Here is a 57671-nt window from a genome sequence, read left to right as displayed (position 1 = left end):
AACCAACGCGGCATACAACAAACGCCTGAGCAACTGATCTTCACCCACGGCGGCCAGCAAGCGATTTTTGCCTGTTTAAGTGCATTTTTATCGACGGGCGATGTGCTGCTGCACGAGCAATACAGTTATCCAGGCGTGAGAATTTGCGCTAAGCAACTCGGCGTGACCAGCATTGGTGTGCCCCTCACCCATGAAGGTGTGGATCTCGCCCGCTTTGAGGCGTTAGTGCAAATCCATCATCCCGAGTTAGTTTATCTAACCCTGAATAATCAAAACCCTACCTGTATTCAATACAGTGAGCCGCAGCGGCAAAAACTCCTCGAATTGGCTGAGCAGTATCAGTTTTATATCATTGAAGATGATGTGAATTATTGTTTACCCGAAGAGTGGCATTCGCCCCTGTGGCAATTAGCAAAACAGCTGGCTATCCCACGGGTGATTTATATTTCTAGCCTGTCCAAATTGTTTTCTGGCGGCCTAAGGCAAGGTTTTATTCTGGTGCCTGAACCACTTATCGCCCAAGTGCGACTCGCGATTCATAGCCAATGCTGGATGGTATCGCCGCTGAACATTGAAATAGCCTGTCAGTTGATTAAGAAAGGCCAAATCACTGCCTATCGCGATACCATAGTTCGCCAACGGCAACGTCTCTGTATCGCCATGGGCGAACGACTGGGATTAACCCAAACTTGGCGAGGACTGAACGGTTGGCTACAACTGCCAGAAGATATCAAGGCCCATCACCTCGTCACTGCGCTAGCTGCCAAAGGCATTTTGATCCGTAATGGAGATGACTTTAATTGCCATGACAATTTTATTCGCTTGAGCCTTGGCGGCGCCGAAAACGACACTCAATTTCAACATGCGATTGACTGTATCGAGGCGACTATTCACTCCTTGGTACAAAATGCCTATTCAGTGGTGTAATAGCGCTTAAAAACCTCCGAACTCAGCCAATTTTTATGCGCCATGTCAGATGAAGTTAATTCACACTAAATGGCTAATTTATAAAATTAGAGAGCATAAAAAAGCGCCAGTAGCATACATGCTACTGGCGCTGAGGTAACTGACAAGCATGATGAAGAAGCAATTAGCTATAAATCACTAACGCACCATTATTTAATCTTTAGTTGATAAACACTCGTCGTGCCGCTGACTTCATTGCCTATGATTAACAAAGGATTACCGTTAGGGCTTTTATCGGCACTGACAAACTTCATCCCTTCTGGCCCTAAATCACCCGCCATTGTTGCATCCCCTTTGACTTCACCCGTATCAGTATCGATAACAAAGTCGGCCTCAAAATCACGATTCACAACATAGTCGATAAAATGCACATCGAAGGGATTGGTCACGTCATAAATCATAAAGCCTGAAGTACGCTCCAAACCAACAAAGGCATATAGTCGTTGACCAATTTGACCTAGGGCTAAGGCTTCTGGCTCTGGTCCTTTGTCATCGCTGCGGCTATCACCTTTATTTTCTTCGTTATTATTGTTGAAGTTACTGCCTAAAAGTGCCGCGGTAATACGTTCAAAATCACTCGCACTGTCAAAGACTTGCTGACCGTCTGCGCTCCAAATCGAGAATGAGCGAGCACCGAAGCTGACTATCTTGTCGTAATCGCCGTCCTTATCGTCATCCCCCATGCTAGTAGTTACTTTAAGGCGTGCTAACTGCGTTTTATCTTTTGCAGCGGCAAATTGTGGATGATTTGGGTCGAGCACTAAATCCCCTGCGCGGGCTTCCTCAGAAAAGCCTGCATAATCACGGGAATCACCTTCGTTGGCCGTAACGATAAAGTCTGTATTGTTCCAACGGTAGGTCGCGACAGTATCGGGTTGATACATACCATAGACGCCTGTGTAGCTTTGCAGGTTGACAAGATTGTCTTTGTCACTCGCATCAATTTTATTCACCTCAAGTCCGTAATCCTTAAGGCCTAGTGGTAAAATCTTGGCGACTTTGGCATTGGCGATATCAATTACGGCAATGGCATTGTTCTCTTGCAAACTGACAAACGCACGGCGGTTATCTTGGCTAATGGCGATATATTCAGGTTCTAAATCCTGCGCCACACTCGCCATTGGACCATTGATTTTAATGTCTGGCGTGATCTCACTGGCACGTGCACCGCCCTGATTAAATTCACTAAAACCGATAATAGTCGCAGTGACTGCGGGCTTACCGTCAGTAATTGCAATCAGCGCCACACTGCCTTCAGGATCTAAGGTATAGGCTGGATTTGGCTCGCCTTCATTGGCCACTAATAAGGTTTTACCATCGTGGGTAAATGCCACGTTATCGGGTAAAGCGCCGACTTCTACCGCGCTGATAAACTGCGGTGCATCTGTGCCGTTAAGCTGATAAAAAGCGACAAAACCATTGGCTTGGGTTTTATTGCCGTCAGCATCGCCACGTTCAATCGCAGCCGCTAACAAGTTGCCTGAAATGCTCACACTGTTAACGCTACCCATAAAGGTTTGGCCAACGTCTTTAGCCACATCAAGTTCGCCAAATTTTTCGAGATTATTCAATGCCAACGGATCCGCGGCATTGGATGCCGTTGCTAATAAACTGCCATCTATAATGTCCACTTTGCCGCTAATGGCATTGACCACAAAAATACGGTTAGATGCACTGTGATATTCAACGATTTCAGCGGCACTTAAGCCATAAACGCCAGTCTGATGACGACCAATTAACTCAGCTTTTAAGCCTGCAGTTTGTGGCTGGCAAACATATTGGGTTTGCGCTGCTGCAATTTCGCTGTCATCTAATTGTCCATTATTGTTAGCATCTAATCCGGTATCGATTCGCTGGCCACCGGCGGGACAATTGGCATCACCGATATTCAATGTCGTCACGTTAACCAGTGAATTTAAGCCGTTGTCGCCTTTATCACCTGCTGCGCCATCATCACCGCTACAGGCTCCGAGTAATAAGCTCGCCATAATGGCAGCGGCTAGCGGAAGTCGTTGTGTTTTCATCGTGTCATTCCTGAATATTTTATTTTTAGTAGAGTGAAGCTAAAGCCCACTAAACTAGTCAGCATAAAAGACGCTGGGATGACAAAGCCGTGACACTCAGATGACAACTCGCACTTTCGAATGAGTCAGTTTGAACCATAAGGATGTGAAGGACTAAGATGTAAAGAGCTGAGTTACAAAGGGCTGCGATTTGATAAGAAAGACTTGATAAGAAAGATTTAAATGAAGAATCTTGTGAAGATAACGGCTCAATCCACTAAAGTGATGCCTCGATAATCAAACTTACCACTTAGTTACAATTTAATCGGTAAAATACAGTAAAGAAATCAACGCAAAGATTGGTTTATTTGTCCGAGCACTTTACTATGCTATTGCTTGCTGTCTGAACTGTGAAAATAGACAATACCGCAATTCACTTTTGCCTAAACCCCGCCAATGATCTTGATCATATGCTCTCGCTCTTAGTGTAGAAACTGGTAGCGCAGGAACTGGCTTCAAAATGGCGGATTAATTGTGAATTGTTCTAGTACAATTTAAACCACACCGCATAAACCTGTGAAATACGCTTTCAATTCTTTCGCCACCCGAGGTAACAGTGGACCCACAATCACAACCTTCTGCCCATAACGGCAGACGTATACCGAATTTAGCGCTGCTTATTCCCATGCTTGCGGCGATTGTCGCGATCACGCCATTGGCCATCGACATGTACTTACCTGCGATGTCAACATTGGCCCTCAGTTTTCATACCGATGTCACGACAGTGCAACAGTCCCTAAGTATCTACTTAGCGGGTTACGCACTGGGCATGTTATGTTTCGGCCCCCTAGCCGACCGCATTGGTCGTCGCCCTATGGTGATATTGGGACTGAGTGGATTTATGTTCACCAGCTTACTGATTGGGTTTGCGGGTCAAGTCGAAGTCTTTCTTGGACTACGTTTTTTACAGGCCTTTATCGGCGCGGCTGCGACTGTGGTGGTGCCGGGATACATCAAAGAAGTCTATGGTGACAATACCGCCAAGGGCATGTCATACGTGAGTTTAATCATGATGTTAGCGCCATTACTCGCACCTAGCATTGGCAGCGTGATCCTCGAACTCGGTGATTGGCATTTAATCTTCTTCATTCAATCCGCCTATGCCGCAACCCTGTTATTACTGGTGCTGTTTGCGCTAAAAATGCCCAGCGATAAAGATATGGATACCCGCAGCCAGAAATCGTTTCTTGGTGCCTACGCGACCGTATTTTCCCGCCCTGGCGTTAAGCTAAACATTGCCAGCGGCGTGTTAACGTCTTTTTCATTTTTCTGTTATCTCACTGCATCGCCCTTCGTTTATATGGAAGTCTTTGCCTTAGATAAATCCTATTTTGCTATCTTGTTTAGCACTAACGTCGGCGCTTTGATGTTGGCCAATATCATTAATACGCGCATCGTGGGCCGTTATGGTTCGCTACGTATGTTGCATGTGTCGACCTTTTTCGGGGCGATTGCTGGTGTCGGTTTATTAACCGTAAACCTGCTGGATATGAGCTATCACTTTACCGTGATCATGCTTATTCCTTTAATGGGTAGCCTAGGGGTGATGTCAGTCAATGCCGATGCGATAGTACTGATGAAGTTTAAACAAGAAACAGGAACCGCAACCGCAGTTATTGGCACCTTAAGATTTGGCTGTGGCGCACTCGCGGGCCCGTTATTGGCGGTGTTTTACGATGGCACAGCCGTGCCCTTCTCTGCCCTCATGTTAGGTTCTATTGTGTTAGTCGGTATTTGCCAATTCAATCGTCCAAAGCATCAAATACCGCCGACGGTTTAAGGATCAATTTTTAAAGAGCCATGGATACCAATGCCACATCGGCAACACATGTTTGATCGCGTGAAAACAGCGCATTGGCATACTCGAATGTAGCAAATAGGTAATATTTAATCGCGATAGTTAAGTCTCTGCTTATCTAACGTCCCACACCAAAACGGCACTCTTAGTGCCGTTTTCACCATTTAATCAGCTAATAATCTGAAAAATATAGGATAAACCAATAAGGCGACCTAGGTTACTTGACAATTCGAGCAAGTTATCAATCAATTCAAACGTGAAATTGTTTCAAGTTGGTTATTTTTTACATAAAAGGCTTGAAATGTTGTTTTTTTTGAATATGATGAAATTCTGTTCATTGCAACAGTTGCTGCATCCTAAGGGATGAGTCACTTGTCTTCGACGAAGTCAGTTCAGCATTTCGGAGTCTGAATTACCCTTCAGGCTTAATTTTTAGAGCGATTACCGTCGCTGTAACAAGATACTGTTTACCGTAACGGTACTATGCAATAGGAGTTTCACATGGAGATGTTATCCGGCGCCAGCATGATAGTGCGTTCTTTGATCGATGAAGGCGTAAATCACGTTTTTGGTTATCCTGGCGGTTCAGTTTTAGATATCTACGACGCCCTGCACCTTATCCCTGGTATTGAACACATACTCGTTCGTCACGAACAAGCCGCCGTACACATGGCTGATGGCTATGCCCGTGCCACGGGTAAAGTGGGCGTGGTATTAGTCACCTCAGGGCCCGGTGCCACCAACGCGATTACCGGTATTGCCACCGCTTACATGGATTCTATTCCCCTTGTGGTGTTATCAGGCCAAGTTCCGAGTAATCTTATCGGTAACGATGCCTTCCAAGAATGCGACATGATCGGTATCTCTCGCCCTGTGGTGAAGCACAGCTTTTTAGTTAAAGATCCAACTGAAATTCCTGAAATTATTAAAAAGGCTTTTTACATTGCCTCTACTGGCCGTCCCGGTCCTGTGGTTGTCGATCTGCCAAAAGATTGTTTAAACCCAGCTCTGCTGCACGAATATTGCTACCCAGAAAGCGTCAAAATGCGCTCGTACAATCCAACGACATCAGGCCATAAAGGTCAGATCCGCCGTGGTCTTCAAGCCCTGTTAGCCGCGAAAAAACCGGTACTTTATGTCGGTGGCGGCGCGATTATCTCAGGTTGTGATAAGCAAATCCTGCAATTGGCTGAGAGATTAAATATTCCCGTCGTCAGCACGCTGATGGGGCTTGGCGCTTTTCCAAGCACCCACAAAAACAGTTTAGGCATGCTTGGGATGCACGGTCGCTACGAAGCCAACATGACAATGCATAACTGCGATTTGATCTTCGGTATTGGTGTACGCTTCGACGATAGAACCACCAATAATGTGGAAAAATACTGCCCGAACGCGACCATTTTACACATAGATATCGACCCATCTTCCATCTCTAAAACCGTGCGAGTCGATATCCCTATCGTGGGTTCGGCCGACAGTATTTTAGACAGTATGTTGGCACTGTTGGATGAGTCTAACGAACATAATGACAGCGATGCCATTGCCACTTGGTGGAATGATATTGAACAATGGCGCAGCCACGATTGTCTGGCCTATGACAAAAGCAGCGGCCGCATTAAGCCACAGCAAGTGATTGAAACCTTGTACAAACTGACTAATGGCGATGCCTATGTCGCCTCTGATGTTGGCCAGCACCAAATGTTTGCCGCCTTGTACTATCCGTTCGATAAACCGCGCCGCTGGATCAACTCAGGTGGCTTAGGGACTATGGGGTTTGGCCTGCCCGCCGCAATGGGCGTTAAAATGGCGATGCCGGATGCCACCGTTGTGTGCGTCACGGGTGATGGCTCCATCCAGATGAACATTCAAGAGCTTTCGACCGCACTGCAATATGATACCCCAGTAAAAATCATCAACTTAAACAATCGTTTCCTTGGCATGGTAAAACAATGGCAGGACATGATTTACTCTGGCCGTCACTCACATTCCTATATGGATTCAGTGCCAAATTTTGCCAAAATTGCAGAGGCCTATGGCCATGTTGGCATGACGATAAGCGATCCTGCCGAGCTTGAGTCAAAAATGGCTGAAGCGCTGGCGATGAAAGATAGATTGGTCTTTATCGACATCATGGTGGACGAAACTGAGCACGTTTACCCCATGTTGATCCGCGGTGGTGCGATGAATGAAATGTGGCTGACTAAGACGGAGAAATGCTAATGCGTCGAATTATATCTGTATTATTAGAAAACCAATCCGGCGCTCTGTCTCGTGTGGTCGGTTTGTTTTCACAGCGCGGTTATAACATTGAAAGTTTAACGGTGGCGCCAACGGACGATATCACCCTGTCGCGACTTAACATCACAGTCGTTGCCGATGAAATGGTGTTAGAGCAGATAGAGAAGCAGCTACATAAGTTAATCGATGTGTTAAAAGTATCGAATATTACCGAGTCTGCTTATATTGAACGCGAACTCGCCCTTGTTAAGGTCCGCGCCCAAGGCGAATTTAGGGAAGAAGTGAAACGCATGGCGGATATTTTCCGCGGTCAGATTGTCGATGTCACCGCCAATTTATACACCATCCAAATGGTGGGCACGTCAGACAAACTCGATGCGTTTATTCATGCGCTGGGGGAAGTCACCAAACTGGTCGAAGTCTCTCGCTCCGGCGTGGTGGGTTTGGCCCGCGGCGAAAAGGCCATGAAAGCCTAGTTTTCTGACGGAAATCTCGCGGATATTTTCGCATAAGCACAAAAACATCAAGGGGAGCATAATGCTCCCCTTAGGTTTTTAGGCGGTTATCACAGCGTCAATTATGACTGGCTGTCTAACAAGCGCGATGAGGTGATTTCAATTTTACGTGGTTTCAATGCTTCAGGAATTTCACGCACTAAATCAACATTGAGTAAGCCATTTTCTAAACTTGCACCGAGCACAGTGACATAGTCTGCCAGCTGGAAAGTACGCTCAAAACCGCGTTCAGCTATGCCTTGATACAGGTATTTACGCTCGGTTTGGCTTTCGGCTTTATTGCCTTTCACCAGTAATTTTTCACCTTCACTGCTAATCTCAAGTTCATCCATTGAGAATCCGGCTACAGCCATCGTTATGCGATAACGATTTTCGCCGAGTAATTCGATGTTATATGGAGGATAACCTGAGTTGCCATTATTGGCAGCGGCATGTTCTGCCAATTGCGCTAAACGGTCAAAACCAATGGCACTGCGGTAAAGTGGTGTTAAATCATAAGTACGCATATTCATATCCTTGTCTTAAGCAATATGGAGAATTGGCGGACTGTTTTCAGGATGAAAACGTTTGTAGAGTCTGCCGAATTAAATCTTCTGTCCTTACGGCACAGAATTCACACTAGGACCCTCATCGAGCGATCCTGAAATAGATATAAGGACGGGAGAGAAAATTTCAAGCAAGAAAATTAAAAAAATGTGCAGAACTTTAAAAGACCAATAAAAACAAACGCTAATTCAACTTTAAAACGGTGAAGCGAGACGTGATTAGTATCGCTGCATTAGATTCATTGCGCACGGCAAGCAGTATTCGCTAAATTGCAGCCAATAAAAAAGGAGCCTAGGGCTCCTTTTTCAGTCTTAGCATCGAATTAACGAGTGCGTGGACACAGTTCTTCAGCGCTGAAGAAGTAAGCAATTTCACGAGCAGCAGATTCAACAGCATCAGAGCCGTGAGCCGCGTTTTCGTCAATGCTTTCTGCGAAATCAGCACGGATAGTACCAGGAGCCGCTTGAGCTGGGTTAGTTGCACCTAAAATTTCACGGTGAGCTAAAACAGCGTTTTCGCCTTCTAATACTTGGACCATGATAGGACCAGAAGTCATGAATGCAACCAGAGCACCGAAGAAGCCGCGCTCGCTATGCTCAGCATAGAAACCTTCAGCTTGTTCTTTAGTCAGGTGTAACATTTTTGATGCAACGATCTTAAGACCAGCAGTTTCAAAACGATTGTAGATAGCACCGATGTGGTTTTTTGCAACAGCATCAGGTTTGATAATAGAAAATGTGCGTTCGATCGCCATAACTAGCTTCCTTTGTCAGCAAGTTTAAAAAAATTCGCGCGGATTATACGAAATTTAAAAGCTAAATCCTATCTTTATAGCAAATTAGTCTGAGATATTGCGCACATTCGCTTTATTCGTAATCAGCTTGATCACGCAAAAGGCCCCGCTAGGAGGATAAATCCTTAGCAGGGTCCATTAACTCATTAAAAAATGGGATTATTTTCTATTTTTGGCCCAAATACCTGCCCAAGCAATCAAAGCGACTAAAATGACTGCGGGAGCAAGATCTAACAAGTGGTGGAATAAACCGACACCGCCATGCCCTGGATGAGCCCAAGCCATTGAAGGGACAAGCATACATAACAATACAAGCAAAAGTTTCATGTGAACATCCTTGCAGTTGCGATAACAAAGTTAAGCCATTTAAATGCCTTAACCAATATACAACAAGGTACGATATCCGCTAAAGATGAACTTGACTGTGATCAAACTCTCGCCAAATATTCTCTGCGCCGCTGCAAATGCGTGAGGTAAATCACCTTAGTTAAACGTCAAAAGGACAAGATGCCTCACATAAAAAGCCGTATCACCGCTGTGCTCACTACTTTTCATCAATCCAACACTGCTGAATCGCTTCCAGTATTTTTTCATTACAGTGCTTGGGATCATCGGCAAAATCATCCAAGGCTAACACCCACTCATACAATTGGGTGAAATGCAGCTGAGTAGGATTCACCTCTGGGTGTGCTTCGAGTAATTCCAACGCAATATCTAACGAATCTATCCATGTTAATGTCATCGTTTTCCCCTATTCGGTTCGCTTTAATGGGTAAGCTATTGCTAAAAGACGTTACCCATAAGGAGGTGAATCAAGTGTTGATATTCCGTAGTCAATACTCGACAGCAAGGGCACTAACCCTGTGCTTGCGTCACCTTTTTCACTTTAATCGCATTTTTTTCAACAAAATCAATAATAGCACCCGCCACATCTTTCGTGGTGGCGCCTTCAATTCCTTCAAGACCGGGCGAAGAGTTCACTTCCATGATCACAGGACCGTGGTTTGAGCGTAGCAAGTCAACGCCAGCGACATTGAGCCCCATGGTCTTAGCCGCACGAATGGCGACTGAGCGTTCCTCTGGGGTTAATTTGACTAAACTTGCCGTGCCACCACGGTGCAAGTTAGAGCGGAACTCACCGGGCATAGCTTGACGCTTCATGGCGGCAATCACTTTATCGCCGAGCACGAAACAGCGAATGTCTGCGCCATTGGCTTCTTTAATATATTCCTGCACCATGATGTTGGCTTTAAGGCCCATAAAGGCTTCAATCACGCTCTCAGCCGCTTTACGGGTCTCGGCTAATACCACGCCGATACCTTGGGTGCCTTCGAGTAATTTAATCACCAGAGGCGCGCCACCCACCATATCAATCAAGTCGGGGATATCACTCGGTTTATTGGCAAATCCAGTAATGGGCAAGCCAATGCCGCGGCGTGACATCAACTGCATAGAACGCAATTTGTCACGTGAGCGCGAGATCCCAACGGAATCATTTAAAGCATATACGCCCATCATCTCAAACTGACGCAATACCGCAGAGCCATAAAAGGTAATCGACGCCCCGATGCGGGGGATCACAGCATCAAATGCGGGTAACTCTCGCCCACCAATGTGGATACTCGATTGCCGCATGTTGATATTCATATAACATTCAAGGGGATTAATTACGTGTACTTCATGACCACGTAATTGAGCCGCTTCAACGAGTCGCTTCGTTGAATATAGCTCAGGCCCTTGCGATAAGATCGCTATTCTCATTCTGGTCTCCGGCAACCATTAATTTTGAGCGCATAATACGCCTGCGCAGGGATAAATCAAACAACTAGAGGCATAGACAAGATTAGTTGCACAAATGCTCAACGCCAAAAGCAAAAAACCAGTCACGTGGACTGGTTTTAACAATTATCGCGGCAGCATTAATTGCCTTCGCTGACCATGTTAACCGTGTATTTAGGGATCTCAATCACCATGTCAGTGTCGACCACTTTCGCCTGACAAGATAGACGGCTTTCGGGCTCAAGTCCCCAAGCTTTGTCTAACATGTCATCTTCCAGCTCATCACTTGGCTCAAGATCATTAAAGCCTTCACGCACGATACAGTGACACGTCGTGCAAGCACAGGACTTTTCACATGCATGCTCGATATTGATGCCATTACGCAGCGCAACATCAAGAATGGTCTCACCAACATTCGCCTCAAGCACTGCGCCATCTGGGCACAACTCGGCATGGGGAAGAAAGACTAATTGGGGCATTACATCACCTATATGTTGTCGATCGACTGGCCTTTGAGTGCCACTCGAATAGAATTGTCCATACGTCTGGCAGCAAAATCTTGGGTTTGCTCATCCAGTTTTTCAATCGCGAGCTTAATCGCATCGGCATCATCGCCCGCGGCAACTTGCGCCACATTGGCCATAGTGGCATCGATTTGTCCACGCTCATCGGCATTCAGCAAGTCGCCATCTTTCGCTAACGCGGCATGTAAAGACTCGAGTACCCTCGCCGCCTCCACTTGCTGTTCGGCCAGCATACGACGAGTGATATCGTCTTTGGCATACTTCATCGAATCTTTCAGCATAGTGGCAATTTCAGTATCCGATAAACCAAATGATGGCTTAACTTGAATACTTGACTGCACGCCGGTGGATTTCTCCATAGCGGTCACGCTAAGTAAACCATCGGCATCCACTTGGAATGTCACCCGAATGTGCGCAGCGCCAGCGGCTAACGGCGGAATACCTTTTAAAGTAAAACGCGCCAGTGAGCGACAATCGTCAACCAGCTCACGCTCGCCCTGCACCACATGGAATGCCATGGCCGTTTGACCGTCTTTAAAGGTGGTAAATTCCTGTGCTCGCGCAACCGGAATCGTGGTATTACGCGATACCACTTTTTCCACTAAGCCGCCCATGGTCTCTATGCCTAATGACAAAGGGATCACATCAAGCAATAACAAATCCGATTCAGGTTTATTACCCACTAAAATGTCGGCTTGAATAGCCGCACCAATGGCAACAACACGATCGGGATCGATAGATGTCAGCGGTGGTTTGCCGAAGAAAGCTTCGACCTGTTCACGCACTAATGGCACGCGCGTTGAACCGCCAACCATCACAGTTTCAAGCACTTCATCCGTTGTCACGCCCGCATCACGCAGGGTACGGCGACAGCTGGCAATGGTCTTCTTAACCAACGCCGCAATCATGGCATCAAATTCAGCTTTAGTAACGATTTGCGTCAGTTCAGTCCCATCGGCAAGGATCACTTTTGCTTCAGTTTCTACAGCATCCGTTAAGGCTTCTTTGACTCGACGCGATTCAATCAGCAACTGACGGCTTAATTGTGAGTCGATGTCACTAAGCTGCCACACTTGTTGCATATGTGCTTGCAATAAATGGTCAAAATCATCACCGCCAAGCGCTGAATCACCACCCGTAGCAAGCACCTCGAATACACCGCGATTCAAGCGCAAAATAGAAATATCGAAGGTGCCGCCGCCTAAGTCATAGATGGCAATCACACCCTCTTGCTTAGAGTCTAAGCCATAGGCAATCGCAGCAGCCGTCGGTTCATTCAACAAACGTAGCACTTTAACACCCAGCAAAGCTGCGGCATCTTTCGTGCCTTGGCGCTGGGCATCGTCGAAATACGCAGGTACGGTTATCACCACACCTTGCAGTTCGCCGCCTAAGGTTTTTTCAGCACGGGCGATCAGCGGACGTAAAATCTCCGCAGACACTTGCACGGGATTCACTTGGCCTTGGGGCGTCACAAATAAAGGTAAACCGTTTTCGCTTTCAGCAAACTCGTAGGGGAATGATTGCTCACCGGCTTTGATATCAGCCAGACTGCGGCCCATAAAACGCTTAACCGAAACGATCGTGTTTTGCGGATCCTGCGCCGAACTCAACGCCGCAAGGGCGCCTACTTCGACTGAATCTTGGGTATAACGCACGATAGAAGGTAATGAATGCTGTCCAAGTTCGTCCGGCAGGGTTGCCGTCTCGCCACTTCGAACAGCCGCCACCAAAGAATTGGTCGTACCTAAATCTATGCCAACGGCAAGTCTATGTTGGTGCGGCGCGGCACTTTGACCGGGCTCAGCTATCTGCAAAAGGGCCATATATATCCAACTTAGTAATGCCAACCCAAGCGTGCTTGAGTCAGCAAAGTAACATAAACACGGAAAATCAATCTAACAGAGCGTCTTCGACTCTGGTCAACTCGTCGTGTAATTTTGCCATAAATTTGAGTTTGCGAACTTGATCCGCCGCTAACAATGCATCTTCAGCCTGCTCACTGGTTAACAGTTGAGTCAATTGCTGAGTGAGTTGCGCGCGGTACTGCGCAAAAGATTGATATAGCTCGTCAATACTCGCTTGAGGATCGGCACTATCGCGTATGTCTTCCAACGCCTCGCGCCATTCCATTTGCTGCATCAAGAAGCCAGTATCTTTCACTGTGGTGGTTTCATGGCTTAATTCAATGCCACGCAGCGACAACATATGCTCAGCGCGGCGAATGGGATCTTTTAAGGTTTGAAAACCATCATTGACTTGCGCCGTGCGCTGCACCGACAACAATTTCTGCTGCTCAGTATCATTGGCAAATTTATCGGGATGAACCGCCCGTTGCAGTTCGCGATAGCGTTCTGCAAGTAAGGCGGTATCAATATCGAAGGCAGGGGAAAATTTAAACAGCTCGAAATAATTCATGCGTCAACTTTAGCGGTTAAACAGTGAAACTCTCACCGCAACCACACTCACCTTTTGCGTTAGGATTATTAAATTGGAAGCCTTCATTCAGCCCTTCTTTAACAAAATCCAGCTCGATCCCTTGAAGATAGATGAGGCTCTTAGCATCGATGATAATTTTCACATCATCGATATCAAACACTTCATCGTCATCATTTAAAGAATCAACGAACTCAAGTACATAAGCCATACCAGAACAGCCTGATGTTCTTAAGCCGAGACGCAGGCCCACACCTTTGCCTCGGTTGACTAAGAAAGATCTGACACGATCGGCTGCCGCTGGGGTCATTGTAATCGCCATCTTAACTCCAGATGTTACTTAGCTTGTTTCGATTTGTACTCGTCGATAGCAGCTTTAATGGCATCTTCAGCCAAAATTGAACAGTGGATTTTCACCGGTGGCAATGCCAATTCTTCAGCGATATCTGTGTTCTTAATCGCCGCAGCTTGTTCGATAGTTTTGCCTTTAACCCACTCAGTTACCAGTGAGCTAGATGCAATCGCGCTACCACAACCATAGGTTTTAAACTTAGCGTCTTCAATGATGCCATCAGCACCAATTTTCAACTGAAGTTTCATCACGTCACCGCAAGCAGGCGCGCCTACCATGCCGGTCACGACCGAAGGATCGTTTTTATCAAAAGAACCAACGTTACGTGGGTTCTCATAATGATCTATCACTTTTTCACTGTAAGCCATGGTACTGCTCCAAAATTATCTATTGTAAAGGTCAGAATTAATGATGTGCCCATTGAACTTGGTTCAGGTCGATCCCATCTTTAAACATTTCCCACAAAGGAGACATTTCTCTTAATTTATCAATAGATTGAGTAATTACTTCGATAGCGTGATCGATTTCTTCTTCGGTGGTGAAACGACCGATAGAGAAACGAATTGAGCTATGGGCCATTTCATCGTTTAAACCCAGTGCACGTAATACGTAGCTAGGCTCTAGGCTGGCTGAAGTACAAGCCGAACCCGATGAAACCGCTAAATCTTTCAGTGCCATCATTAACGACTCGCCTTCAACATAGTTGAAGCTGACGTTGAGGCTACCGCTAACACGGTCAATCGCATCACCATTGATATAGGTTTCTTCAATGTGCTTGATGCCATTCCATAATTTGTCACGTAATGCACCGATACGGACGTCATCAGAGGCCATTTCCGCTTTTGCGATTGCAGCCGCTTCACCTAAACCTACGATTTGGTGCGTCGGTAACGTACCGCTGCGCATACCGCGCTCATGACCACCACCGTGCATTTGCGCTTCTAAGCGAATGCGTGGCTTACGGCGAACATACAGGGCACCGATACCTTTAGGTCCATACATTTTATGGCCCGAAATCGAAACCAAATCCACTTTAGTGGCTTGCACATCGATAGGCACTTTGCCCGCACTTTGCGCTGCATCCATGTGGAAAATAATGCCTTTTGAACGACATAGCTCACCGATTGCATCGATATCATGGATCACACCGATTTCGTTGTTAACGTGCATGATGCTGACAAGGATAGTGTCGTCACGCATTGCCGCTTCTAAACGTTCCATCGGAATGATGCCGTTTGCCGCAGGCTCTAAATAAGTCACTTCGAAACCTTCGCGCTCTAATTGGCGACAAGTATCGAGAACCGCTTTATGTTCAGTCTTACTGGTGATGATGTGCTTGCCTTTCTTATGATAGAAATGAGCAACACCTTTGATAGCAAGATTGTTTGATTCAGTTGCACCAGAAGTAAACACAATTTCACGGTGATCGGCGTTAATTAACTCAGCAATTTGATTGCGAGCAATATCCACCGCTTCTTCAGCTTGCCAGCCGTAGCGGTGTGAACGTGATGCCGGATTACCAAAGATGCCGTCCATTGTCATACATTGGAACATCTTTTCCGCGACTCTTGGATCAACAGGCGTGGTGGCGGCGTAATCTAAATAGATAGGAAGCTTCATAACACACTCCGTACTGAGCAGTCTCTGGTAGAGGCTACATACAACGTACAAAAATTATTTTTATATATAACAAAGGCCGTTATAAACTGACTCTTTGTTCCTTTTGCATAGTGTCTTGCTTAAGCGAGATAAATTGCACATCTCGTTTCTGCATCAAGCCAGCAAGACTGATACCATCTAAAAAATCTGAAATTTGTTTGCTTAAATCGCCCCAAAGTGAATGGGTTAAGCAGCGAGTTCCACTCTGACAATTGCCAAGTCCTTGGCAACGAGTCGCATCGACAGACTCGTCTACAGCATGGACAACCATGCCGACTGAAATATCATTGGCTTCTAGGCCTAAGCGATAACCACCGCCCGGTCCACGTACACTGGCAACTAAGCCGTGTTTTCTTAGCTTAGCGAAGAGTTGTTCCAGATAGGAAAGCGAAATCCCTTGTCTTTCAGAGATGTCCGCTAAGGGAACTGGTCCCGATGCTGAGTGGATTGCCACATCTAGCATAGCGGTTACTGCATAACGACCTTTTGATGTAAGTTTCATAACTACCATAGCTCCCGAACAGGTATGCATTATTTCAACATACCCGAGTAATTCAGTCAAGTATTAAAACCTACTAAAACACTCAAGTATATGAGTGTGCAAATAACCAATACCCTTTCATCTTGGTGGGGTATTTAACCTTTTTCTAGCTTAAGATTCAATGCTAGAGCACCAATTAATCGACATCTAGCACGATATAAACCCACAATAAAAGTCATCGCTGCACTGGGACGCGATCAAACTCAGGTTTGATCGCAATATGCGTCTTTACAACAGGATGAGCTAAAGTAAAACGCTAAACGAGACCCTTGCGAGGGTCAGCCCTTACGCAAGTAAGGCCACTAAGTTAAATGATTTCGTTGAACCATTTCTTGAAACTTAGATACTCGGATCAAACTCATCTAATGCACTATGGCGTTTTTCCGCTGCCGCTTTTTCTGCATCATTAAACTCGCCCATATCCAGCTCTGGCAGTTTTTCGGTGCAGACATTACCACCCAACCCTTGAATGGCTTGACACAACTCTTGAACTTTCGAGTCCATCAGATGCATGTGATCGAGCATCTGCCCTATTGCATTGGCAACAGGATCGGGATTATCCGGTGATACTGCGTATGCATCAAAACCGTATTTTTTCGCCATCGCGCTACGGCGTTCAGTTTTCTCTTTCGATTGCGGTGACGGTGATGCCACCACGCGCCCAGGAATACCGACTACTGTGGTATCTTTTGGCACATCTTTCACCACAACCGAGTTTGACCCCACACGCGCACCGTCGTGCATGGTAATAGGACCGAGGATTTTTGCCCCCGCGCCCACCACCACGTTATTGGCTAACGTCGGGTGACGTTTACCCGCCTGCCATGTGGTTCCGCCAAGCGTTACACCATGATAAAGAGTGCAATCATCACCAATCTCAGCCGTTTCACCAATCACCACCCCCATGCCATGGTCGATAAAAAATCGATGACCTATGGTGGCGCCGGGATGGATTTCTACACCCGTCAACCAACGGGAAAAAGTCGATAAACAACGTGCCGTTAAGCGCCAATCGCGCTTCCATAGCTTATGGCTTATCCGATGCAACCAAATGGCATGCATGCCCGGATAGTTAACCAAGATCTCAAACGCGCTGCGCGCCGCAGGATCACGGTGATATATAGATTCAATGTCTTCTTTTAGCCTAGCTATCACGCCCATTGTTTATCCCTTTACGGTCATTCTGTACGGTAATTATTGATGATGAGGATTTGGCTATTTATCTTTAGAACCAGTGACTTTATCAATAGAGGTCAAGATTCCCCTGAGGATATTCATCTCCTGACTCTCAATCCGCGCACGACTAAACAAGCGGCGCAGTTTCATCATCACTTGTCCGGGATGATTCTTAATGATAAATCCGGTTGATAGCAGCGTCGTTTCAAGGTGTGCAAAGAAACGTTCCTGATCGGCGGCCAAGGGATACTCAGTCAGCTCTTCTTCGGCCACTTCTTTTTGTGCGAGGTGGGCAACACGGGTTTCATAACAAATGATTTGTACGGCTTGCGCAAGATTGAGCGAGCTGTATTCAGGATTTGCAGGAATCGCCACATGATAAGTGCATTGTTGCAACTCTTCATTGCTCAACCCGTGGTTCTCACGGCCAAACACGATTGCAACGGGGCCTTTAAGTGCCTCGGTCGCTAATCTCACCCCAGCTTCTCTTGGCTCTAACATCGGCCAATCTAAGGTGCGACTGCGCGCGCTGGTTGCAATCACGAGGCTGCAATCGGCAATCGCTTCAGCGAGTGAATCCACTTTCACAAGATGTTTCAGAATATCCGATGCACCCGCGGCTAATGCAATGGAATGCCCATCGGGTTCAACACGCGGTTCTGCAAGGTACAGATTTGACAGACCCATAGTCTTCATCGCTCTGGCAGTGGAACCAATATTGCCGGGGTGCGAAGTCCCCACTAAAACCACTCGAATATTACTTAGCATGAAACAACTTAATTTAATTCATAAAACGTTGGGGACGAATATTATCACAGCCATTGCCGAATGCTTATATGAAAATCGGTATTTGATATAACTATCAAATCGGGTATAATGCCGCCCGCTATTTTAACGTTCTTTAACATCCAGGGGATTGCAATGCATCCGATGCTGACGATTGCTGTACGCGCTGCCCGCGCGGCCGGCCAAAATATTATGCGCGCCTATACCGAACTTGACCGTATTGAAGTCAGTTCAAAAGGTATCAACGATTTTGTTACCAGTGTAGACAAGGAAGCAGAAGCGACTATTACTTACCAAATTCGTAAATCTTACCCTGATCACACTATCGTGGGTGAAGAGAAAGGCGAAAACCGCGGTGAGAATAGCGACTACGTTTGGATAGTTGACCCTCTGGATGGCACTAACAACTTTGTTAGAGGCATTCCCCACTTCGCGATTTCTATCGCTCTGCAACATAAAGGTAAAACTGAAGTTGCAGTTGTTTACGATCCTGTCCGTGAAGAACTCTTTACCGCCGTCCGCGGTAAAGGCGCAAAACTCAATGATTTCCGTCTGCGTGTGACTAACGTGAATGAATTAGCCCCAACAATGATTGGTACAGGCTTCCCATTCAAGGCCCGTCAACATACTGAAACTTATATGGCTATTTTCGGCGAAGTGTTCGGCCAATGTGCTGACCTACGTCGCGCAGGTTCTGCCGCATTAGATTTAGCCTATGTTGCTGCGGGTCGTTTAGACGGTTTCTTCGAAATCGGCTTAAAGCCATGGGATATCGCTGCTGGCGATCTTATCTGCCGCGAAGCGGGCGGTACAGTTACCGATTTCACTGGCAACCATAACTATTTGATTTCTGGTAACATAGTTGCAGGCTCACCTAAAGTGACCACAGAGTTAGTTAAAATCATGCGTCCATTATTGAACGAAGGTTTAAAGCGTTAATATTAAGCGATTAGTTTCGAAGCGTTAGTGTCAAGTGCTCGAAGTATTAATCTCGACTAACGCTTCGCTTTCAAAACGCTAGATACAAAACGCATAGATACAAAACGTTAGACATAAAAAAGGCCAGTGGCAGTCTCTTCTAAGAGCGCTCACTGGCCTTTTTGTTTATGGGGCTTTCATTCCTAAAACTTTAAGAAGATACTCCTGCAAGCGTGCACTGATTTTCAACGATAACCAGCTCACAGGACGTACAACCACTCAATAGATTATCTACCTGCCAAAGCTTGTGCTGGCGCAATCTGGCTGGCTTTCCAAGCAGGATAAAGCGTGGCGATTAAGCTCATGACAAATGCCATCACAATCACCAGCGCCGCATCTGAGCCATGTAACTCAGACGGTAAAAAGTCGACAAAGTACACATCGGCTGACAGCAGTTGAATACCGAGCAACTGCTCAACTGAGCTGGCAATCGCACTTAAATTCAGTGCCACGCTCACGCCGATAATGCCACCAAGACCACAGCCAAGCAGACCATTCAAGGCGCCCTGCACCATGAAAATCCCCATCACAGCCAAACGGCTCAGGCCCATGGTCATCAAAATCGCAATTTCTGAGGCTTTATCCCGCACCGCCATCACTAAGGTGGAAACGATGTTAAAGCAAGCCACACCAATCACTAGCACTAGCACTAAGTACATGACTGTGCGAACCAACTGAATATCTTGATATAAATGCCCTTGGGTACGGGTCCAGTCACTGATATACACCGACTGCTTTTGCGTATAACCGAGTTCGCGCACTTTCACGGGGGCATCAAACACTTTATCGACGCTAATACGCACGCCAGTCACGCCGCTCTTCATGTTCAAAATCTGCGCCGCGTACTGCATAGGAATATAAGCCGTAGTCAGCTCAAGCTCGCCGCCAAGATTATAGGCGCCAGACACCACAAAACGATGGCTCTTCGCCGCGCGTAAACTGCCCGCCGCTTCTGGATCCATATCCTGTACATATAAGGCCAGCGTATCGCCAATCTCAAGCCCTAACTTAGTGAGCAAGCTTTGCCCAAGGACGATGTGATTTTCATCTTGGCCGAGACTCTGCCAGCTGGCATCACTCATAAATTGCGCCAGTGTCGAGACCTTGATTTCTTCTTTTGGATCGATCCCCACGACAGCTAAGCCTTGAAAACCGCCGGGCTTTTGCACTAAACCTTGCATGCGGATAAAAGGCGCCGCGCCGCGAATACCTTCAATTAACAGCGCGCCCTCGGCAACACTCTGCCAGTTCGCGATAGGTTCGCTCACACCGACTATGTCCGCCTGCGGCACAACACCAAGTAATCTATGTTCTAACTCGCGCTCAAAACCGTTCATCGCCGACAGGACTATGATCAATACCGCCACGCCTAAGGCGATGCCCGCTGTCGATGCGAAGGAAATAAAACTAATAAAGCTGTTGGATTGGCGGGCGCGATAAAAACGCCAACCAATGGATAAGGCTAACGGTCCTTTCATACTTGGGTTTCCGCCGCTAATTGCAGGAAGCCGTTCTTCATCATCAGTTGACGGTCCATACGGGCGGCCAATTTATGATCATGGGTCACCACCACAAACGCCGTGCCTAACTGATCGGCCAACTCGCGGATCAACTCATAAACGGCATCGCCGCTGTTGGCATCTAAGTTACCCGTAGGCTCGTCGGCCAGCACTAACTTAGGTTTATTAATCAAGGCTCTTGCGATAGCAACACGTTGACGTTCGCCGCCCGATAGCTCGGCGGGAATGTGCGTCATGCGATGCCCTAACCCAACGCGCTCCAATAAGGCTTTAGCATCGGCGAGCGCCAGTTTACGATCTTTACCTTGAATAAACGCCGGCATAGCGACGTTTTCTAGCGCGGTAAATTCTGGCAATAAATGATGGAATTGATAGATAAAACCTAAGTCTTGGTTACGGATCTGCGCTTGGCGCGCACTGGACACTTGATATAAATCTTCGCCTAACAGCAAGACTTTACCTGCGGTTGGTTCATCCAACGTGCCCATGATGTGCAGCAAGGTACTCTTACCTGAGCCTGAACTGCCGACAATCGCCAACTGCTCGCCCTTAAACACGTGCAGATCAACATTAGACAACACTTGCGTGGTCACGGCGCCATCATGGTAACTCTTACTGACACTCTGCACTTGCAGTAACACGTCTTGCATTGAAGTTCTCTCTTAAACAGGCTTTGGCATCGATTTATGTCATCAAATCAATGCATTTAATTATTCGCATCTTGCTAAACCGTCGCTCAATTCAACAGTGGCGACGGTGTGCAGCTATTGGCGTATTTACTCGTATTTCTGTATTCGTATCCAGTTACTCGTATCTCTTTACTCGTACCTGAGCGCAGTCGCGGGTTGCACATTGGCGGCGCGCAGTGCGGGATATAAGGTCGCCAGCAGGGTCACCAGTAGCGTACCAATCACGATCACAGACAACTGCATCAATTCCAGTTTCACCGGCAAACGTTGCCCTACGCCTAGAATAGAAATCCCTAAAGTGGTCATAATGCCATTCAGATTCAAGGTGATGAGTATCCCAACCGCCAGCCCCAGCACTAAACCGAGCACTGCATTAAGCGACCCTTGCACCACAAAAATGCCCATCACGGCGGATGTGGTCACGCCTTGAGTTTTGAGCACCGCCACATCTGTGGTTTTATCGACCACCATCATCACCAGCGCCGAGACGATATTGAATGCGGCCACGGCCACAATCAGACTCAACATTAGCGACATCATGTTCTTTTCCATTTTGACCGCGCCGAACAAGTGGCCATAGGTATCACGCCAATCGCTGGTTGTCGCCTTAATGCCTTGTTTAGCTAATATATCCTGCACTTTAGGCGCTAAAGCCGGTGCGCTAAAGGGATCGGCTAAATAGAGTCTAAGCTGATCAATAGCCTCACTGGGTTGACGCATCAGCCGTTTCGCATCTTGATAATGGATATACGCCACGCCCGCATCGACCTGAGAGCCCATTTCAAAAATGCCTGAGACCAAAAACTTACGTTGACTCGGCACTGGACCTAAGGGCGAATACACCACGCCATCGCCACTCAGTAATCGCACCGTATCACCAGGGGCGACTTTAAGTTGCCTTGCCAGCTCAGAGCCTAAAATCACCTTGTAGTCGCCGCTCGTCAGCTGCTCAAATGCACCTGAATAAGTGTGCTGGGCAACCGAAGATAACTTTTCCGCTAACTCGGGGAACACGCCATAAACCTGTACAGCACGAATACTCGCCGCCGATTGCACCATGGCCTGCGTCGACACGCTCGGCGTCACGCCTAATACGCCAGGTAAGGCTTTAAGCGCACTCGCCTGCTCAGTCCAATCGACTAAAGGCGCTTCACTATAAAGGGTTAATTGCGGTACTGCGCCTAAGATACGTTGCTTGAGTTGGCCTTCGAGACCATTCATCACAGAGCTCACGACAATGAGCGCGGCAACGCCTAAAAAAATGCCCGAAACGGCAAATAGAGTAATGAACGACGCGAACGCGTTCGCTTTTCTGGCCCGCCAATAACGGTAACCAATATAGAAAGGAAATCCTGGATTCATTGAAAGAGGGTTGCGTCCTGTGTGCTGAACTTGCTAAATCATGAAGATGGGCACGATAATAGGGGTATTGGTCCTATAAATAAAGAGGCAAGCCTTGTTCACTGACACCAATCCGTATTTTAGTGTGCCTCACCCTTTTACCGCCTACTTAAGTCTGTGGCCGAGTTCCGAGCCATTACCCTCTGAAATGGCATTAAGATCAATGCAATCATTGGGTATTCAGCTACTCAGCGAAGTGAAAACGCTCGAAGCCAATTGCTTGCTGCAACTGCGCCATTTAGACAACGACGCTAAAGTGGTGGTGGACTTTTTAAAGCTGCAATCCCGCAAAGTGGATTTAGTGCTGCAGCATGTATTAGAGAAAGAAACCCAAGAAGGCGAAAAATGCATTGGCAATCAGTTTGGTGGCAGCGGCCTAAGACTACTCACACCCACAGCCTTGGACATCGGCTCAAACTATAAAATCACCCTGTTTATTCACGACGAGTTAGTCGCCATTCTTTGTTTTGGCAAAGTGACCGCCTCTACCGCGCAAAAAAAGCTATCCACCGAGTGCAGCGCCGATAGCGATACAAATAGCGGCGACACACAAAATGCCGAACAACATACTCAGGCGGAACTTCACTCTCCTGCCACGCAGTGGCAAACCGACTTTGAATTCAGTCAAATTCTCGAAGCTGACGTGGAGCAATTAGTCAAAGCCAGCCTCAATGTGCAGCAGAAACAACTCAAGTTACGTAAACTCGCCAGAGACGAGCGTCAATAGCCGCAGACTTTTCACTGGCACCTGCGCCATCAAGTCTCTACAATGTCTGCAACTCTTTGTGAATGAATCAGTTTATCGTACGCCAATGACTCACATATCAGCCCTAACGCCGCCAGCCGTCAAAAATGGCAATCAAATTCAGACTCTGTCCACTGTGGGCGGCGTTTGCCAAGCCGTTACACTCGCCAGTTTAGCGCGTCAACATAAGGGGACGACCTTAGTTGTCACCAGTGATACGCCAAGCGCCTTAAGCTTAGAGCTAGAACTGAGTTATTTGCTCGGTAAAACAGGCATTAAGGTCAGATTATTCCCTGACCGCGAAACCTTGCCCTACGACAGTTTTTCGCCCCATCAGGATTTGATCTCCCAGCGACTCGAAACCCTGTCGCAGCTGTCTCAAATTGAGCAAAACATCGTTATCGTGCCCGTCACGACCTTAATGATGCGCCTGCCACCTAAGGCCTATTTAAGCGCTAACGTGTTTGTGCTGAAAAAAGGTGATAGCTACAAATTACACGATGTACGCCAGCATTTAACCGACACTGGCTACCATTCGGTGGAGCAAGTGTATGAACACGGCGAGTTTGCGATTCGCGGCTCGATTCTGGATATCTTCCCCACTGGGATGAACATGCCACTGCGCATCGAGCTATTCGATGAAGAAGTGGAAACCATCCGCCATTTTGATCCCGAAACCCAACGTTCATTGCAGCCTGTCGACTCGATTCGCCTATTGCCCGCGAAGGAATTTCCGACCGACAGCTCAGCCATCGAAGGCTTTAGACAAAGATACCGTCGCCGTTTTGAAGTCATAGTCAAAGAGCCAGAGTCAGTTTATCAGCTGGTGAGCCGCAACTTGATGCCGGCGGGGATAGAAAACTATCTGCCGCTGTTTTTTGATGACACCGCCACCCTATTCGATTACTTGCCCAAGGACACTCAACTCGTCACCTTAGGGGATATCGAAAAGTCGGCGCGCGCGCATCTGCAAGAAGTCGAACACCGCTATCAAGACAGGCGCGTCGATCCGCTGCGGCCGCTACTGGCGCCTAAAGAGCTGTATCTACTCATCGAAGAGTTATTTGCCGCCTTTAAACCGCTGCCACGTTATCAAATGCACGTGCCGACAGATGGCACCGAAACGACGAAAGCGGTCGTGATTGCTGCCAGCACCCTGCCCGATATCAGCGCCAACCATAAATTAAAGCAACCACTGTTAGCGCTGCAAGATTACGCCAGCAGCGCCAAACGCATGTTGTTTAGCGCTGAGTCCGAGGGTCGCCGCGAAGCGCTGCTTGAATTGCTCGCTAAAATTCAGCTTAAACCTGCGCTGTTTAACCATTTTGATGAATTTATTCAAAGTGATGCCAAGTTAGGCCTTATCGTATCGCCGCTGTCACGCGGTTGTTTGATGCAGATCAGCGCCAAAGATGGCATCAGTATCATTTGCGAAACTGAGCTTTTTGGCCATCGAATTTCCCAGCAACGCCGCCGTGAAAAACAGCGCCAGATCAGTAACGATGCCCTGATTAAAAACTTGGCCGAACTCAAAGTCGGCCAGCCCATTGTGCATTTAGAACACGGTGTTGCCCTCTACAAAGGCTTAGTCACGCTAGATACCGGCGGACTGGTCGCTGAATACCTGCAATTGGAATACGCTGGCGGTGACAAACTGTATGTGCCAGTGTCTTCACTGCATCTTATCAGTCGCTACAGTGTTGGCGCCGACGAAGACGCCCACTTAAATAAACTCGGCAACGAGACTTGGGCTAAAGCCAAGAAAAAAGCCATTGAAAAAATCCGCGACGTCGCGGCCGAGCTGCTCGATGTCTACGCCCGTCGCCAATCTCGTCCCGGCGAAAGCTGCGAGATTGACGAAGAGGAATACGCTCAGTTCGCCCGCGGCTTCCCCTTCGAGGAAACCGTCGATCAAGAAAGTGCCATCATCGCCGTGTTAGCCGATATGCAATCGCCGACCGCAATGGACAGATTAGTCTGTGGCGATGTGGGCTTTGGTAAAACCGAAGTCGCTATGCGCGCCGCCTTTGTGGCCGTCAACGCCGGCAAACAAGTGGTCGTGCTGGTTCCGACCACATTGCTTGCCCAGCAACACTATGAAAACTTTAAAGACAGATTTGCCGACTGGCCCGTAGTCACCGAAGTGATGTCACGTTTTCGTACCGCCAAAGAACAGAATCAAGTGCTGCAGCAACTGGAAGAAGGCAAAGTCGATATTGTTATCGGGACTCACAAGTTACTGCAATCTGAGGCCAAGTTTGAAAACTTAGGCCTGCTGATCATCGACGAAGAACACAGATTCGGTGTGCGTCAGAAAGAGAAAATCAAGGCGCTGCGTGCCAACGTCGATATCTTAACTCTGACCGCGACGCCTATTCCACGGACCTTAAACATGGCCATGTCGGGCATGCGCGATTTATCGATTATCGCCACCCCGCCCGCCAAACGTTTAGCGGTGAAAACCTTTGTGCGGGAATCCGATCCTGCAACCGTGCGCGAGGCTATTTTGCGGGAAATTCTCCGTGGCGGCCAAGTGTATTATCTGCACAATAATGTTGAAACCATTGAGAAATGTGCCCAAGGTATTATCGATCTACTGCCTGAAGCGCGAGTCGTCGTTGCCCATGGGCAAATGCGTGAGCGTGACCTTGAGCGGGTGATGTCTGACTTTTATCACCAAAGATTCAACGTGTTAGTCTGTACCACTATTATCGAAACCGGTATCGACGTGCCCAGTGCCAACACCATTATTATTGAGCGCGCCGACACCTTTGGTCTGGCGCAGTTACACCAATTACGCGGCCGCGTCGGACGCTCGCATCATCAGGCCTATGCCTATTTAATGACGCCGCATCCCAAACGTATGACCCCAGATGCGCGCAAACGTTTAGAAGCCATTGATGCTCTTGAAGATCTCGGAGCGGGATTTATGCTGGCGACGCAGGATTTAGAGATCCGCGGTGCAGGTGAACTCTTAGGCGATGAGCAGAGCGGCCATATTTCGAAAATTGGTTTTAGCTTATACATGGAAATGCTCGAAGCAGCAGTCAAGGCCTTAAAACAAGGTAAAGAGCCCTCGCTGGCGCAAATGCTCAATCAGCAATGCGAGATTGAACTGCGAATCCCCGCCTTGCTGCCAGAGGACTATGTGAGTGACGTCAATATTCGTCTATCCCTCTATAAACGCATTGCAGGTTGCGAAACACAAGCGGCGCTGGATGAACTAAAAGTCGAATTGATCGACCGTTTTGGCCTATTGCCCGAACCGACGCGCAACTTAATGGAAATGACCCTCTATAAACATGAGGCGACTCGCTTAGGGGCGACTAAAATAGAAGTGCACAGCAAAGGTGGTAGCATCGAATTTAGTGATGATCACGTTATAGACCCTATGTTTATTATTGGATTGCTCCAAAGCCAGCCACAAATCTATCGAATGGAAGGACCGAATAAGTTAAAGTTCAGCCTTGCGGCCGAAACCAGTAAAGACAGGCTCGCTTTGGTCAAACTCTTGCTCGAACAACTATCTCAACATCAATCGCAACATCGTCTTGGAGATAAATAGTGTTACGTAAACTCGCGGTCTCTATCGCTACCCTCATTGCACTATCGCACAGTCAGGTCGTCCAAGCGGAAGCTTGGTTCGAAGTTGAAGTCTATGTATTTGAACGCCAAAGTCAGTCGACTGAACAATGGCCAGATGCACCGATCAAGACAAAAACCGATAACGCGATAGACTTGATCTCTCCAGCGGTTGCACAAGCTGTCACCCCAATGGCGAGTGAGTCGGCGCCTTGTACGCTAGTATTTGATGCCGATGCCAATAGCCATTGCGCCGAAACCTTAAACGGTGAGCCAACTTCTGAGCCTGTAGCTGCCGCACCGACCAGTGTTGAATATCGCTATCCGCCAGTGATCCCATCAGAAATCAGCAGCGCAACAAACAGTTATGCCAGCGCCAATGGCGGTCCAGTGTTATTAGCACGCAGCCAAAGCCAGTTTGCGAGTATTATCAATAGTATCTCCCGTGAACGCGGCACGCGCAGTTTACTGCACATGGCGTGGCAACAACCAATGCGTGGTAAAAGTGGTTCAGTGCCTATTCGTTTATTTGCGGGTAAGGATTTCTCAGGTACATATCACTTCGATGGCAGAAAAATCATTAAGCAAGCTCAAGCTGAGCCTATGACTCATGCCGATGGCACGCCTATGCTTGCGCCAGTGGTATCACCGGTGTGGGAATTAGATGGCACACTGAATATCTATTTAAGCCACTATTTGTATATTGAAACCGCACTGAATTTGCGTAAAGAAGGCCGGAAGTTATTACCAGTAATGCCAAGCGATGCATCAGACAGCAGCGCAACGCTCACAGCGCCCAAAGTCATGACACCATTTTTAATGTCGGTGCCTTTGGAGCAAAACCGCCGGGTGAAGAGTGAAGAAATCCATTATTTAGATCACCCCGAAATGGGCATGGTGATCCAAATTCGTAAGATGGCACAACCTAGTGCACAGCAAATAAGTTTGAATGCTGAATCCATACAAACGGTTGGACAATACTGAACCTATACGTAAACCGCAAAAGACTTAAGACAGGACAGCTGTTTAAGACTGTACTTTTAACTTAAGACTGTACTATGGAGAAGTCGAGGTAGATATCATCGGCTTCGTCTTCTCCCACAGTGACCGTTAAGCCCTCGGTACAGGGCACACCCACTTCGCACCAAGCAATTAAATTGTTCACCGCAATATCACTGCCTTGAGCTAAGATTTCGACACTGCCATCGCGGCAATTGGTGACATAGCCTGTCACCCCCAAGGCTCTGGCCTTTGTCAGGGTCGCATGCCGACAACCCACACCTTGCACTTTTCCGGTCAAATTAATTAATACTCGCTTCATCTCACGCTCCTGTTTCACGGAACCTTGTTATAGAAATAAGCATAGCCGCAATTATCCGAAGGCTAAGTGTTAACCTATGGATCTATAGAGCAAAAAACAAACGATATTTAATTTTAGGCAAAAAAAACAGCTAACAAGACTGCAGTTAGCTGTGTCGGGCGACATACGCAAAGGGATATCCAATAAATGGACAAATAAAACAGTAACTCTGTAGCATTTTGTTACAAAATAGCAAGACTGGCTACTTTACACAATAAATAATTATTTTCAAGAGTTTGAAAAATAAAACTATCCACCACTAACGAATATAATGCTTTTAGCTGAAAATCGGTCCATATCGTCACTTGCATTGTTCATTTAAAAAAACGCACTGTGAATATCGCTAAAACATGGGCGTGTTGACGTTTAGCACTACAGCTGAGCATGTAAGAGATAAAAAGCAAAAAACCGGCCTAGTCAGCCGGTTTTTACTTTATTGCGCTAACATACATAAGCGATGGCATGCTACTCGCTAATTATCAGACCATTTTGATAGAGATACTCGGATGAGGGTTCACCATTAAAGTAATACACCGACCTGCCGTGCAGTTGATTATCAAGATACTCATCACTTTGCAGCAGGCTGCCATCTTCGTTAAAACTGTAGCCTTTGCCCTGCAATTGACCTTTATCATCATATTGCGTCAGCCCTAATAAATGGCCGTTGGCTGAAAAGGCCTGCCAGCTCCCGACTTCGTGTCCTGCTTTATAGTTGCCATGCCAGAGCTTAACCATGCTGTAGCTGCTTTCATCTTGCAGCAGCCATTGGCCTTCACGCTGACCGTTAACATACTGACCTTGAGCTTGCAGCTGTTTATCAAAACCACGCTGTAAATATGCGCCATGTAACTTAGCGTTTTTATAAAATGCTCGGTGCATTATCGTGCCATCGGCTGAGATTTCACTCTGTTCACCGTTAAGCTGACCTTGTTGATTAAACTGCTCATTGCGCGTCGTATCGGTATTTTGTGTGATCCACTGACCAACCTTTAAGCCCAAGTGGTATTGGCCCTTCACAAAACTGCCGTCCTCGGCGTTATCTTCTCGATAGGCACCGTGCATTTGACCTTTGCTGTAGTTGATTTGCCTGACATAACCATTCCAGCCAGCACCGATATATAAGCCTTCATATTGTCCCTTGAGTTGTTCATCGCGTTCAATTAATTCACCTGCTGAGTCGAAGCGCTGACGTAAACTCCAGTTTTTCGCAGTATCACGCTGATATTGATGGGTTAACTTTCCAGTGGCATCGAAGCGCTGTTCAGTGCTAATCCGGCCTTTTGCAAGATATTGAGTATCGGTTTGGGTGGCGACATTGCCAGCATCATCATAGGTAATATTCTGTATTTCGCGGCCATCATTATCGTACTCTTGCTGCATGGCTAACAGCCCTGGCCCTTTAAAGCGCTGCTGGTTTCCTACCTGCTCGCCATGCTGATAATGTTTGATCTCTTGCAGAATATCTGCGGCCTGATAGATCAACACTTCTCCGTGCATTTTTCCATTCAGGTAAAACTCTTTGGTGTATAACCAGCCCTCTTTAGTCCAATACAGTCGTTCACCTTGGTATTTTCCCGCCACCATATTCACGCTTTGTTCTGGCTTACCATTGTCATAGAAGCTTTCATATCGCCCTTCCATACCGTTCGCACCATAGTTTGCGCGCGATGCCAGCTGGCCGTTGGCATAATAACTTTGCGATAAGCCTAATTCAGCCCCATTCACGCGATGCTGAAGTTCCCGCAATTGACCATTGGTATGGTAACTTTTCTGATCTCCATGCAACTGGCCATTCTGGTAGTGGTACTCTCCCGAAAGCGCTCCGTCTTCCCAATAATGCAGATGCGTGCCCTGATAATGTCCTTGCGCATCGCTACTGCCCTTGCGAGACAATTGACCGTTGGGGTAGAAAAACTCGAAATCGCCAACGATAAAACTCTCGACTAAATTGGGATTGTTGACACTGCCCTTAAAAACCGGTTTATCCGTTTCTAAATAAAATAGCTGCAATGGCCACTCGCCATTTTGTTCTGTCGGCGCTTGTTCCAGATAATAAATGGCTTCGCCAGGTACATCGTTAAGCCGCCATTCTTGGTCGAGTAAAATTCGCTCAGCCAACAAATTAAACGACATCAGTAGCGCAGATAATAGTAATAAGACTCGCATTTTCTGCTCCTTAAGGTAACGCAGGGAATATATTAACCCACTGTTTATTGACCGGTTCGCCACTTATCGTCAGCTGTTCTATCTTTGCAGCGCGCCCCGCCAGTACAAACCAGCGTTGCTCACGTAATACTTGCTGAAACGGACGCTGATAAAAGTCACTGCCATAATCTTGAATAGCAGGCGCAAGGGGTAAATTCTGCGCATTTAAAAAACGATAGCGCCGCATAACGTCGGCGACGGTTTGAGTGGCATCAAGATTCGGCAGTTGAGTGATATCAATCAACCAACTTTGCTCGGGTTGATATGCGAGTGCTTGCCATTGAGGCGTTCCAGTACAGGCCAAGGTGCTGCTGACATTGATGTCGTAAAAATTGCGGCGGATCCCATCGGCGCTACTCAGTTGGTACAGCACAAACTTATCCAGCCCAGCACCAAAACCCGTGTTGCTGCTTGCGCTGGTGTTTGTCCATTGCAGTGTGTGCCCGTTGACCTTAGGGGCATCGACTACACTGAGGGTGCACACCGCTGCCTGCTCGGACGTTAACAGCATGCTGACGCCATATTTAGCAACGATTTGCGGCTCAAGTAAGGCAGGACCAGCAGGTGTGCTAGGTTGCGGCTGATTATCATAGGACGCATACATATCATCGCTGTAAAGCAGTTGCTGCTGCGCCGGCGGATACGCGACATTTTGCGCATAATCTTGGGTTGGAATAAAACGAATATTCTTAGTCAGTTCGCCGCTGTCAACCGCAGTATTTACATAAAGTGTCAGCGCCGACGGCGCGGCGGCAAAGGTAAACTGTGTAATCGTTTCATATTGCGCCGATGAGGCCAGCGCCAACATATTTTGCTCTGCCGACGTTAACCAATCCGGTCCAGTGGCTGGCGGTGAAAGATAGTGCACCATAGCGCCTTCGGCACCGTCATAGCGCCGGTACAACCAAGTTTTGTCAGCGCCGCCTCGCGATTTCAGCAGATAACTGAATGGCTTGTCGGGGATTGGCGAGAGTTCCAGCTGTAAATCTTCATACTGCAAGCTCACAGTTTTACTGGGATCAGGTGTCAGGTTAAGTTTGACCAGTTTCGCACCATGATAATGGGCTGTCGCGCGAAACTCAGCAACCTGAGCTAAAAGATCATTTGGTGCATTCCAGCCAATAAGCAGATTTTGCTGCACAGATTGATGGAAACCATCCTGTTCTGGATAACTGTAACTGCCCACCTTGCTCAGTTGCAGTGGCAGCACTGTGCCATCCGCGCTGTGTGCTGTGATATCGGTTAAGCTAAATCCGCCTTCGGGTTTAAAACCTGAAAAGTCATGATGATAGGTTAGATTTAATAGATCATCTTGCTGGTAAAAGTAACCCGCATCATAGGCAAACACAGCATCAAGGCCTAAGGTCTTATTGATGTCATCCTGTACAAAGTCAGGCTGTTTTTGATACTCAAAGGCAGGGAAATCATAATCAAAACCTAAACGCTGTGTTAAATCACCCAACTGGCGCTGCTGCGGCAACATAATAACGTTGCTGCGCACTGTGCCCTTATATCCGTAGCGCTCAAACGGCGCATCTGCCACTAAGGCTAACTGTGCTAACCAACCCCGCTCACGTTCTAACATCAGCTGACCGTATATTTTGGCTTGCTCGCCGTCACTTTCAACTTTGGCTAATACATGCGTATCAGTGACTTGCAATACAGTAAGTTTGGCATTGGCGTGGCCTTGATAGGCAGGAAGCGCGACGACCGCCCCCGCTTTGGCGGGTATAGTGTTAAGAAAGGCCGATGAACTAAAGAGCTTTTTCAGTTCCTGCTCAAGCTCTGCGCCGCGTTCAGCCAGCAGCGCCTGCCATACAGGTTTGTTTAATGCAGTGAATTCTTTAACGCTGCCATCGTCTAGATTTAACGTAAATTCAAATCCCTGCGAGAAAATAGCGTGCATTTCTGGATTACGATCAGCCCGCTGGCCACTACTGACTCCGCTCCCTTGACCATCGCGCATGTTCATGTAATCGACGTGCACTTGAAATCGACTGTTTTGGCCTGTTTCGAGGACCTTATAACGCAGCAATTGATGTGAGCTAGTATTAACCGTTTCGGTACGCTGACCATTATTTACTGTGATGTTGGTGGTGCTATACAGCTGATACGAGCGCTCTTCCCCTTTCTCAGGTGTGAACTCAACATCAGCATCCCCAAAAGAACAGGCCGATAATAAACAGCATGCAACTACGCTAACCAAGTACTTCATGGTTATTCCTTGTATCTCAAATAGTAAGCGCCGCATTATGCCCTTTCACGCCCAGTAAATAAAATGCTTTGCTGTTTTGCTGTTTTGCTGTTTTGCCAATCCAGCACAACACCTGAGTGCGCGACTAAAATATCCTTTTTAGATAGTCACAGGTACAGCAATGCCAATCTTAGGCAAGTTCTTAATGACGAATTACAACATAAAGAACTGATGCGCAAAGCTAGTTCTGCTGTATTAATTGTCATTATTTACCCAGTGACTCACCGTCTTTTTATTTAATAAGAAGTATCCCTTTGGGCTCGACGATAACATCTGCAGCACACGGAAGTGTAAATGCCGCGTTCACATGGTCTAAGATGTTCCCAACATCATAGACATTTCCCATATCCCTATCGGTCAGATGTGAAAGAGCGGCCATGTTACCAACGGTCACGGTTGCAACAAGGTCAAGCTTAACTAAGCCATTAATACACAAATCAGCCCTAAACAGCTTTTGCCCCAAAGTGTGTTTCGTAGTTTGAATGCTTTAATCAAAATCAAAGTCGTGGGGCTTCACCCCACACCCGACCAAGGAGGACTGCTCGTCCTATCCTCCTTGGATGCTCCAAGACGCCCCTAACGGAGTTGAAAGCCCCTTGTGCTCATTGCCAAATTTGCTATCGCTTCCGAAGGATGCGTCCCTGCACCTGCGAAAGCTAGTCGTCATCCATGACCAAACTCACGCAATTTGTCTATTCGCCCTGCGGCAACTCCGAGGGGAGGTGTATTCCTTGGAGTTTTGAGTCGTTAGATAGCTATTCATCATCAAAAAATAATAGCGAAAAATGAGAAAGCTAAAACGATATCAAGTGATTACTCACCAAGCTGTATAAAAAACCGCTACCGTAAAAAAGCAAATTCCTATAGCATCATTCATACCAATTGACATGGATGTGGCAGCGGCCAAGTCCAACAAGCGATTTATGCTCTGCAAACAGCGCAGCGCATAAATACTAAGACGTTAGCTTCATGGATAAATCGATGCTTTTAGAAAAATTGCAGAATTCGTTAAGAGATGCATTTCAAGAATGTATAAGTTCAAATTATTCTAAGCCTAGATTATTTCATGCGGCTAGAAGTAAAGCTTGGGTGAAAAACATCGCAGCATCATTTAGAGAAGAATATGTTCAAACTGAATACAGAGTTTTTTCAGCAGATTATTCTGATAATAGAAGCGAATTTAAATTAAATGAATTGCTTTTTGATATTAGTGTTGTGAATGTTAAATCTATACCTTCTGCGTCAAACAAGAAGCAGCTAATCTATGTGAATAAAATGGAATGGGCTATTGAAAGTGAATTTCAAAGAAGCGATAGTCGCGCTTCTATAATCGATTTTAGTAAATTGGCCATGGCTCGATCAGAAAATAAGTTATTGATACTCTCTCATAGTAAAAGTATAAAAAATTGGGCGTTATCAATACTGAGTGGTGCAGTACCGGAAGATGGCGATAATTACTTCTTAGCATTTGTACCTCATCCTGAAAGTTGGAATGAAGACATGAAAGTGGAACTATATTCTCATGGTAAAGATGGCTGGGAAGCAAGAAGCTAACAAGGCAAGACACAAGACCTCAGGCAACTTGCGGGGCAAAAAAAGCGCCAGTTACCTCCGACGTGTGCTCGCGGCGTTGACCATAGAAATTTTAATTCGAAACTCACTAATTCGAACTAAAAGTCTAACTCGGAAATGTTCAAAGTGTGTTGCGTATGTCTTTTAAATCTACAGGTTACGTGAATGCACGAAAGGTGAGCCATGGTGATTGGCGAGACGACCGTCCGCCCCATGGACGGGGCGGTCGAGCATCCACGGACGGACTGGCTGCGAGTCGATGAGTCAATGCCATGGCAAGCCTATATGCGTGGATACCAGCCAACGCTAAACCTCTAAAACCCAAAACCCAAAACCCAAAACCCAAAACCCAAAACCCAAAACCCAAAACCCAAAACCAAAGTTGCCGATCCCCCGCGCTGGTTACCAACACATTTCTATCCAAAACCAATATAGTCGATTTTATAATCTAGAGCCCTCAATATGCCCTACTTAAATATATACCCATAGTCACGCTCATATTCAAAGTCGCAAGATGCGCCACATGAAGTACGAAAGCCAAAACCATAAGGCGGAATAGCCGATGAGATAAACCCACTCCCCCTCTTAAATATAAAAAGAGGAGTGGTACTTTTATCCAATCGATATCAATCAAGCCAATTTAAAGGCTTTTATTTTGGGCAGATGTGCGGCGAGTTGGGGGAATTTGTGGGGCTGAACGTCATCCCAATCAATCGAATAGTAGGCGCTTAATTCACTGGCGAGTTGCAGATTATCGAACATCTCATCATTAACCGAAAATATGCACATGGCCTTGTGAGTATTCTTTTCACGAAATTGCGACACGCACTTATTAGCAATGTCGGCATATTCTTCTGGGCGGTCAATCTTGCCCTGCATATTCTCTTCTGGGTGCAAATTAGGGTTAATCAGCACAGATTTAAGGCCATTTAAAAAACCAATGCGTTCGGCCCAATAAGCGCCGAGCCCCACGCCAACCACTAACGGCGCAGGGTCGTCGCTATGCTTCATTTGCTTAGCGACTTCCTTGAGCAAGTGTTGCATGTCGTGCTTAGGATGCAGGGTGCTGTAACTGATCAAACGTACATCAGGGTCGATAAATTGCAGCTGACGCATTTTTTCGTGATTACCTGGGCTAGTCGCATCAAATCCATGAAGATAGAAAATCATATCAAGGCCTTTTAATCATTTTTGATTACAGTGAATTAACTAACCCTAGCAAAAGAGTGATCTCACAGCTTGCGCTACATCAAACTTTCGCCTGTTGGGCCAAACAAATTTGCTCGGCAAGCTGCTTCGCGTTTTCCCAACGGGCGGTATTATCGAGCGCTGCGGCCGTTTGTGCGGCATTGGGCTTGAGTAAACTTGCCGGATACTGCGGCGCGCTCGCTGGCCATGTAAAGCCATCCAGCAGCGACATCACGCCCGCATTATCATTACACACCAAAATCATATCGCAACCAGCAGCTAACGCCGCGCTAGCCCTTGCACGATAATCGCCAGCAAATCCAGCGCCTTGCATGCCAAGATCGTCAGAGAAAATCACGCCGTTAAAGCCAAGCTCTTTGCGCAGCACTTGTTTTAGCCAGTATTCAGAGAAGCCCGCAGAGTTGGGGTCAACTTTAGGATAAACCACGTGCGCGGGCATCACGCCTAATAACTTTTCTTTTGCGATCAATTCTTTAAACGGCAGGATATCCTTTGCAAAAATCGCCTCGGCATCGCGCTCATCAATCGGTTTCTCGTAGTGCGAATCCGCCACCACACTGCCGTGTCCGGGGAAATGTTTACCCACGGCGCCCATGCCTGAGGCCGCCATGCCCGCAATGAAGCTTTCGGCCAGTGTAATGACCTCAGCGGGCTCTGGGCTAAAGCTGCGTTTACCTATAACTTGGCTCACACCGTTTAAATCCAGCACGGGCGCGAAACTTAAGTCGATATCGCAGGCCAGTAATTCAATCGCCATCAAGAAACCGAGCTCACAGGCCCAACGCTTGGCCAATACCATATCGCCCTTTGCTGCGGGTAGAATGTCGCCCATAGCGGGAATAATGGTAAAGCCATCGCGGAAGCGTTGTACTCGGCCACCCTCATGATCGACGGCAATTAATAGTTCAGGGCGGATTTGGCGTATCTGTTGTACCAGACGGATCAACTGATCACGGCTTGAAAAATTACGGGAAAATAGAATTAAACCACCCACCTGTGGATGGCGTAGCATCTCAGATTCTGCCTCACTGACGTCCAACGACAGTAGGTCCAACATTAAATAGCTCATACTTCTCCCTAAAAATTTTCATTAATACTCAAAAAATAACCACTCAAGCCATAAGTGGGTCGCGCTCACAAAAAAGCCCAAAAAAGCGAACCATCTGCCCTTGTAGCGCTTTTAAAGCCTGTATTCTTGGCCATAAAATGGTCAACAAAAAAGTCCCAATTAAGTTCAGCTTATCCGAACTATAATGAATTAAAAAAACTAATGTGAATTGTCACGCTAATCTATGGGATACTGAAGCTAGAGTATCACACAAGCAGATTTCGCATGAAAGAGCGCCGCCATTGACCAGAGTTCACGTTGAAGATTAGCGTGCTTCAATCTGCAGAGCGAGCAATCCCATGCACTCAGACTAAAATAATAAACAAGACACAACAGGACTTCTATCATGATTAGCGTATTTGACATGTTCAAGATCGGCATAGGTCCATCGAGTTCACATACTGTCGGCCCAATGAAAGCGGGCAAAATATTTATGCAAAACCTGACTGACTCAGGACTCGTGACCCAGATTGATGAATTAAGAGCCGAGCTCTTTGGCTCCCTCGGCCAAACAGGCAAAGGCCACGGCACGGGCAAAGCAGTGATTTTAGGTTTAATGGGTGAAGATCCAGAAACCGTAGACACTGATAGTATCGACGGCATTTTAGAGCACGTATCCAAGGACGAAACCTTAACGTTGCACTGTGGCAAAGTGGTTAAATTTACCCGCGAGCAAGGCATTACCTACCACAGACGCAAAACCTTGCCAGCCCACGCCAACGCCATGACCCTGTACGCTTATTGTAAAAATGAGTGTCTTTTCGAGCGTACTTATTATTCTGTCGGCGGCGGCTTTATCTTAGATGAAGACGAAATCAGCCAACGTAACGCATCCCCAGCATCACAAATCGAAGCGGCCCCTTTTGATTTTGGCAGCGCAGCGCAATTATTAGAATTGTGTGGCGAACAAGGTCTGAGTATTTCTTCTTTGATGATGGCGAACGAACTGAGTTTAGCCACCGAAGATGAAGTCAAAGCCAAGCTGTGGAACATTTGGCAGACCATGAAAACCTGTATCGAACGCGGCTATCAGAAGGAAGGCATTCTACCTGGCGGCTTAAAACTGCGTCGCCGCGCCCCTGCCCTGTACCGTCGTTTGAAAGCAGAAGGCCGTAACAATGTCGATCCATTAACCGCTATGGATTGGGTCGATTTATTCGCCCTGTCGGTCAACGAGCAAAATGCAGCCGGCGATCGCGTAGTGACAGCACCCACAAACGGCGCTGCGGGAATTATCCCAGCAGTATTATGCTACTACGATACTTTCGTACAAGAAGTGGATATTGATGTCTGCGCCCGTTACCTATTAACCGCCGCCGCAATTGGTATTTTGTACAAGAAAAATGCCTCAATATCTGGCGCCGAAGTAGGTTGTCAAGGTGAAGTCGGCGTAGCCTGTTCTATGGCTGCTGGCGCACTGACTGAAATCATGGGCGGCACGGTTGAGCACGTTGAAAACGCAGCTGAAATCGGCATGGAACATAACTTAGGTTTAACCTGCGATCCTGTGGGCGGTCTAGTGCAAGTACCATGCATCGAACGTAATGCCATGGGCGCGATCAAGGCGATCAACGCCTCTCGTATGGCCCTACGTGGTGATGGTAACCATAAGGTTTCACTGGATAAAGTGATCAAAACCATGATGGATACCGGCAGAGACATGCGCAGCAAATACAAAGAAACCGCCAAAGGCGGTCTAGCGGTAAACATTGTTGAGTGCTAAGTGCTGAGTGTTAGTTCACTCCTACTAATCGCTTAAATCGCACCATAAAAAATGCCGCCACTCACAAAGTTGCGGCATTTTTGTTTTAGCTCATCGGCATGAATGCTGAATCGACGATTCAGGCCTTAAAGTACAAACTATGGAACTTAAGGTGTTCTTCAATAAAGCTCGCGATAAAGTAGTAGCTGTGATCGTACCCCGGCTGCATCCGCACATCTAAGGGATAACCCTTGGTATGGGCGATATCCACCAGCGATTGTGGCATCAATTGGGTGTCTAAAAAGCTATCGGCTTCACCTTGATCAATCATAACTGGCACCTCGGCAATGGCGAGCTTGAGCAATTCGCAGGCATCGTACTGGCGCCAGTGTTCACGATTCTCACCTAAATACTCACTGAAGGCTTTAATGCCCCAAGGCGCATTACTTGGATTCGAAATCGGACTAAAGGCCGAAATAGAGCTGTATCTGTGCGGATTACTCAGGCCAATCACCAAAGCACCATGGCCGCCCATCGAATGGCCGGAGATGGCGCGCTGGGTAGTCACAGGAAAATGGGCTTCAATCAAGGCTGGCAGCTCGTGGACTATGTAATCGTACATTTTGTAATGACGATTCCACGGTGCTTTGGTCGCATTGAGGTAGAACCCAGCGCCTAAACCTAAATCGTAGGCTTTATCCGCCGCATCGGGCACATCGTCACCGCGAGGACTGGTATCAGGGGCAACAATCGCCATCCCAAGTTCAGCCGCCATGCGCTGGGCGCCCGCCTTCTGCATAAAGTTTTCATCGGTACAGGTTAGACCTGAGAGCCAATACAGCACTGGCACAGGTTTATTCACCGCTTCAGGTGGCAGATAAATAGCAAAGCGCATCTCGCAGTTTAACGACTGAGATTGATGGCGATATTGCTTATGCCAACCGCCGAAACTCTTGTTACAACTGATATTTTCTATGGTCATACAAGTCCTTTTAAGCTCAATCTGTTAGCGCTTGGTCATAACGCTTGTCTTAGAGTTAGTCTTAGCGTTAGTCATCTGTTCAGTTGGCAACACAGCAGACAGATTTGCACCTGCCTGCTGGTTTGTCACATCTAGCTGAAGCATCAACTTAGCGTGCGAAACCGCTTATTTATCAAAATGGATCACGCTACGGATGCTTTTACCTTGGTGCATCAACTCGAACGCTTCATTGATTTGCTCAAGTCCCATAGTGTGGGTGATAAAGTCATCGAGCTTGAACTCACCGGCCATATAACGCTCAACAATGTGTGGCAGTTCCGAGCGCCCTTTCACACCGCCAAAAGCAGAACCGCGCCACACGCGGCCAGTCACTAATTGGAATGGACGGGTTGAAATCTCTTGCCCTGCACCTGCAACACCTATGATCACCGACTCGCCCCAGCCCTTATGACAACATTCTAAAGCGCTGCGCATCACGTTGACGTTGCCGATACACTCAAATGAGTAATCTACGCCGCCGTCGGTCATTTCAACGATCACCTCTTGGATGGGCTTATCGAGTAATTTAGGGTTGATGCAATCGGTCGCGCCGAGTTTTTTGGCTAACTCGAACTTAGATTCGTTGATATCAATGGCGATAATGCGGCTGGCTTTTGCCATCGTCGCACCAATGATCGCCGATAAACCAATGCCGCCGAGGCCGAAAATCGCCACGGTCGCGCCCTCTTCCACTTTGGCCGTGTTCATCACAGCGCCCATGCCGGTAGTCACGCCACAACCTAACAGACAAATTTCTTCTAATGGTGCGCTCTTATTGACTTTCGCCAATGAGATTTCCGGCAGCACAGTATATTCAGAGAAGGTCGAGCATCCCATGTAATGGAAAATTGGCTTACCATCGAGATAAAAACGCGTGGTGCCATCGGGCATTAAGCCTTTACCTTGGGTCGCCCGAATTTTTTGGCACAGGTTAGTCTTGCCCGATAGGCAGAACTTACACTCGCCGCACTCTGGGGTATAAAGTGGGATCACGTGATCGCCCACTTGCACGCTGGTCACGCCCTCGCCCACTTGCTCAACGATACCGCCGCCTTCGTGGCCTAGAATCGCTGGAAATACCCCTTCTGGATCGTCGCCGCTAAGGGTAAAGGCATCCGTGTGACACACGCCGGTGGCCACAATGCGCACTAAGACTTCCCCTGCTTTAGGTAACATCACATCCACTTCTTCAATCTTCAGTGGTTGTCCTGGTCCCCAAGCAACTGCGGCCTTTGATTTAATAAACTGCGGTTTTTCGTTCGACATTGTTACGTCCCTTGAATAGGTAATAGGAGTAAGTCATTGGTGTATCATAAATTCAATTCAGGCCAAGCAAACTCTTGCGCCCATTGCACTGATGCTACTGAATAGGAGGATTGTATTTGTTTCTCAGCGAGAGACAATCTAGTATTCAAGCAATTCATTTTTACTGAGTAACAACAATGTATCTCTGGGACGGCATTTCTGAATTTGTCGCAGTGGCCGAGGCCGAAAGTTTTACCCTAGCAGCGCAGCGGCTGAATATCTCCACCGCCCATGTTAGCCGCCAAGTGAGCACCTTAGAAAACCGCCTCGGCACAAAACTCTTTTATCGCACCACCCGCAAAGTGTCGTTAACCGAAGAAGGCACGATTTACTATCGTCATTGCCGCCAATTACAAACTGGGTTAGAAGAAGCCGAGCGTGCCATCTCAAACCTAAAGGACTCACCCCAAGGCTTAGTCAAGCTCACGGCGCCCGTCGCCTATGGCGAAAAATTTATCATGCCGTTACTCAATGATTTTATGGTGCAATATCCCAGTGTTGAGTTTAGCGTCGACTTGACCAATCGCACCTTGGACTTGATTGAAGGCGGTTATGATCTGGCGATTCGCCTCGGAAAACTTGCCGATTCAAGCCTGATGGCCAAACCGCTCAGCAGCCGTACCCACTATGTCGCCGCCTCACCAAGCTATGTGGAAAAATACGGCCAGCCCCATACCTTATCTGAACTTAGCCAGCACAATTGTTTGATCGGTAATCATAATTACTGGCGCTTTGTAGAAAATGGCCGCGAGCGCAATATTAAAGTCCGCGGCAATCTCAATTGTAACAGTGGCTACGCATTAAGGGATGCGGCACTAAAGGGCATAGGGATAGTTCAACTGCCTGATTATTATATTGAAGAAGATATTCAAGCCGGACGGTTACTCTCCTTCCTTGACAGTCACCGCGAAGCCAAAGAAGGCATTTGGGCACTCTATCCGCAAAATCGCCACCTGTCGGCCAAGATCCGTGTATTGGTCGATTACCTTGCCGAAAAACTCGCCGAGCAGGATTAAATACTGTTTGAGCAGATTGATTGGTAGCAGACAAAACGGCACAAACTAGCGCCAGTTTTCCCGCAAAGTGTAATACAACATGCCTAACGCCAGCGCTTGATTGCCGAACCATTCATTTAACGGAATGCGGATATGGCGCATGGCGGCAAACAAATCAAATTCACGCAATTGCCCGTCCATAGCATTGGCCATGATCTCGGCCATAATGTGTGATGTCGCCACTCCGTGCCCAGAATATCCTTGGCAATAGAACACATTAGGCGACACTTTGCCGAGCTGCGGGATACGGTTAATCACAATTCCTGCCATTCCGGCCCAGGCAAATTCGATATTAATGCCCTTTAATTGTGGAAACGTACGCTCAATCGCGGGCCGTAATTCCGCAACCACATTTTTAGGATCGCGGCCGCTGTAGTTAGTCCCGCCGCCGAACATCAGCCGTTTATCCGCGGTCAGACGATAGTAATCCAGTACAAAGCGGCAATCGTACACGGCTAAATCCTGCGGATTGATTTGCAAAGCGATATCATCGGGCAGAATCGCAGTGGCGCAATTGCCTAAAGACGCCGGAAATAACATGCCGCGCAGTTTTGGACGGGCGAGTTTATGGTAAGCATTACCCGCGATCAGTACACTGTTGGCGCGTACTTTCCCCCTAGCGGTGACAACAGTCGCCACATCGCCTTCTTCAATATCGAGTACGGGTGAGTGTTCAAAGATTAATGCCCCAAGACCTGCTGCGGCGCGGGCTTCACCTAGGCATAAATTGACTGAGTGCAAATGCATGTTGCGCCGATTGATTAAGCCGCCGTGATACAAGGGCGAGCCTAAATAGGCGGGCATTTCATCAGCGGATACCAGCGTCATAAATTCACCCATGCCGCGACGCTGCGCTTCATCATGCATAGCCCTAAGCTCGTGCATATGCTGCATCTGGTAAGCGGTTTGAATATGACCAAACTTTAAATCACACTCTATGCCGTACTTGGCCACCCGATTTTTAATAATGTCATGACCGCGCCAACGTAAATTCCACACATACTCTTCAGCTTCATTGCCAATCTGGCGGCGCAGCTTTTTTGTCATCGCAGCGTCGCCGGACAAACTGCCCGTCACCTGCCCGCCGTTACGTCCAGTCGCGCCCCACGCAATTTTGTTGGCCTCAATCAGCGCCACCTTGTAGCCCTTCTCGGACAATTCCAGCGCCGTTGCTACACCAGTAAACCCGCCACCGACAATCGCTACATCGACGCGAATCTCACCTTCAAGCGCAGGATAATCCGACTCTTGGTTAATGGTGGCATTGTAGTAGGAGGCGCAACGCTCTGCTGGCATAGTCATTCCTTGATGTTGAAAGTTAAGTACTGAAAGCTGTGTTCTGGTGATTAGTGTTGAGTCTTAGTCTGTGAGCGCTAGCGTTAACACGTTACCCGTCGATGTTGTTTTATATTTTTTACAAGCGTTCAGAATTTGAGAGTATATCTGAGTTGAGATCGAGGTCAACAGTGGATTGTGCTAACCGCTTGCTGGACATAACAAAGGAAGCGGGAATGGCTTCTGCTTGAAGAACATAGGATTAAAGCGTGGCTCATTTTATCTTTTAAGCCTTATGCTTTTTGCTGGTTTAAGATAGGCTTGTCCGGCGCCATACTCTTCTAATCTCAACTGCCTAGAGTCCATTATGTCACTATTACCCATTGCCCAGCCACTTAGCCAACTGCCGTTTTCCCAAGCGTGCGAAAACAACAAAGCGCCGATTTTAGCCGTATTAACGCAGGCATTCTCACTCAACCAACATGTACTCGAAATCGGCAGTGGTACCGGCCAACATGCCGTATTTTTTGCAGCAAATCTTCCCCATTTAATCTGGCAAACCAGTGATCAAGTTGAGTATATTGGTGGCATTAGCGCAAGGTGTGAGCAAGAAGGCGGGCTATTCAATGCTGGGGCAAATCTAGCTTTACCGCTTATCCTTGATGTTACCGCGCCATGGCCAGTGGATGGCTTAATGCCCGAGATTGACGCCGTTTTCAGCGCCAATACTTTGCATATTATGAGCAAAAATATGGTAGAAGCGCTTTTTACTGGTCTTGGTCTGTATCTCCCTCAACTCAAAACACTGTGCATTTACGGCCCCTTCAACTACCAAGGCGAATTCAGCAGTGACAGCAATCGCCAATTCGATGCCTTTTTAAAACAGCGCGATCCCGCCAGCGGCATTCGCGATATCGAATGGATTTGCAGTTTAGCCAGCGAGCAAGGTTTAACACTGAAGCAAGATGTGGCTATGCCCGCCAATAATCGATTACTACATTTTGTTAGAGGCTAGCATTTTGTTAGGGGCTAGTTTTTGTTAAAGGCTCGTTTCTTGTTAAAAGCTAGCTTTAGTTTAATGGTTTAGTCCGTTTTGGCCTCGGCGGCTCTGTGTCCATAGCTCAGCACTCGAGTGGCTTTCCACTGCTCGCCCTGTTTGCGCCACACAATCACAAAGTCGGCTAGGCCATCACAGCTGCCGGTTTCAAAACTGCAAAAACGGTGAACGCCTTGCTCTATTGCGCCAAACTCTTTCACCGGAAACACTTTCATCGTGCCCGCAACTAACTCGCGGCGGTAATGGCCACAGGCGTATTTTTCGGTATTGGCGATCATGTCCTTGCGGTTCCACGTTACGCCACCTGTATCGTGGTAGAACTCCACATTTTCAGTGAAAAACGCTGCGTGTTTCTTGAGTTCAGCGGGGGCAGCGCACTTATTGAAACTGTCAAACACGGCAAAATCCACTGCTGCAATTTGGGTAGATAAGGTATCTTCTAAGGCAGCAGCGGGTTGCGCAGTGCCTGCATGTGAAGCCTCAGCGGTTTTATCCGATGCTGCTTTAGCTAATGCGGGCGCATCTGTGGCAACAGCGGGTTCGGTTGTGGCGAGTGACAAAGTTAAAACGGCGACTGTGGCTAGGCTATAAAATGCTGGATTCATATTCTCTCCGTGAATGTTGACTGTAAATTTTTATGGCGACGCTCCACATCACAAAACTGCATAGCGCCACAAAGATGAAGCAGAAGTGTCAGCAAAGCGTATGCCAATTAAAATACCCTTTAAAATCATGCAAATATAATTACTGCTTGAGTTAATCTGTAGAAGCTGCCGACAACTTGTGGCTAATCTCACTATTTTTGCGCGATTTACCCCACCACGGCGTTTCACTTTTTCGCATTCGCTATTTCGTATTCGCTTCTCACATTCGCTGATCACACTCACTTTCTCATATTTGTTTCTCAGCAACATCAGCTTGGTAATGCAAGCAGCCCCCTCAACAGACATACCCGCTATCATACTGTTATTAAACAGTAAAATTTACATAGTCTTTACACAAAAGTGGGATCTGCGCTCTTGATGCACTATTTAAGAATAATTATCATTCGCCGAAATTATCCAAGGAAGAATGATATGTCCCGCTTTATCCGCCGTACTCGCAAAACAAGTCATACATCCGGTGCAGCTCTGTCTCCTAAACTGAGCCTGCTATCGCGCGCCATAGGCTTAAGCCTGTTGTTACCCGCTGCATGGGCAACTGCCGCAGTTCCCCAAGATGCCACGCCAGAAATGGAACGTATGGTGATCACAGCTACGCAAACTCAGCATTCGGAACTGTCGGCGCCCGCTTCTGTGTCTGTGATTAATCGCAGCGAACTCGAAGCGCTAGTGATTGACGATCTGGCCAGCGCAGTACGTTATTTACAGGGCGTGAATATCAGTGAAGGCACGCCCTATGGTCGCAATGAAATTAGCCTACGCGGACTGGATTCGGACTACACGCTGATCTTAATCAACGGCCGCCGAGTCAACTCCCGCGAAGCACTAACCTCCGGTTATGGCAACGATTTTGACTTGTCCTCTATTCCCATGTCTGCGATTGAGCGTATCGAAGTCGTGCGCGGGCCTATGTCATCCCTGTATGGCTCCGAAGCTTTAGGCGGTGTGGTTAACGTGATTTTGCGCCAACCCACTGACGACTGGCAGACCAGTGTAGGCGTGCAATACGATACGCCCACCAGCGGCAAAGGTGGCGACAGCACTAAGTACAATTTCTACACCAGCGGCGCGCTGATCAAAGATAAATTACTGGCAAACTTAATCATCGACAGCAATAAACGCGATGCATGGCGTTCAGACTTAAAACCCACCATTGATGCGTTAGAAGACAGAGATGAAATCAGTGCTCTCGCTAACCTGCAATGGTTGATTGATAGCCAGCAAGATCTGCAATTTGATTTAAGTTACGCCAATGACGAACGTGAATCAGATTGGAATAACTACGGCACTATCCTCACCAATAACCAACAAGCCGAGCGGATAAGCTCAGGTCTAACCCACAATGGCCACTGGAACTGGGGCGATACTCGCCTGCGCTATTACTATGAAAATGTTGAGGTAACTGACGACTCAGCGTTAATCGCCGAAATTGGTAATATCACCCAAACCAACCACAATCTCGACGGCCAAACCACAGTCCTGCTTGGGGATCACATGTTAACCAGCGGCGCAGAATACCGTTGGACTCAACTTGAAAACAGCCGTAACATTTTAGGCGATGGCACCTTAGACGACAGTCAATCGGCCTTGTATCTGCAAGATGAATTTAGCTTAGGCGAACTCAATATCACTTTGGGCGGGCGTGTCGATCACCACGATGTGTATGGCACCGAATTTAGCCCACGCATGTATTTAGTGTATAACTTAAGCTCTGAATGGGTGATCAAAGGCGGCGGTGGCAAAGCCTTTAAAGCGCCGAATATGTCACAGTCTCAAGCCGATTATATTATCCCCGCTTGTCGCGGCGCCTGTACTGTTGCGGGCAATCCCGATCTACAGGCCGAAACCTCAGTGAACTACGAGTTATCGACCCAATATCAAACCACAGATTTTGGTGGCTCGATCACCTACTTCCACAATGATGTAGAAAATAAAATCATCACAGAAACTTGGGATAGAACGCCCGGTGCAGTATTAACTTACCAAAACGTGAACGAAGCTAAGATCACTGGTTGGGAACTGCAGGCTTGGTACGATGTAAGTGACACGGTCAGCATTAGCGGTAATTACAGTAAAACCGATGCTGAAGATAAGCAAAATGGCTCGCCTTTTACCCTAACGCCGGATGACAGCTACAACCTTAAACTGCAATGGCAGGCATTGGAGGGCTTATCCACCTTTATCGCCTACCACTACACTGGCGATCAGTATCTACGCACCAATGTAAAATCAGAAGGTTATGGTTCACTCGACCTAGGGGCAAATTACCAAATTAATCCTATGTTCAGAGTCAAACTCGGCGTCACTAACCTAACGGATGCTGAGCGCGACCAAGTGGCTACCGATCTTGATTACATTCAAAAGAGCCGCAGTATTTATGCGGGCGTGACGGCAAGTTTCTAATAGCAATCAGCCACAGACATGGGTTTATCTAGGTAAAAACGGGCTTGCGAAACTATCGCAAGCCCGTTTTTTATGAATTCAGTTTTAAGCTGTCGAACTTTTAGAACACTTCCCCAAGCGAGCTGCCTTAAGGGATTTGTTTTAAGTGATCGGCTTTAAGGGAGCAGCTCTAAGGGATCTGTCTTAAAAATTCCAGCGCTTTATCTAGGTCACGGGTGCGCGCCATCGGCGGCAGTGAGTTTAAAAAGGCTTGGCCGTAATAGCGATTCACAATGCGATTATCACAAAGGATCAGCACACCACGATCTTTTTCATCACGAATAAGACGGCCAACACCTTGTTTCAGCGCAATAATCGCCTGAGGTAACGACACTTCAGTAAAGGAATCGAGTCCCTGACGACTCACATTATCGGCTCGGGCTCGATACAGGGGCTCATCGGGCGACACGAAAGGTAATTTGTCGATAATCACGCAGCTTAACAATTTGCCGCGCACATCCACCCCTTCCCAAAAACTACTGGTGCCGAGCAACACCGCATTGCCGAGTTGGCGAAACTTCGTCAGCAGACTCTGTTTACCCGCTTGGCCTTGTACCAGCAGCGGATACTGAGTGCGAGTTCGCAGTGCCAACGCTGCTTCTTCGAGCATTTTATGGCTAGTAAATAAAATAAAAGTCCGTCCCTGCGCTGCGTCTATCGCTTGCACGCACACCTCCACCAGCTGTTTTAATGCTTGCTGTTGATTGGTCACGCTGCCGAGTTGTCTCGGCACACAAAATACCGCTTGGCGGGGATAATCGAAGGGACTGTCGAGAATGCTTTGCTGAGCATCGACGATACCCATTTCTCTGGCGAAATGGGCAAGACTGCGGTTAACTTGCAAAGTTGCCGAGGTAAATATCCAGCTGGTTTCCGGCACAAATAACTGCTGGCACTCACGGGCAATATTGATGGGTGAAATTCGCAGCACCACAAAGCGACTACCAAATTCAATGCTGTAGGCCGCCAGATTATTATCGCAGTTAAAAAACACACTGAGCTTATTATTCAGCTCCGCCAACTTGATGGCAATATCATCTAACAATTCACTGCGGCCAATATGGGCCATTAATAAATTCTGCAGCGCAGTTAATTCCGCTAATAAATCCCATGACGCCGCCGCGAGCGCTTTATTGCCCAGCACTAAACGCCAGTCGGATTCACCGCAGGAATATAACTGATTATGCCAGTCACTTAATTTAGCGAGGCAACGCTGACAAAATTGGGCGAGTTGCCCCGTATCACTGAGTTCGGTTTGATAAATAGCGAGTAGCTTTTGAATAAAATCATCGATAGTGCGACTAGAACATTGCTGGCCAAAATAGTTAACGCAAATATCGGGTAATAAATGCGCTTCATCGAAAATCACCACGTCGGGATCGGGCAGTAACTCAGCAAAGCCCGTGTCTTTCAGTACGCTATCGGCAAAAAATAAATGGTGGTTAACCACAATAATTTTGGCATCCATGGCTCGGCTGCGCGCCTTGCGGGTAAAGCAGGCATCATAAAAATCGCAGCGCTTACCAATACAGCTTTCTTTAGTGCTGACCACGAGCGGCAGCGCCGAGGAATTCTCAGGTACTGAGGTTAAACCGCCAATATCACCATCTTTACAGGTGCTAGCCCACTGATTGATTTTCAACAAATCATCCAATAAACGCGCATCGATATGTGTCGCCTCGCTCATTTGCTTATCGAGTCGCCACTGGCACAGATAATTATTGCGCCCCTTAAGCAGCGCCAGTTTGGGCTCAATTCCCAACATGGCAACCAGCGCGGGTAAATCTTTAAAAAACAACTGCTCTTGCAGATTTTTACTGCCGGTACTGACGATAACTTGCTTACCGCTCAATATCGCGGGGATCAAATATGCAAAGGTTTTACCCACCCCTGTGCCCGCCTCAATCACCACATTACTCTTCGCCGCTATCGCCTCACTCACTTGCTGCGCCATCTGCATTTGGCTTGTTCGCGCACTAAACCCTTGAATGTGCTTAGACAATACTCCATCGGGCAAAAATGCGCGTTGCACTTCGCCCGCGAGTCGGCTCACCGCAGCAGCGCCTTTTGAGGCAGCAGGCTTAGCCACTATTTCTTTAGAGGGTGCATGCTTTGATGTCGGTTGGCGGGAGCGAGTCAAAGGGAGAATCAATCCTTTATCAAGGTGTTAGGGATCGTTATAAAACAATGTAGTCAGGCCACACTATAAGCTGCTGCGGGCTGCTGAGCGAGTGCATTGTGATGACTTTAATTAACCACAAGCACTGGTTAGTACCGCAAGCCGCGGCCGTAAACGATAGCGTTAAGCTTAACGGCTCGAAGCATTATGCTGATTTAAGATAAGACTACAAGTTAGCAAGGATAATTTCGCGGGTTCTTTCCCTCGCGCCATACATGAGCCGCCATTTAAAGCTGTTCATTTTATGGGTCGTCAGTTTTGATACAAAGCTCCCAAAACAAGATATTTGAGTACGCGCAGCATTAATTGCCATTGTTTCCCCAGTGACTCGCCATAAACTCGTCGCTGAAGGCTCGACGGCGGCATATATGGATATATTCACGGCGTGTCACAGGAATGACTGTGCTTAATGATTACATTGACTTCACGACTTTCTCGGTCATTGGAACAGATTACGCTGATACTAGTTCGGCACGACTTACCAACACATTTCGGCCCACTTTAAACATTCCGCCAACAAATATGCTCGATCGCTTTATTTAGCGATAACCCTCTGCCTTTCACAAAAACGCATAAATATTCTCATTTAATTCAAAATTGCTGTTGCAAAGGCTCATAAAAGCGGTTAGTTTAAATCCACTTATACGGATAGACGTCCGTAACAACGCATTCAACGCTTCACTGTATTTCGAGCAGTTGAGCCAATAAAGCTAAATACCGAGAGAGTAAAATGAGCCCACTACTGAACGCTATCCACCACCATCACCACCATATGCGGTAGCCTTCGGACGCTCACTGCCGGAGGACTATATCCTTCTGGCGGACTGATTCAAGATGATCATAAACCCCTGGAAGGAATTCCGGGGGTTTTTTGCATTTAGGCGTTAATTTTGGTTTTAATTTTGATTCTAATTTAAATAGAAATTTTAGGTATTTTATAACTTATCAATACGTTAGCTAGAGCTCTTAGCTAGAGCCCATTGAACGGCAAGGCGTATTAAACCGATTAAACAACACATTTTGAATCTTTTAATTTTGATACTTTTGAGCGAGATAACACTATGACTGAATCGAACCGTTTACGCATCGCCATCCAAAAATCTGGCCGTCTTTCTACTGACTCTCAGCAACTGCTAAAAAGCTGTGGTGTTAAATTTTCCATTAATGAACAACGCCTTATCGCTCATGCTGACAATATGCCTATCGATTTACTGCGCGTTCGTGATGATGATATCCCAGGACTGGTGATGGATGGTGTGGTTGATATGGGGATTATCGGTGAAAACGTGCTCGAAGAAGAACAAATCGAGCGTCAAACACTTAACAAGCCCGCAGATTGCCTCAAACTGCGTCAGTTAGATTTTGGCTCATGTCGCCTCTCGTTAGCCGTACCAACAGAATTCAGTTACGCCGATGCCTCCTCTTTAGAAGGATTACGCATCGCCACTTCTTACCCGAACCTACTGCGCCGTTTTATGCAACAAAAAGGCATAACTTATCGCGACTGTATGTTAAAAGGCTCGGTTGAAGTCGCCCCACGTGCCGGCCTTGCCGATGGAATTTGTGATCTCGTGTCCACGGGCGCCACCTTAGAAGCCAACGGCTTATACGAAACCGAAGTGATTTACCGCTCTATGGCCTGCATCATTCAATCGACCCAAACCCAAACGCCGACTAAACAAGCACTCATCGACAAAATTCTGTCCCGCGTCAATGGCGTTATCCGCGCCCGTGAGAGCAAATACATCCTGCTGCACGCGCCAACCGAAACCTTAGATCAAATCGTCGCCCTGCTGCCCGGCGCTGAAAACCCAACCGTATTGCCATTAAATGATGATACTAACCGCGTTGCTATCCACGCCGTCAGTACCGAAGATTTGTTTTGGGATACCATGGAACAGCTGACCGCACTCGGTGCCAGCTCGATTCTGGTCATGCCAATCGAAAAAATGATGGGGTAATGTATGGAAATCCTAACTTGGTCAACCTTATCAACCACCGAGCAGAAAACGGCGCTGAAACGCTCGCCCTTAATTGGTGATAGCGGCTTAGAGCAAAGCGTTCGCGCCATTCTCGATGCGGTGGCGACGCGGGGTGATGCCGCCATTCAAGAATTTAATCAAAAATTTGATGGCTTCAATAGCGCTAAGATTGGTGAACTCCGTATGGGCGAAGCCGAAATAGCTGCGGCAAGCGCACGGGTATCGCCAGAGCTGAAAGCGGCGATATCCAAAGCCATGGCGAACATAGATGTGTTTCACAGCGCCCAGCAATTTCGCCCGATTGATATGGAAACCGAGGCGGGAGTACGCTGCGAGCTACGTAGCGAACCGATTGAAAAAGTGGGTTTATATATCCCTGGTGGCAGCGCACCATTAATTTCTACCGTGATGATGCTTGCCCTGCCCGCCAAGATCGCAGGCTGCGAACAAAGAGTATTGGTCAGTCCACCGCCGATCAACGATGCCATTATCTATGCCGCCAATGCCTGCGGGATCACTGAAATCTATCAAGTGGGCGGCGCGCAGGCCATTGCGGCACTGGCCTTCGGCACGGAAACGATTCCGGCAGTTGATAAGATTTTTGGTCCTGGTAACCGCTATGTGACTGAAGCTAAGCGCTTAGTGTCACAGGATGGTCGCTGCACTGTGTGTATCGATATGCCGGCAGGTCCTTCTGAGGTGTTAGTGATTGCCGATAGTGACGCCAATTGCGAATTTATCGCCGCCGATTTGCTTTCACAAGCGGAGCACGGCCCTGATTCACAAGTGATTTTAGTGACGGATTCGCAAGCTATCGCCGATGGCGTGAATGACGCATTGACGAGACAACTCGCTGTCCTGCCACGTCAAGATATCGCGGCAACGGCGCTACTGAGCAGTCGCACTTTTGTTGTTGACGATATGCTGCAAGCCGCGCAGGTTTCCAATCAATATGGGCCTGAGCACTTAATCATTCAAACGCGCTTTCCCCGTGAGGTGCTGAAAAACATTCGCGCCGCTGGCTCAGTGTTTTTAGGCGCTTATACGCCTGAATCTGTTGGCGATTATGCCAGTGGCACCAACCACGTGCTGCCGACTTACGGTTACAGCCGCGCCGTGTCGAGCCTGTCATTAGCAGACTTTAGCCGCCGCTTTACCGTGCAGGAACTCAGCGCTAAGGGCTTAATCGGATTGGGGCAAGCGGTCATGACGTTAGCCAGTAACGAATTGCTCGATGCGCACAAAAATGCCGTCGCAGTGCGTTTAGCTAGCCTAGAGAAATGATCCGCTTAATGAGATGTGAGTGAAGAAAATGAGCCAAGTGAGCAGCATGGAAAAAACAGCAGAACCCGCAGTATTAGCGTTAAATTTAGCCGAGCGCCTAGCGCGCCCTGAGTTACTGGATTTAACGCCCTACCAGAGTGCCCGCAGGCTGGGCGGTCGTGGTGATATTTGGATCAATGCCAACGAATCACCCTTCAATAATATCGATACCGCAGCGCTCGATTTATCAAAATTGAATCGTTACCCAGAATGCCAACCGCCGCAGCTTATCAATGCCTACAGCGAATACAGCGGCGTAAGCGCCAGCAAGATAGTCGCCAGCCGCGGCGCCGATGAAGCGATTGAACTGTTAATTCGCGCCTTTTGTATACCAGGCGTCGACAGCATTGCCTGCTTTGGCCCGACGTACGGCATGTATGCCATCAGCGCGAACACCTTTAATGTGGGCGTTAAAGCGTTAAATCTCAGTGCCGAATATGGCTTGCCGACAAGCTATGCCGAGGACGTTCGCGGCGCAAAACTGGTGTTTATCTGCAATCCCAATAATCCGACCGGGACTGTGATCGACAAAGCCATTATCGAGCAAGCAATCAAAGCCCTGCCCGACGTGCTTGTGGTGATCGATGAGGCCTATATTGAGTTTTGCCCTGAATACAACGTGGCGGATTTACTGGAAAGCTATCCGAATCTAGTGGTACTGCGCACCCTATCAAAAGCTTTTGCGCTCGCCGGAGCACGCTGTGGTTTTATGCTGGCAAATGAGGCCGTAGTCGAAATCATTATGCGCGTAATTGCGCCCTATCCTGTGCCGCTACCCGTGAGTGAAGTCGCCACGCAGGCACTATCAAGCGCTGGCGTTGCGCGGATGAAAGTGCAAGTTGCTGAATTAAATGAGCAAGGCGCCAGACTCACAGCGGCGATCAGCGCTTATTGTTCAAAATCGAATAGCTCAAATTCTCGCGCACGCGTGCTTAAGCCTAACGGCAATTATGTGCTGGCTGAATTTGATGATGTCGCCAAGGTCGCAGCGTTACTGCAAGGAAGCGGTGTTGTCGCCCGCGCCTACAAAGACCCAAGGCTTGCCAAGGCTATCCGCTTTAGCTTTAGTTCAAAGGCGGATACCGATGTGTTAGTGAATTTATTTGAATCGCAACACACTGAGCAGCCACCAGAAACGAATAATAAGTAACTGAACATAAAAACTAATAAAACCAATAAAAAGCGAATGCCGCGCTGAAGGTAAAATCAGCTTAAGCATTGGCTAAACGAATTGAATTTGAAGGTAGAGCCATGAACCCACAATTTATCCCGAACGTTGCACAAAAAATTCTGTTTATCGACCGCGATGGCACCTTGATTGAAGAACCCGTCACCGACAAACAGGTCGATACTCTGGCTAAATTAGTGTTTGAGCCACAGGTGATCCCCGCTTTGCTACGTCTGCAAAAGGCGGGATTTCGTTTAGTCATGGTCAGCAATCAAGACGGCCTTGGCACACCGTCTTTCCCGCAGGAAGATTTCGACGCGCCCCACAATATGATGATGCAAATCCTCAAAAGCCAAGGGGTTAACTTCGAAGATGTGGTGATTTGCCCGCACTTTAACGATGAAAATTGCAGCTGCCGTAAACCTAAGCTTGGGCTAGTAAAAGACTATCTCACCCAAGGCTGCATCGATTTCACCCAATCAGCTGTGATTGGTGATCGCGAAACCGATGTGGAGCTGGGCAATGCCATGGGCATTAAAAGCCTGAAATATCAACGCGACACTTTAGGTTGGAACGCCATCGCCGATGCGCTGCTCAATAAAGGCCGCACCGCGACGGTCGTTCGCACCACCAAAGAAACCGATATTCGTGTGACTGTGGACCTCGACAGTTCAGTCAAAGGCAAAATCGACACTGGCATTGGCTTTTTCGATCATATGCTCGATCAAATTGCCACCCACGGTAATTTTAGAATGGATGTGAAAGTCGATGGCGATTTAGAAATCGACGATCACCACAGCGTCGAAGACACTGCGCTAGCCATAGGTGATGCCCTGCGCCAAGCGCTCGGTGACAAACGCGGCATTGCCCGTTTCGGCTTTAGTCTGCCGATGGACGAAGCCAAGGGCGAATGCCTGCTGGATATATCTGGCCGTCCTTTTATCAAGTTTTCAGCCGATTTTGAACGTGAGCACGTAGGTGAAATGGCCACAGAAATGGTGCCACACTTCTTCCGCTCCTTTGCCGATGGCCTGCGCTGTACGCTGCATGTGTCGACGCAGGGCGATAACGATCACCACAAGGTTGAAGCCCTGTTTAAAGTGCTCGGCCGCGCGCTACGCCAAGCAGTTAAAGTCGAAGGCGATATTCTGCCATCGAGCAAAGGCGTGCTTTAAGGCATCAGCATAAATCGTTTAAGAGGTTAGGATGCAACAAGACACTCTATTAACAGCTGGTCAGCAATTAACAGCTAGCCCGCAATTAACAGCAAATGAATCGCCAGATGCAGAAACCGTCATCATAGATACGGGCTGCGCCAATTTAAGCTCAGTACGTTTCGCCTTCGAGCGTTTAGGCGCTAAGGTATTGGTCACTGACGATAAAGCTAAAATCAAAGCGGCAAAACGTGTGGTCCTGCCGGGTGTAGGCACAGCGGGTGTCGCCATGGCGTCCTTACATGAAAAAGGCTTGGTCGAACTCATTCAAGGCCTGACTCAACCTGTGCTGGGCGTGTGCCTTGGCATGCAAATGTTGGCGGCAATTTCTAAGGAGCGCGGCGGAAAAGGTCAAGACTGCGAGTGCTTAGGCATAATCCCAACCGACATTTGTGAACTGGATACGCAGTTACTTAAAGCTGAAAGCTTACCTTTGCCACACATGGGTTGGAACCAACTTAAGCTCACGACAAATTCACAAGGCGCCAACAGCCCTAACGTTCACCCGCTGTTTGCGGGTATTGAAGATGGCAGTTATGTGTATTTCGTCCACAGTTATCGCGCGCCGTTGAGTGAATTTACCTTAGCCGAATGTACCTATGGTGAAGGTTTTAGCGCCGCCATCGGCAAAGGCAACTTTATGGGCGTGCAGTTCCACCCCGAAAAAAGTGCCGCCGTGGGCGCGCAAATTCTGCGTAACTTTTTACAGATGGACGAGTTACAGATGAACAAAGCTCTGATGAACGAAGCGCTGCAAAGCAGCTCTGCTGATGGACAAGCGGGTGCAAATAAGGCTGACCAATGAATAAATTACTCATCAAAAAACCATTTATTAATAAATTACTTATAAACAAATCAACCAAGGATGTGAGCTTATGATTATTCCTGCAATTGATTTAATTGATGGCAATGTTGTCCGCCTTTATCAAGGTGATTACGGCCAGCAGACCACCTTTGATTTAAGTCCTTTGGCGCAGCTGCAATCCTACGAGGCTCAAGGCGCGAAGTGGTTGCATATCGTTGATTTAACAGGCGCAAAAGATCCCGCTAAACGCCAAACTCTCCTTATCAGTCAACTCGTGGCGGGACTAAACGTTAATATTCAAGTGGGCGGCGGCATTCGCACTGAAGAACAAGTCACTGAATTATTAAATATCGGCGTAAAACGTGTGGTAATTGGCTCGCTGGCAGTGAAAGAACCTGAGTTAGTTAAACAATGGTTTATCAAGTACGGCAGCGAGGCAATTTGCCTCGCTCTCGATGTCAATATCAACCAGAGCGGCGAGAAAATTGTCGCCGTATCCGGTTGGCAAAGTGGCGGTGGTAAGAGTTTAGAATCCCTTGTAGAAACCTTTAGCGCGGTCGGCTTAAAGCACGCGCTAGTGACTGACATTAGCCGTGACGGCACCTTAACGGGCGCAAATACCGCGCTTTATCAAGAAATTGCTGCAAGTTATCCCGATATCGCTTGGCAAGCCTCTGGCGGTATTGCGACCCTTGATGATGTTGCCGCCGTGCGTGATAGCGGCGCTGCGGGCATCATCATAGGCAAAGCCTTGCTTATCAATCAGTTTAACGTGGTGGAGGCAATCCAATGCTGGCCAAACGACTAGTCCCCTGTTTAGATGTGAAAGACGGTAAAGTAGTGAAAGGCGTGCAGTTTCGTAACCACGAAATTGTCGGTGATATCGTGCCCTTAGCCGCGCGTTATGCCGAAGAAGGCGCCGATGAGCTGGTATTTTATGACATTACCGCCAGCGCCCACGAACGTGTGGTCGATAAATCTTGGGTGAGCCGCGTGGCAGAGCAGATTGATATTCCCTTCTGCGTGGCAGGTGGCATTAAAACCATTAGCCAAGCCCGTGAATTATTAGCCTTTGGGGCGGATAAGATTTCGATTAACTCGCCCGCCTTAACCGATCCGAGTTTGATCTCGCGCCTGCAGGACGAGTTCGGCCGCCAGTGTATCGTGATTGGCATCGACTCCTTTTTCGATGCCACCAGCAACAGCTATAAGGTAAAGCAATTTACCGGCGATGAAGCGGCGACTAAGGATACGCAGTGGTTTACCCAAGACTGGGTTGAAGAAGTGCAAAAACGAGGTTGTGGTGAAATCGTGCTCAATGTGATGAACCAAGACGGCGTGCGCGGCGGCTACGATATCAAGCAGTTAAGCCTTGTTCGTGCCATCTGCGACGTGCCTTTAATTGCCTCTGGCGGCGCTGGAACTATGGCGCATTTCCGTGATGTGTTTATTGAAGCCAAGGTCGATGCGGCGCTGGCAGCGAGCGTATTCCACAAGGCGATTATCAACATCGGTGAGTTAAAAGCCTATTTAGCGGCCGAAGGCATTGCGATTAGGCGCTAGCGATTGCAATTAGACGCTCGCGGTCAATCGTTTATAGCGAGCTAATGCCGCCTACCGATACAGTAAGAGCATGAGTAAAAGCTAGCAACCACAATACGTCGCTAAAAAGTATCAACAAATTAA

At 47.6% G+C, this 57671-nt stretch carries 48 protein-coding genes (1 of these 48 only partly in view); 20 read left to right on the top strand and 28 right to left on the bottom strand.

The window, feature by feature from the left end; translation table 11 throughout:
• On the top strand, positions 1 to 927 hold the 3' portion of the coding sequence (locus Q4Q46_RS11540; RefSeq protein ID WP_311906001.1) for an aminotransferase-like domain-containing protein. 432 nt of this gene lie to the left of the window's left edge; the window shows 927 of its 1359 coding nt (coding positions 433-1359); its start codon lies beyond the left edge, outside the window; its stop codon occupies positions 925 to 927.
• A gap of 188 nt (positions 928 to 1115) precedes the next feature.
• Here Q4Q46_RS11540 and Q4Q46_RS11535 read toward each other — a convergent pair whose 3' ends face one another.
• The gene (locus tag Q4Q46_RS11535) at positions 1116 to 2990 is read right to left on the bottom strand and encodes a choice-of-anchor I family protein (RefSeq protein ID WP_311906000.1); all 1875 of its coding nucleotides are present in this window, start codon (positions 2988 to 2990) and stop codon (positions 1116 to 1118) included.
• A 595-nt stretch (positions 2991 to 3585) separates the two neighbouring features.
• Here Q4Q46_RS11535 and Q4Q46_RS11530 point away from each other — a divergent pair.
• The 3 genes from Q4Q46_RS11530 (at position 3586) to ilvN (ending at position 7541) form a co-directional block, all read left to right on the top strand.
• Positions 3586 to 4809: a multidrug effflux MFS transporter gene (locus Q4Q46_RS11530; RefSeq protein ID WP_311905999.1), complete on the top strand. Its 1224-nt coding sequence runs from the start codon at positions 3586 to 3588 to the stop codon at positions 4807 to 4809.
• Positions 4810 to 5328: 519 nt separating this feature from the next.
• Complete coding sequence (locus tag Q4Q46_RS11525; protein WP_311905998.1) at positions 5329 to 7047, top strand: acetolactate synthase 3 large subunit; 1719 nt, start codon at positions 5329 to 5331, stop codon at positions 7045 to 7047.
• A complete protein-coding gene (gene ilvN / locus Q4Q46_RS11520; RefSeq protein ID WP_006081846.1) occupies positions 7047 to 7541 on the top strand; it encodes an acetolactate synthase small subunit in 495 nt (164 codons plus the stop codon). The genes Q4Q46_RS11525 and ilvN overlap by 1 nt, the downstream gene beginning before the upstream one ends.
• 101 nt (positions 7542 to 7642) lie before the next feature.
• On the opposite strand, the gene Q4Q46_RS11515 is transcribed toward ilvN, so the two are convergent.
• The 14 genes from Q4Q46_RS11515 to trmJ form a co-directional block, all read right to left on the bottom strand.
• Positions 7643 to 8086, bottom strand: a complete 444-nt coding sequence (locus tag Q4Q46_RS11515) for an Hsp20 family protein (protein WP_006081847.1) — start codon at positions 8084 to 8086, stop codon at positions 7643 to 7645.
• A 362-nt stretch (positions 8087 to 8448) separates the two neighbouring features.
• Positions 8449 to 8880: a nucleoside-diphosphate kinase gene (gene ndk, locus Q4Q46_RS11510; RefSeq protein WP_006081848.1), complete on the bottom strand. Its 432-nt coding sequence runs from the start codon at positions 8878 to 8880 to the stop codon at positions 8449 to 8451.
• Between the two features lie 198 nt (positions 8881 to 9078).
• Complete coding sequence (locus Q4Q46_RS11505; protein WP_006081849.1) at positions 9079 to 9246, bottom strand: hypothetical protein; 168 nt, start codon at positions 9244 to 9246, stop codon at positions 9079 to 9081.
• A gap of 217 nt (positions 9247 to 9463) precedes the next feature.
• The gene (gene iscX, locus Q4Q46_RS11500; RefSeq protein WP_006081850.1) at positions 9464 to 9661 is read right to left on the bottom strand and encodes a Fe-S cluster assembly protein IscX; all 198 of its coding nucleotides are present in this window, start codon (positions 9659 to 9661) and stop codon (positions 9464 to 9466) included.
• A 113-nt stretch (positions 9662 to 9774) separates the two neighbouring features.
• Positions 9775 to 10680 carry a 30S ribosomal protein S6--L-glutamate ligase gene (gene rimK / locus Q4Q46_RS11495; RefSeq protein ID WP_006081851.1) on the bottom strand — a complete coding sequence of 302 codons (906 nt, stop codon included), beginning with the start codon at positions 10678 to 10680 and terminating at the stop codon, positions 9775 to 9777.
• 158 nt (positions 10681 to 10838) lie between these two features.
• The gene (gene fdx, locus Q4Q46_RS11490) at positions 10839 to 11177 is read right to left on the bottom strand and encodes an ISC system 2Fe-2S type ferredoxin (RefSeq protein ID WP_006081852.1); all 339 of its coding nucleotides are present in this window, start codon (positions 11175 to 11177) and stop codon (positions 10839 to 10841) included.
• An 8-nt stretch (positions 11178 to 11185) separates the two neighbouring features.
• The gene (gene hscA / locus Q4Q46_RS11485) at positions 11186 to 13048 is read right to left on the bottom strand and encodes a Fe-S protein assembly chaperone HscA (RefSeq protein WP_311905997.1); all 1863 of its coding nucleotides are present in this window, start codon (positions 13046 to 13048) and stop codon (positions 11186 to 11188) included.
• 67 nt (positions 13049 to 13115) lie between these two features.
• Complete coding sequence (gene hscB, locus Q4Q46_RS11480; protein WP_012089341.1) at positions 13116 to 13640, bottom strand: co-chaperone HscB; 525 nt, start codon at positions 13638 to 13640, stop codon at positions 13116 to 13118.
• A 16-nt stretch (positions 13641 to 13656) separates the two neighbouring features.
• Positions 13657 to 13980 (bottom strand): iron-sulfur cluster assembly protein IscA, encoded by a 324-nt coding sequence (gene iscA, locus Q4Q46_RS11475; protein ID WP_107947761.1) that lies wholly within the window; start codon positions 13978 to 13980, stop codon positions 13657 to 13659.
• 14 nt (positions 13981 to 13994) lie between these two features.
• The gene (gene iscU / locus Q4Q46_RS11470; RefSeq protein ID WP_011072277.1) at positions 13995 to 14378 is read right to left on the bottom strand and encodes a Fe-S cluster assembly scaffold IscU; all 384 of its coding nucleotides are present in this window, start codon (positions 14376 to 14378) and stop codon (positions 13995 to 13997) included.
• Positions 14379 to 14415: 37 nt separating this feature from the next.
• Positions 14416 to 15630, bottom strand: coding sequence for an IscS subfamily cysteine desulfurase (locus Q4Q46_RS11465; protein ID WP_311905996.1), 1215 nt, complete (start codon positions 15628 to 15630; stop codon positions 14416 to 14418).
• Positions 15631 to 15709: 79 nt separating this feature from the next.
• Positions 15710 to 16171, bottom strand: coding sequence for a Fe-S cluster assembly transcriptional regulator IscR (iscR, locus tag Q4Q46_RS11460; RefSeq protein ID WP_006081858.1), 462 nt, complete (start codon positions 16169 to 16171; stop codon positions 15710 to 15712).
• A gap of 378 nt (positions 16172 to 16549) precedes the next feature.
• Positions 16550 to 17371 (bottom strand): serine O-acetyltransferase, encoded by an 822-nt coding sequence (gene cysE / locus Q4Q46_RS11455; protein WP_107404634.1) that lies wholly within the window; start codon positions 17369 to 17371, stop codon positions 16550 to 16552.
• Between the two features lie 54 nt (positions 17372 to 17425).
• Positions 17426 to 18154 (bottom strand): tRNA (cytosine(32)/uridine(32)-2'-O)-methyltransferase TrmJ, encoded by a 729-nt coding sequence (gene trmJ / locus Q4Q46_RS11450; RefSeq protein ID WP_311905995.1) that lies wholly within the window; start codon positions 18152 to 18154, stop codon positions 17426 to 17428.
• Between the two features lie 153 nt (positions 18155 to 18307).
• Between trmJ and suhB the strand changes: the two genes are divergently transcribed.
• The gene (suhB, locus tag Q4Q46_RS11445) at positions 18308 to 19111 is read left to right on the top strand and encodes an inositol-1-monophosphatase (RefSeq protein WP_106650666.1); all 804 of its coding nucleotides are present in this window, start codon (positions 18308 to 18310) and stop codon (positions 19109 to 19111) included.
• A gap of 266 nt (positions 19112 to 19377) precedes the next feature.
• Here the strand turns inward: suhB and lolE are convergent, their stop codons facing one another.
• From lolE to Q4Q46_RS11430, 3 genes are all read right to left on the bottom strand, one after another.
• On the bottom strand, positions 19378 to 20628 hold the full coding sequence (gene lolE / locus Q4Q46_RS11440; protein ID WP_311905994.1) for a lipoprotein-releasing ABC transporter permease subunit LolE: 1251 nt from the start codon (positions 20626 to 20628) through the stop codon (positions 19378 to 19380).
• The gene (lolD, locus tag Q4Q46_RS11435) at positions 20625 to 21320 is read right to left on the bottom strand and encodes a lipoprotein-releasing ABC transporter ATP-binding protein LolD (protein WP_311905993.1); all 696 of its coding nucleotides are present in this window, start codon (positions 21318 to 21320) and stop codon (positions 20625 to 20627) included. Before lolD ends, lolE begins: the two co-directional genes overlap by 4 nt.
• 168 nt (positions 21321 to 21488) lie before the next feature.
• Entirely contained in the window at positions 21489 to 22721 is a 1233-nt protein-coding gene (locus tag Q4Q46_RS11430) for a lipoprotein-releasing ABC transporter permease subunit (RefSeq protein ID WP_311899256.1), read from the bottom strand.
• A gap of 94 nt (positions 22722 to 22815) precedes the next feature.
• Between Q4Q46_RS11430 and Q4Q46_RS11425 the strand changes: the two genes are divergently transcribed.
• The 3 genes from Q4Q46_RS11425 to Q4Q46_RS11415 all read left to right on the top strand — a co-directional run bounded on the left by Q4Q46_RS11425 (position 22816) and on the right by Q4Q46_RS11415 (position 28071).
• Positions 22816 to 23487 carry a hypothetical protein gene (locus Q4Q46_RS11425; protein WP_261272592.1) on the top strand — a complete coding sequence of 224 codons (672 nt, stop codon included), beginning with the start codon at positions 22816 to 22818 and terminating at the stop codon, positions 23485 to 23487.
• 85 nt (positions 23488 to 23572) lie between these two features.
• Positions 23573 to 27070 (top strand): transcription-repair coupling factor, encoded by a 3498-nt coding sequence (gene mfd / locus Q4Q46_RS11420; protein WP_311905992.1) that lies wholly within the window; start codon positions 23573 to 23575, stop codon positions 27068 to 27070.
• Positions 27070 to 28071 carry a peptidoglycan binding protein CsiV gene (locus tag Q4Q46_RS11415; RefSeq protein ID WP_300480586.1) on the top strand — a complete coding sequence of 334 codons (1002 nt, stop codon included), beginning with the start codon at positions 27070 to 27072 and terminating at the stop codon, positions 28069 to 28071. The genes mfd and Q4Q46_RS11415 overlap by 1 nt, the downstream gene beginning before the upstream one ends.
• Positions 28072 to 28132: 61 nt before the next feature.
• Here Q4Q46_RS11415 and Q4Q46_RS11410 read toward each other — a convergent pair whose 3' ends face one another.
• The 3 genes from Q4Q46_RS11410 to Q4Q46_RS11400 form a co-directional block, all read right to left on the bottom strand.
• On the bottom strand, positions 28133 to 28408 hold the full coding sequence (locus tag Q4Q46_RS11410) for an acylphosphatase (protein ID WP_106650673.1): 276 nt from the start codon (positions 28406 to 28408) through the stop codon (positions 28133 to 28135).
• 504 nt (positions 28409 to 28912) lie between these two features.
• The gene (locus tag Q4Q46_RS11405; protein WP_311905991.1) at positions 28913 to 30613 is read right to left on the bottom strand and encodes a toxin-antitoxin system YwqK family antitoxin; all 1701 of its coding nucleotides are present in this window, start codon (positions 30611 to 30613) and stop codon (positions 28913 to 28915) included.
• Positions 30614 to 30623: 10 nt separating this feature from the next.
• Entirely contained in the window at positions 30624 to 32867 is a 2244-nt protein-coding gene (locus Q4Q46_RS11400; RefSeq protein WP_311905990.1) for a hypothetical protein, read from the bottom strand.
• A 1020-nt stretch (positions 32868 to 33887) separates the two neighbouring features.
• Between Q4Q46_RS11400 and Q4Q46_RS11395 the strand changes: the two genes are divergently transcribed.
• Complete coding sequence (locus Q4Q46_RS11395; RefSeq protein ID WP_107947782.1) at positions 33888 to 34460, top strand: hypothetical protein; 573 nt, start codon at positions 33888 to 33890, stop codon at positions 34458 to 34460.
• A 648-nt stretch (positions 34461 to 35108) separates the two neighbouring features.
• Here the strand turns inward: Q4Q46_RS11395 and ycfP are convergent.
• Together ycfP and nagZ are read right to left on the bottom strand one after the other, a co-directional pair.
• A complete protein-coding gene (gene ycfP, locus Q4Q46_RS11390) occupies positions 35109 to 35648 on the bottom strand; it encodes an alpha/beta hydrolase YcfP (protein WP_311905989.1) in 540 nt (179 codons plus the stop codon).
• 79 nt (positions 35649 to 35727) lie between these two features.
• Positions 35728 to 36756 (bottom strand): beta-N-acetylhexosaminidase, encoded by a 1029-nt coding sequence (gene nagZ / locus Q4Q46_RS11385; protein WP_311905988.1) that lies wholly within the window; start codon positions 36754 to 36756, stop codon positions 35728 to 35730.
• 385 nt (positions 36757 to 37141) lie between these two features.
• On the opposite strand from nagZ, the gene Q4Q46_RS11380 reads away from it, so the two are divergent.
• Positions 37142 to 38518, top strand: a complete 1377-nt coding sequence (locus tag Q4Q46_RS11380; protein ID WP_106650679.1) for an L-serine ammonia-lyase — start codon at positions 37142 to 37144, stop codon at positions 38516 to 38518.
• 118 nt (positions 38519 to 38636) lie between these two features.
• Here Q4Q46_RS11380 and fghA read toward each other — a convergent pair whose 3' ends face one another.
• The gene (fghA, locus tag Q4Q46_RS11375) at positions 38637 to 39479 is read right to left on the bottom strand and encodes an S-formylglutathione hydrolase (RefSeq protein ID WP_311900917.1); all 843 of its coding nucleotides are present in this window, start codon (positions 39477 to 39479) and stop codon (positions 38637 to 38639) included.
• Positions 39480 to 39644: 165 nt separating this feature from the next.
• Positions 39645 to 40784 (bottom strand): S-(hydroxymethyl)glutathione dehydrogenase/class III alcohol dehydrogenase, encoded by a 1140-nt coding sequence (locus Q4Q46_RS11370; RefSeq protein ID WP_014610474.1) that lies wholly within the window; start codon positions 40782 to 40784, stop codon positions 39645 to 39647.
• Positions 40785 to 40960: 176 nt separating this feature from the next.
• On the opposite strand from Q4Q46_RS11370, the gene Q4Q46_RS11365 reads away from it, so the two are divergent.
• Positions 40961 to 41839 carry a LysR family transcriptional regulator gene (locus tag Q4Q46_RS11365; protein WP_014610473.1) on the top strand — a complete coding sequence of 293 codons (879 nt, stop codon included), beginning with the start codon at positions 40961 to 40963 and terminating at the stop codon, positions 41837 to 41839.
• A gap of 45 nt (positions 41840 to 41884) precedes the next feature.
• On the opposite strand, the gene Q4Q46_RS11360 is transcribed toward Q4Q46_RS11365, so the two are convergent.
• Positions 41885 to 43174 carry an NAD(P)/FAD-dependent oxidoreductase gene (locus Q4Q46_RS11360; RefSeq protein ID WP_311905987.1) on the bottom strand — a complete coding sequence of 430 codons (1290 nt, stop codon included), beginning with the start codon at positions 43172 to 43174 and terminating at the stop codon, positions 41885 to 41887.
• A 346-nt stretch (positions 43175 to 43520) separates the two neighbouring features.
• On the opposite strand from Q4Q46_RS11360, the gene Q4Q46_RS11355 reads away from it, so the two are divergent.
• On the top strand, positions 43521 to 44168 hold the full coding sequence (locus Q4Q46_RS11355; RefSeq protein WP_311905986.1) for a DUF938 domain-containing protein: 648 nt from the start codon (positions 43521 to 43523) through the stop codon (positions 44166 to 44168).
• 68 nt (positions 44169 to 44236) lie between these two features.
• On the opposite strand, the gene Q4Q46_RS11350 is transcribed toward Q4Q46_RS11355, so the two are convergent.
• Positions 44237 to 44815 (bottom strand): DUF4440 domain-containing protein, encoded by a 579-nt coding sequence (locus Q4Q46_RS11350; protein ID WP_311905985.1) that lies wholly within the window; start codon positions 44813 to 44815, stop codon positions 44237 to 44239.
• Positions 44816 to 45286: 471 nt separating this feature from the next.
• Here Q4Q46_RS11350 and Q4Q46_RS11345 point away from each other — a divergent pair, with 471 nt between their 5' ends.
• Positions 45287 to 47275 (top strand): TonB-dependent receptor domain-containing protein, encoded by a 1989-nt coding sequence (locus Q4Q46_RS11345; RefSeq protein WP_311905984.1) that lies wholly within the window; start codon positions 45287 to 45289, stop codon positions 47273 to 47275.
• A gap of 169 nt (positions 47276 to 47444) precedes the next feature.
• On the opposite strand, the gene yoaA is transcribed toward Q4Q46_RS11345, so the two are convergent.
• Positions 47445 to 49454, bottom strand: a complete 2010-nt coding sequence (gene yoaA / locus Q4Q46_RS11340) for a DNA repair helicase YoaA (RefSeq protein ID WP_311905983.1) — start codon at positions 49452 to 49454, stop codon at positions 47445 to 47447.
• A 1100-nt stretch (positions 49455 to 50554) separates the two neighbouring features.
• Between yoaA and hisG the strand changes: the two genes are divergently transcribed.
• The 7 genes from hisG (at position 50555) to hisF (ending at position 57548) form a co-directional block, all read left to right on the top strand.
• A complete protein-coding gene (hisG, locus tag Q4Q46_RS11335) occupies positions 50555 to 51454 on the top strand; it encodes an ATP phosphoribosyltransferase (RefSeq protein ID WP_006086295.1) in 900 nt (299 codons plus the stop codon).
• A gap of 3 nt (positions 51455 to 51457) precedes the next feature.
• Positions 51458 to 52759 (top strand): histidinol dehydrogenase, encoded by a 1302-nt coding sequence (gene hisD, locus Q4Q46_RS11330; protein ID WP_311905982.1) that lies wholly within the window; start codon positions 51458 to 51460, stop codon positions 52757 to 52759.
• A 28-nt stretch (positions 52760 to 52787) separates the two neighbouring features.
• Positions 52788 to 53948 carry a histidinol-phosphate transaminase gene (hisC, locus tag Q4Q46_RS11325; RefSeq protein WP_311906017.1) on the top strand — a complete coding sequence of 387 codons (1161 nt, stop codon included), beginning with the start codon at positions 52788 to 52790 and terminating at the stop codon, positions 53946 to 53948.
• 101 nt (positions 53949 to 54049) lie between these two features.
• Positions 54050 to 55141, top strand: a complete 1092-nt coding sequence (gene hisB, locus Q4Q46_RS11320; protein ID WP_311905981.1) for a bifunctional histidinol-phosphatase/imidazoleglycerol-phosphate dehydratase HisB — start codon at positions 54050 to 54052, stop codon at positions 55139 to 55141.
• 31 nt (positions 55142 to 55172) lie between these two features.
• Positions 55173 to 55985, top strand: coding sequence for an imidazole glycerol phosphate synthase subunit HisH (hisH, locus tag Q4Q46_RS11315; RefSeq protein WP_311905980.1), 813 nt, complete (start codon positions 55173 to 55175; stop codon positions 55983 to 55985).
• A gap of 70 nt (positions 55986 to 56055) precedes the next feature.
• A complete protein-coding gene (hisA, locus tag Q4Q46_RS11310) occupies positions 56056 to 56793 on the top strand; it encodes a 1-(5-phosphoribosyl)-5-[(5-phosphoribosylamino)methylideneamino]imidazole-4-carboxamide isomerase (RefSeq protein WP_311905979.1) in 738 nt (245 codons plus the stop codon).
• A complete protein-coding gene (hisF, locus tag Q4Q46_RS11305) occupies positions 56775 to 57548 on the top strand; it encodes an imidazole glycerol phosphate synthase subunit HisF (protein WP_006081894.1) in 774 nt (257 codons plus the stop codon). Before hisA ends, hisF begins: the two co-directional genes overlap by 19 nt.
• Positions 57549 to 57671: the final 123 nt, after the last annotated feature.

The organism is Shewanella vaxholmensis, assembly GCF_031932135.1.
Lineage (GTDB): Bacteria > Pseudomonadota > Gammaproteobacteria > Enterobacterales > Shewanellaceae > Shewanella > Shewanella hafniensis.
This window is presented reverse-complemented; position numbering and strand designations above follow the sequence as displayed.

Coding starts and splice junctions, on each gene's coding strand:
- Q4Q46_RS11535 (WP_311906000.1), bottom strand. CDS start 2,990: ATGAAAACACAACGACTTCCGCTAGCCGCTGCCATTATGGCGAGCTTA.
- Q4Q46_RS11525 (WP_311905998.1), top strand. CDS start 5,329: ATGGAGATGTTATCCGGCGCCAGCATGATAGTGCGTTCTTTGATCGAT.
- ilvN (WP_006081846.1), top strand. CDS start 7,047: ATGCGTCGAATTATATCTGTATTATTAGAAAACCAATCCGGCGCTCTG.
- Q4Q46_RS11515 (WP_006081847.1), bottom strand. CDS start 8,086: ATGCGTACTTATGATTTAACACCACTTTACCGCAGTGCCATTGGTTTT.
- ndk (WP_006081848.1), bottom strand. CDS start 8,880: ATGGCGATCGAACGCACATTTTCTATTATCAAACCTGATGCTGTTGCA.
- Q4Q46_RS11505 (WP_006081849.1), bottom strand. CDS start 9,246: ATGAAACTTTTGCTTGTATTGTTATGTATGCTTGTCCCTTCAATGGCT.
- iscX (WP_006081850.1), bottom strand. CDS start 9,661: ATGACATTAACATGGATAGATTCGTTAGATATTGCGTTGGAATTACTC.
- rimK (WP_006081851.1), bottom strand. CDS start 10,680: ATGAGAATAGCGATCTTATCGCAAGGGCCTGAGCTATATTCAACGAAG.
- fdx (WP_006081852.1), bottom strand. CDS start 11,177: ATGCCCCAATTAGTCTTTCTTCCCCATGCCGAGTTGTGCCCAGATGGC.
- hscA (WP_311905997.1), bottom strand. CDS start 13,048: ATGGCCCTTTTGCAGATAGCTGAGCCCGGTCAAAGTGCCGCGCCGCAC.
- hscB (WP_012089341.1), bottom strand. CDS start 13,640: ATGAATTATTTCGAGCTGTTTAAATTTTCCCCTGCCTTCGATATTGAT.
- iscA (WP_107947761.1), bottom strand. CDS start 13,980: ATGGCGATTACAATGACCCCAGCGGCAGCCGATCGTGTCAGATCTTTC.
- iscU (WP_011072277.1), bottom strand. CDS start 14,378: ATGGCTTACAGTGAAAAAGTGATAGATCATTATGAGAACCCACGTAAC.
- Q4Q46_RS11465 (WP_311905996.1), bottom strand. CDS start 15,630: ATGAAGCTTCCTATCTATTTAGATTACGCCGCCACCACGCCTGTTGAT.
- iscR (WP_006081858.1), bottom strand. CDS start 16,171: ATGAAACTTACATCAAAAGGTCGTTATGCAGTAACCGCTATGCTAGAT.
- cysE (WP_107404634.1), bottom strand. CDS start 17,371: ATGGGCGTGATAGCTAGGCTAAAAGAAGACATTGAATCTATATATCAC.
- trmJ (WP_311905995.1), bottom strand. CDS start 18,154: ATGCTAAGTAATATTCGAGTGGTTTTAGTGGGGACTTCGCACCCCGGC.
- suhB (WP_106650666.1), top strand. CDS start 18,308: ATGCATCCGATGCTGACGATTGCTGTACGCGCTGCCCGCGCGGCCGGC.
- lolE (WP_311905994.1), bottom strand. CDS start 20,628: ATGAAAGGACCGTTAGCCTTATCCATTGGTTGGCGTTTTTATCGCGCC.
- lolD (WP_311905993.1), bottom strand. CDS start 21,320: ATGCAAGACGTGTTACTGCAAGTGCAGAGTGTCAGTAAGAGTTACCAT.
- Q4Q46_RS11430 (WP_311899256.1), bottom strand. CDS start 22,721: ATGAATCCAGGATTTCCTTTCTATATTGGTTACCGTTATTGGCGGGCC.
- mfd (WP_311905992.1), top strand. CDS start 23,573: ATGACTCACATATCAGCCCTAACGCCGCCAGCCGTCAAAAATGGCAAT.
- Q4Q46_RS11410 (WP_106650673.1), bottom strand. CDS start 28,408: ATGAAGCGAGTATTAATTAATTTGACCGGAAAAGTGCAAGGTGTGGGT.
- Q4Q46_RS11405 (WP_311905991.1), bottom strand. CDS start 30,613: ATGCGAGTCTTATTACTATTATCTGCGCTACTGATGTCGTTTAATTTG.
- Q4Q46_RS11400 (WP_311905990.1), bottom strand. CDS start 32,867: ATGAAGTACTTGGTTAGCGTAGTTGCATGCTGTTTATTATCGGCCTGT.
- Q4Q46_RS11395 (WP_107947782.1), top strand. CDS start 33,888: ATGCTTTTAGAAAAATTGCAGAATTCGTTAAGAGATGCATTTCAAGAA.
- ycfP (WP_311905989.1), bottom strand. CDS start 35,648: ATGATTTTCTATCTTCATGGATTTGATGCGACTAGCCCAGGTAATCAC.
- nagZ (WP_311905988.1), bottom strand. CDS start 36,756: ATGAGCTATTTAATGTTGGACCTACTGTCGTTGGACGTCAGTGAGGCA.
- Q4Q46_RS11380 (WP_106650679.1), top strand. CDS start 37,142: ATGATTAGCGTATTTGACATGTTCAAGATCGGCATAGGTCCATCGAGT.
- fghA (WP_311900917.1), bottom strand. CDS start 39,479: ATGACCATAGAAAATATCAGTTGTAACAAGAGTTTCGGCGGTTGGCAT.
- Q4Q46_RS11370 (WP_014610474.1), bottom strand. CDS start 40,784: ATGTCGAACGAAAAACCGCAGTTTATTAAATCAAAGGCCGCAGTTGCT.
- Q4Q46_RS11365 (WP_014610473.1), top strand. CDS start 40,961: ATGTATCTCTGGGACGGCATTTCTGAATTTGTCGCAGTGGCCGAGGCC.
- Q4Q46_RS11360 (WP_311905987.1), bottom strand. CDS start 43,174: ATGCCAGCAGAGCGTTGCGCCTCCTACTACAATGCCACCATTAACCAA.
- Q4Q46_RS11355 (WP_311905986.1), top strand. CDS start 43,521: ATGTCACTATTACCCATTGCCCAGCCACTTAGCCAACTGCCGTTTTCC.
- Q4Q46_RS11350 (WP_311905985.1), bottom strand. CDS start 44,815: ATGAATCCAGCATTTTATAGCCTAGCCACAGTCGCCGTTTTAACTTTG.
- Q4Q46_RS11345 (WP_311905984.1), top strand. CDS start 45,287: ATGTCCCGCTTTATCCGCCGTACTCGCAAAACAAGTCATACATCCGGT.
- hisG (WP_006086295.1), top strand. CDS start 50,555: ATGACTGAATCGAACCGTTTACGCATCGCCATCCAAAAATCTGGCCGT.
- hisD (WP_311905982.1), top strand. CDS start 51,458: ATGGAAATCCTAACTTGGTCAACCTTATCAACCACCGAGCAGAAAACG.
- hisC (WP_311906017.1), top strand. CDS start 52,788: ATGAGCCAAGTGAGCAGCATGGAAAAAACAGCAGAACCCGCAGTATTA.
- hisB (WP_311905981.1), top strand. CDS start 54,050: ATGAACCCACAATTTATCCCGAACGTTGCACAAAAAATTCTGTTTATC.
- hisH (WP_311905980.1), top strand. CDS start 55,173: ATGCAACAAGACACTCTATTAACAGCTGGTCAGCAATTAACAGCTAGC.
- hisA (WP_311905979.1), top strand. CDS start 56,056: ATGATTATTCCTGCAATTGATTTAATTGATGGCAATGTTGTCCGCCTT.
- hisF (WP_006081894.1), top strand. CDS start 56,775: ATGCTGGCCAAACGACTAGTCCCCTGTTTAGATGTGAAAGACGGTAAA.